This window comes from Pseudonocardia sp. Ae331_Ps2 (assembly GCF_001932405.1).
In the GTDB taxonomy this organism is placed as follows: domain Bacteria; phylum Actinomycetota; class Actinomycetes; order Mycobacteriales; family Pseudonocardiaceae; genus Pseudonocardia.
In genome coordinates this window covers 6,025,804-6,075,932 of the sequence record NZ_MCIM01000001.1, presented here as the reverse complement: position 1 = coordinate 6,075,932, position 50,129 = coordinate 6,025,804, and the positions used below count along the sequence as shown (strand labels likewise).

The window sequence follows — 50,129 nt, the reverse complement described above, 5'->3', positions numbered from 1 at the left end:
AGTGCGCCGACCATGCCGCACGCCCACGGCGCGACGGAGAACGCGCCGGCCTGCTTGACGCTGAGCCCGTAGGCGTCGGACAGGAACGAGGGCAGCCAGTACATGAAGCCCCAGAACATGAAGCCCCAGGCGAAGTAGCCGCCGGCGACGACCCAGAGGTTGCGGTTGGTCAGCAGCGGGCGCCACCGCACCCGGGAGCGGCCCGGCCCCGCGTCGGGCTCCTGCCCGGCGGCGATCAGCTCCCGCTCGGCGGCGTTCACCCGCGACGACTCCTCGGGCAGGTCACGCAGCAACGCCAGCGCGAACACCGCCCAGACCGCGCCGAAGATCGCCAGGGTCCAGAACATCCCGCCGCCGTGCTGACCGCCGAGCTGGCCGAACCGGCCCTCGATCACGGTCGGCGGCCCGGTTGCCGACGATCAACCTGCTGCACCTGTCGTCGGCCAAGGCGATGGAGGCGGCGATGCTCATGGCCCGGGCGTTCCCGCACGTGGACTTTCGCCGCGAGGTGACGATCGGCCACCTGCTCGCCGACGTCACCACCGCGGACGGGGTCGGCGGCAAGGTCAACCCGCCGCTGCGGCCCCGCGCCGACGTGGAGAAGCTGTGGGAGCACCTGCTCGCCGGTGACGTCAGCTGGGTCGTGTCCGACCACGCCTGCTGCAAGGAGGAGAAGAAGTTCGGCGCGGACCGCGACGACGTGTTCGCGGCGAAGTCCGGCTTCGGTGGCACCGAGTACCTGTTGCCCGGCCTCGTCGGCGAGGGTCGCAAGCGCGGCCTGTCGATGTCCCGGGTCGCTGAGCTGGTGTCCACCAACCCGGCCCAGCGCCTCGGGCTGCCCACCAAGGGCGACATCGCGCCCGGGTTCGACGCCGACATCGTGCTCGTCGACCCCGACCGCTCGGTCGTGGTGGACCCGGCCGACTCGGAGTCCACCCAGGAGTACACGCCCTTCCGCGGGATGGAGATCGGCGCGACGGTCGAGACCACCTTCCTGCGGGGCAGGCGGATCTTCGACGGCGGCACGGTCTGTGGGCAGCCGACGGGGCGCTACCTGCACCGCCCCACCGGCCGGTGAACCGGGCGGGTCAGCCCGCCTTCAGCGCCTCGTTGCGGGTCACCGTCCACGCGACCATCGCGCTGTCGAGGTAGGCGCGGACCTCGACGATGCGGGCGTCGGGCTCGGGGGAGTCGAAACGGCAGACCCAGCAGTAGTCGTTGTCGAAGGGGGCTCGGTCGAGGGTCGTCGACGTCGCGTGCAACTCGGCGACCGTGACGTCTCCCGCGACGTGCAGGTCGACCACCTCGAGCCGGACCCCGTCCCGCATGAGCGGGCTGAGGCGGTCGAAGGTCGCGGTGGTGAAGGCGGTCTTGGACGCGTAGTGCCCGGCGAGGGGATGGGTGCCCTCGACCGTCCAGGACACGTCGTCGGCCACCCGCTCGAAGAACGCCGCGGCCGTGGCGGGGTCGGCGAGGTGGGCGAACAGCTCGGTGCGGTCGGTGATCGTTTCGGAGATCGCGTCGTTGTGCATGGATCCAGTCTGGAGTCGGGCGACGGCGCCGGACGACCTAAGTTGCACCTCGTGACAACTACGCCGACGACGTCGGTCCTCGCACGCTCGGTCGTGGTCCTGGAGACGCTGGCGGGGATGGAGCAGCCGGCGGCGCTGCCCGCCGTCGCGGAGCGGCTGGGCGCACCGGTCAGCCAGACCTACCGCGTGCTGCGGGCCCTGCAGGAGGAAGGTTTCGTCGACCACGTCGGCCGCCGGGGGTACCGGGTCGGGACCCGGGCGATCGGGCTGGGTGCGCTGCTCGGCCCCTGGCCCGAGCTCCGCGCGCTCACCTACCCGGTCCTGGTCCGGCTCGCGGGTGGTACGTCGTTGAGCGCGCGGCTGCACGTGCGCAGCGGCTACGACCGGGTCCTGCTGCTGGCTGCCGTGCCTCCGCACGACCACGACCCGTCGTGGCGGACGCGGATCGGCGAGCGGTCACCGCTGACCCGGGGGTGCAGTGGCCGGGCCATCCTCGCCCACCTTCCCGAGTCGGAGATCGAGGCCGTCCTGGGGGCCCGCGCGGGGGAGGAGGACGGCACACTGCGCACGGAGCTGCGCCGCATCCGCGGCGACGGGTTCGCCTTCTCCTCCGCCGCCAATCACGCCGGTCGGCGTGGGATCTCGGTTCCGCTGACCTCGGCGTCGGAGGTGATGGGTGCGCTGTCGCTGTCCGGGCCCCAGGCCGCCGTCGACGAGGACGGTCTCCGGAGGCTCGCGGGCACGGTGCGGGCCGCCGCCGACGACATCGCGGGTCCGCTGTCGGCGATGCTGGGCCCCGACGCGACCCGACGCCGGTACGCGCTCGACGTCCTGCCGCCGGAGCACCCGCGGCTCGACCGCTGACGCACGGGCGGCGCGGGAGTACCGTGCGCCGGTGCGTGCACATCCGGTGGTCGCGGCCCTTCTCGGGCTGGTGCTGACGGGCGCCGTCGGATGCGCGCCGTCGCCCGCGGTCCCGGTGCCGGTGACCGCTCCGGCGACACCGGCACCGCTGCTGTCACCGCTCACCGGGTTGCCCTCCGAGCCGGGGGCACGGGTGTTCGCCGTGAAGATCGACAACACCGCGGCGGCGCGCCCGTGGGACGGCGTCGAGGCGGCCGACGTCGTCTACGTCGAGCCGGTCGAGGGTGGTCTCACCCGGCTGCTCGCGGTGTTCGCCTCGCAGCTGCCGCGCTCGGTGGGGCCGGTGCGCAGCGCCCGGGAGACCGACATCGGCGTCCTCGGCGCCTACGGCCGGCCCGCCCTCGTCTTCTCCGGCGCCGCGCCACCGGTCATGGACCGGCTCCGCGCCGCCGCGGTGGTCCCGGTCGTGTCCCGCGACCTGCCGGAGGCGTTCCGGCGTGACGACCGGCGGCCGGCGCCGCTGAACGTCTACGTGGACCTGACGGCACTGCGCGGACGGGTGCCGCAGGCGGGGCCGGTCCAGGACATCGGCCTGCGCTTCGGCCCGGCGCCGGACGGGGGAGCCCCCGTCCCGCAGCGCTCCGTCCGGGTCGGGGCCACCACCGTCACCGTCACCTGGAGCGCGCAGGACGACACCTGGACGGTCGCGACCGGCGACCGGACCGCGGTCTCCGGTCCGGACCGGAGACCGGTGCGGGCGGACACGGTGGTCGTGCAACGGGTCGCCGTCGCCGAGTCGTCGGTCCGCGACAGCGCCGGCTCGGTCTCCCCGATCGCGCTCACCGTCGGGGCGGGCGAGGCCGAGGTCCTGCGTGAGGGTCGTTCCTTCCCCGCACGGTGGTCCCGTCCCGCCGTCGCCGACCCCCTCCGTCTCACGACCCCCGACGGCCGTGAGATGCCCGTGCGTCCGGGGCACACCTGGGTGCTGCTCGCCGCGCGGTGACCGGCCGGACGGGCGGCCGTCACCCCTCCCTGTCCACCGGGGCCTGTGGTGCGGGCTCGCCGCGCAGCACGGCCGCGGCGCTGCGGACGGCGTCGACGATGAACTGGTACCCCGTGCACCGGCAGATGTTCCCCGAGATCGCCGCGCGGATCTCCTCGTCGCTGGGATCGGGGTTCTCCGCGAGGAACTCGGTGACCGTCAGCAGGATGCCGGGCGTGCAGAACCCGCACTGCAGGCCGTGGTGACGCCAGAACGCCTCCTGCAACGGATCCAGCTCACCGCCCTGTGCGAGTCCTTCGACGGTGGTGACCTCGCCGCCGTCGGCCTGGACCGCGAGGGTGCAGCAGGAGCGGGCCGTGCGGCCGTCGAGCAGGACGGTGCACGCCCCGCACACCCCGTGCTCGCAGCCCAGGTGGACCCCGGTGGCGCCGCAGTCGCGGCGCAGGAAGTCGGACAGGGTGCGGCGCGGCTCGACGTGGTGGCGGACCGGCTGCCCGTTCACCGTCATGCGCACCGGACGTGCGGTGTCGGTGTGCTCCCCGGCGGTCCGGTCGGTGTCGGTCGGCGGGTGCTCGACCTGGTTACCGCGGGGGCGATCGACCCGGGCGTCGGGCTGGTCGTCGGGTGGCGCGAGATCCCGCGGGCGGCCCGGGGCGCTGCGCGGACGGACGGCGCCGGGCCGGGTCGTGGTCGACCTGACCCGGTGAGTCACCCGCACTCGGTCCCGGTGGCCGTGGGCACAGGACCGCGACACGGGCACGCGTCCCGGAGCGGTTCACGCTACTATCCCTGACGTGTCATCAGATCATGACGCTTCGGGCGGCGGCAAGGAAGCGGGCCTCGCCTTCGACGCGCTCGCCGATCCCGTCCGCCGGGAGATCCTCACGGTGCTCGCCGAGCAGGAGGAGTGCAGCGCCGGAGACCTCGCCGAGCGCATCACCTCCGTCGGGCGCACCGCGGTGTCCACCCACCTGCGGGTGCTGCGCGTCGCGGGGCTGGTCACCGAGCGACGCTCGGGCCGGTTCCGCTACTACGCGATCGATCCGCACGGTGCGGCGGCCGACGTGATCGCCCTGCTGCGGGCCTTGTTCCAGTCGACCCTCGACGAGATGGGGGCGGCGGTGGAGGATCAGGGCATGACGTATCGGGCCGACGCGACCGGATGACCGGCGTGTCGTCACACCGGCGCTGACCGTGGGGTCGATCGCGCTCGCGGTCGAGAGGTTCGCCGCCGCGGCCCCGACGGTGGTCTTCGACCGGTTCGGCACCGAGGGCGCCGGCTGGCTGTTCGACGCGGTCTGCGACCGGGTCGTCGTCGGTGCCCCGGTCGCGCTGCGCGCACCGATCGCCGGCGGGCCCCCGGTGGACGTGCTGGGCCGGATCAGCGACCTGCGTGTCTCCCGGGCCATCACCATCACCCACGACCAGCCCTGGCGGGGCCGCATCCGGCTGCGGTTCGACGACGCGCCCGGTGGGACCCGCGTCCGGCTCGACGCCGAGATCGACCGCCGTGGGCTGGAGTGGCTGATGCGCCGCCGCGGCCATCCGCTGCCCGACGGCCCCGCCGACGGACCGCGGATCGGGGTGATCACCAGCCGTTCCGGGTCGGGCAGCCTGTTCGCCTCGGCCGTGGGGAACGTGGCCGCGCTCGCCGTCGAGGAGATCGACGCCTCGGGCGGGATCGGGGGGCGACCGCTGGAGCTGCTGGAGGCCGACGACGCCACCGACCCCGGCACCGGGGCCCTGGAGGCGATGCGGCTGGTCCGGGCCGGCTGCCGCACGATCTTCCTGATGACGACCTCGGCGACCTACCACGCCGTCTCGGCCGCCCTGTCCGGGCAGGACGTGCTGGTCGTGCACACCAACATGAACGAGGGCGGCGGGGAGTCCCGTCTGCGGATCCGGCTGGGGGAGCGGCCGGCCACCCAGCTCGCGACGGCGGCCCGTCCGGTCATGCGCGCGGCCGGCGGCCGGCGCTGGTTCCTCGCGGGCAACGACTACGTGTGGCCACGCTCGGTCAACGCCGTCGCCCGCGAGATCCTCCCCGGCCAGGGGGCGGTGCTGGTCGGCGAGGGGTACGCCCCCCTCGGTGGCGGTGACGTCACCCCGCTCGTCGAGCGGATCGCCGCATCGGGTGCCGACGTCGTGCTGAGCACCTTCGTCGGCGCCGACGCCGCGGCCTTCGAGCGCCGGTGCCACGCGATGGGGCTGCGGGACCGCACGGTGAGCCTGGGGCCCGCCATGGACGAGGCGACCCTCGAACGGATCGGGTCGGCCGCGGCCGAGGGGATCCACGGGGTGTCCGGCTACTTCCAGCACCTGCAGACCGAGCGCAACGGGACGCTCCTGGAGCGGTACCGGCAGCGGTTCGGGCGGTGGGCGCCGCCGTTGTCGTCGCTGTCGGAGTCGATGTTCGAGGCGATCCACGTGTGGGCCGCGGCGGCCCGGAAGGTCCGCTCGACCGACCCGGTGGCCGTCGCCGACGAGATCCGGCGCGGCCGCTACGACCTGCCCCGCGGGACCCTGGACCTGCACGGCGAGCACCACGTCGACCAGCCGCTGTACCTGGCGGAGGCCCGCGGCACGACCTTCGGCTCGATGGGCGACGGCCCCGCGCACCCCTGACCACGCCGTGTTGCCGGCGTGGGTCGCCGTGCTTCCGGATCTTGTCAATGTGTCTGCAAGCGTTGACACGATGAGGGGTCGGTCCTAGGTTTCTCGCATCCCCCGACGTGAGGAGCACCACCCCGATGGCGATACCCCCTCCCGACGCCGCCCGGTTGGCGGCGTTGAACGAGCACTACGCGTTCGGTCTGTCCGAGGCCGAGCTGGCCGAGTTCGGCCCGGCGGTCGCCGCGACGCTGGCCGCGTCCGACCGCGTCGAGGAGCTGTACACCGCGAGTGCGCCGACCGCCCCGCAGCGGGTGTGGTCGGAGCCTGCGGACAACCCCCTCGGTGGTTGGTATGTGACGACGTCGGTGCCGGGTGCCGCCGAAGGTCTGTTGGTCGGGCGCACGGTGGCGTTGAAGGACAACATCTGTCTGGCCGGGGTGCCGATGACCAATGGGTCGGCGACGGTCGAGGGTTTCGTCCCGTCGCGGGATGCGACGGTGGCGACCCGGCTGTTGGCGGCGGGGGCGAGGATCACCGGGAAGTCGGTGTGTGAGGACCTGTGTTTCTCGGGTGCGAGTTTCACCTCGCGGCCGTGGCCGGTGCGCAATCCGTGGGACACCGGCCGTAATGCCGGTGGTTCGTCGAGTGGGAGCGCGGCACTGGTGGCATCGGGTGCGGTGGATCTGGCCGTGGGTGGTGATCAGGGTGGTTCGATCCGGATCCCGAGTGCGTTCTGCGGGACGGTGGGGCACAAGCCCACTCACGGGCTGGTCCCCTACACCGGGGCGTTCCCGATCGAGGCCACGATCGATCACCTGGGTCCGATCACCCGCACGGTGTCCGACGCCGCACGGATGCTGACGGTCCTGGCGGGTGTCGACGGGCTCGACGCCCGTCAGCCCACCGAGCTGGACCCGGTCGACTACCTCACCGCACTGGAGACCTCGGCGGCGGGGTTGCGGGTGGGGATCGTGGTCGAGGGTTTCGGCCGCCCGGAGAGCGACCCGGCCGTCGACGAGGCCGTGCGTGCCGCGGTCGGTGCTCTGGCCGGGGCCGGGTTGGTGGCGGAGGAGGTGTCGATCCCGTGGCATCTGGACGGGATGGCGGTGTGGAACGTCATCGCGACCGAGGGTGCGGCCTACCAGATGGTCGACGGTAACGCCTACGGCATGAACTATCCGGGTCTCTACGATCCGGAGCTGATCGCGCACTACCACCGTCAGCGCCTCGCCCGGGGGGCGGAGTTGTCCAAGACGGTCAAGCTGGTCGGGCTCTCGGGTGGCTACACCTTCGGCCACGGGGGCGGCGTCTACTACGGCATGGCCCGCAACCTCGCGTTCGAGCTGCGTGCGGCCTACGACCAGGCGTTGAGTGGTTATGACGTGCTGGTCATGCCGACCCTGCCCTACACCGCGCCGGAGCTGATCGGGCTCGATGCCGGGTTGGACACCTATCTGCCGACCGCGTTGGGGATGGTCGGCAACTGTGCCCCGTTCGACGTGTCCGGTCACCCCGCTGTCTCGGTGCCGGCCGGGCTGGTCGACGGGCTCCCGGTCGGTCTGATGATCGTCGGCCGGCGTTTCGACGACGCGACCGTCCTTCGGGTCGCGCACACCTTCGAGCAGGCCGTCGGCGGCTTCCCCGCCCCACCGGCCCTCGCCACAGTAGGAGGACAGCAGTGAACGGAGTCTTCGACCTCGGCGGGACCGACGGTCTCGGACCTGTCGAGAACGACCACATGAGCGAGCCCGTGTTCCGCGCCGAGTGGGAGAAGCGGGTCTTCCCCATGTTCGCCCAGAGCGCGCGTGCCGGACTCTTCAACGTGGACCAGTTCCGCCACGGCATCGAGAAGATGGACCCGGCGGAGTACCTGCTCTCGAACTACTACGAGCACTGGATGCACACGATCGAGCACTACGCCGAGGTCGCGGGCATCCTCGACCCGGCCGATCTCGAGAAGCGCACCCAGTACTACCTGGAGAACCCGGACGCGCCGCTGCCCGAGCGCGAGACCGACCCCGAGATCGTCGAGTTCGTCGACTGGGCGGTCACCAACGGGTTCCCCGCCAACCGCGAGTCCGACAAGGAGGCCCGGTTCTCCGTCGGCGACGAGGTCGTCATCGGGAACGAGAGCCCGTACGGACACACCCGCCGCGCTCGCTACATCCGCGGGCACCGAGGCGTGATCACCGCGGCGCACGGCACCTTCCTCTACCCCGACACCGCCGGCAACGGCCTCGGTGACTGCCCCGAGCACCTCTACACCGTCAAGTTCACGGCCGCCGAGCTGTGGGGTCCCGAGGCCGCGGACCCCAACGGCGTCAACTACTTCGACGTGTGGGAGCCCTACCTCACCCCCGTCCCCGCCACCCAGGGAGCCTGACCCATGACCGCGAACCCCACCGACACCCCGCTCCGCACCCAGGAGGAGATCGCCGCACGGGTCAAGGCCCTGGAGTCGGTCCTCATCGAGAAGGGTGTCGTGACCACGAAGGCGGTCGACCGCCTCGTCGAGGTCTACGAGAACGAGGTCGGTCCGCAGCTCGGCGCGAAGGTCGTCGCGAAGGCCTGGACCGACCCGGAGTTCAAGGCGCGTCTGCTCGCCGACGCCTCCGCGGCCTGTCGCGAGCTGGGCATCGGCGGCCTGCAGGGCGAGGAGATGGTCGTCGTCGAGAACACCGACACCGTCCAGCACGTCATCGTCTGCACCCTGTGCTCCTGCTACCCGTGGCCGGTCCTGGGCCTGCCGCCGAACTGGTACAAGGCGCCGCCGTTCCGGGCGCGCATCGTCCGCGAGCCCCGCAAGGTCCTCGCCGAGGACTTCGGCTACCCCCTGCCGGACTCGGTCGAGATCCGCGTCTGGGACTCCAGCTCCGAGCTGCGCTACTGGGTGCTCCCGCAGCGCCCGGCCGGCAGCGAGCACCTGTCGGAGGAGCAGCTCGCCGCGCTCGTCACCCGGGACTCGATGATCGGGGTCGGAGCGCCGAAGCCGGTGGTCACCGAGGCGGCCGGGGCATGAGCGAGGGGGTGCGCACCGACGCCACCGAGCTGGGCGACGCCCGCCGGCGGATCGAGAAGCTGGTGTGCGACATGCCCGGCGCCGACAAGCCGTTCTCCGAGCCGTGGGAGGTGCGGGCCTTCGCGATGGCCGTCGCCGCCTACCACGAGGGCCACTACGAGTGGAGCGAGTTCCAGCTCTCGCTGATCGACTCCATCCGCTCGTGGGAGAAGGGCGACGGCGGCGAGCCGTGGAGCTACTACCTGCACTGGCTGGAGGCGCTGGAGACCACCCTGGCCTCCAGCGGCGCCCTGTCGGACTCCCTCGCCCTCGACGAGCGGACCCGCCAGGTCCTGTCCACCCCGCGCAACGCCAACCACCACGAGGCGCGGCGCGAGCCGGTCGCGATCTCGCCGGCGACGCGCTGAACCCGGTCGCCGGCCCGGTCCGTCTCCCCACGGACCGGGCCGGTGCCGTCGTCATGACGCCGCTCCCCGCATCCGCGCCCGCCGACGGCGGACCCGGCACGGTGCCGGTCTCGCGCGTGCCGCTCGGGCCCCGCTTCGTCGCCCGGTCCGGTCGTCCACAGGGCTGGTCCCCGGCCCACCGGGTCCTCGGGCCGGAGCTGGACGACACCCTCGACCGCGTCGCCGACGAGCGCGGGACCGACCGCCGTGCCGTCGCGGCGGTCCTGCTGCTCGACCGCTACGCCCTGCGCCTCACCGCCCCGGTCCTGGCCGCGTTCCACGAGCTCGACGTCCTGCTCGACGCCCGGCCGGAGGTGGTCTCCCTCGGCCCGGACCCCCACGCCCCGGGCTGGCTCGCCCTCGCCGCTCCCGGGCGCCCCGCCCGAGGGGACCGGGCGGCGCTGCGGGCGTCGCTGCTCGACGGGGCGCTGCTGCCACTCGCCGACGACCTCGCGGTACGGACCCGGGCCGGGCGTCGCACGCTGCGGGCCGCGGTCGCGCACGCGGTGGCGCTGAGCATGCTGCACCTGTCCTGGCGGCGCCCGCGTCCCGACGCACTCGTCGGGCCGACCCGGGCGCTGCTGCACGACGCCGGGCTGGGCGGTCTGGTCGTCGTCGGTGCGGTGCGCGTCGACGGCACCGACTGGATGTCGGTGCGTCGCCGGGCGTGCTGCCTCGCCTTCCGGACCACCTCCGCCGCCGGGCGGTACTGCGGCGCCTGTCCGGTACGACCTGCCGCCGCGGTCGAGTCCGACCTGGCCGCCGCCGCCCGCTCGTTCCGCGCCCGCGCGGCGCCGGACCCGCGGCCGACCCCGCCGAACGCCCTGCCGAACCCGCTGCCGAACGCCCTGCCGAACTCGCTGCCGAACCCACCGGGGAGCACACCGTGATGCTGATGGTCGATCTGGTCGGACGCGCGGTGCTGCGCCGTGGGCTCACCACCACCGAGGCCGTCGACCGCTGGTACGACCACCACGCCGACGAGGTGGGGCCCCGGACCGGGGCCCGGGCGGTGGCCCGGGTCTGGTCGGGCGCCGCGCGCGACGGTGGCGCCGGCGCGCTGGGCGACGACCTGGGCCGGTGCGCCTGCGGCCGGATCTGGCGGGCCCACCACGACACCGACACCGTGCGCAACGTCGTGCTGCCCGCCGCCCCCGGCTGCAGCGGCTGGCCGGTGCTCGGGGTGCCGCCGAGCTGGTACCGGCCGCGTTCGGAGTACCTGTTCGAGACCGTGACGCCGGACGACCCCGCGGTGCGCACCGCGATCTGGACCGACTCGTCCCGCACCCACCACCTCGTGGTCCCCCGGGTGCCGGCGGGGGAGACCCGTGGCCCGGCCGACCTCGAGTCGCAGGTCGGACGGGCTGCCCTGCGTGGCGTGCCCGTCGCGTCCGACGGCCCGGCAACGCCCGGGGACCCGGAGTGGGCGCGGGCGCTGCCGGGTTACGTGCTCGACGAACGGCTCCTCGACCACCCCTGGGAGCTCCGCGCCCTCGCCCTGGTCCTGGCGATCGGCACCGACCGACCTGGCCTGCGGTCCGTCCTCGTCGGGGCTGCGGTGACCGCCCCGGTCGACGACGTCGGCGCGGGCTGGGTGCGCGCCGCCGCCGAGGCCGTCCGGCTCACCGCCTGAGCGGGGCAGCGCCGACCGCCGCCCGACCGCCGCCCGACCAGGACGACGGCCCGCGACGACGCACGACCGGCCCCGCACGGCCGTGTGCCGGTACCCGCTGCGAGCAGGTACCGGCACACGGTGCGGGTCGGCCCGGACCCCAGGTCGCGTGGAGGGACCCGGACCGACGTTGGGGGGACCTCAGAACGCCCCGGGCAGGACCAGGACCGCCCACGCGGCGAGCGGCCCGAGGGCCACGATGCCGCAGGTGTAGGTGATGACCTGGCGGTAGAAGCGGGTCCGGTCGACGCCCCGGGCGTTGGCCAGCACCAGCGCGCCGTTGGTGGAGAACGGCGAGACGTCGACGATCGTGGTCGAGATGGCCATGGCCGCGATGACACCCGCGGCGGGCAGCGAGCCGGTGAGCAGCAGCGGGATCGCCATCGGGATCACCGCGGTCAGGATCGCGGTCGAGGAGGCGAACGCCGAGGTGATGCCGACGACCAGGCAGAGGACCAGCGCGACCAGCAGCGGCGCGCCCAGGTGGACCGCGCCCTCGGAGACCCACTCGATCGTCCCGGCGTGCTCCAGCACCCCGACGTAGGTGACCATGCCGGCGACCAGCAGGATCGTCGGCCAGCTGATGCCGTCGATCGCCTTGCCCAGGTTCTCGCGGTCGAGCAGGGCCAGGACGGCGCCGGCGGCCAGTGCGAGGAAGCCGATCTGCAGGTGGAAGGCCAGCGCGCCGACGACGAGGCCGACCAGCGCGACCAGGGTGGCGCGCTGCTGCCAGGTGATGACCTGCGGCCGGGTACGGACCAGTGTCGCGACGCCGCCGCCCCCGGTGGGCAGGTCGTCGTCGGTGTCGGTGGTCTCGGGCCGCTCGACGAAGCTCTCCTCGCCCCGGTTGCGCAGCAGCAAGTAGGTGATGGCGCCCAGCAGGGCGTTGAACGCGAGGCTGGCGAAGAAGAGCACGGCCTGGGAGACCGCGAGGCCGGAGTCGGCCACGATCCCGAAGACCAGGGCACCGGAGACGGCCATCGGGGAGAACGCGCCGGCGTGCGCACCGCAGATGACCATCATGCCGATCATCAGCGGGCTGATCCGGTACTTGAAGGCGAAGTTCATGCCGATCGGCACCAGCAGCGCGACGGCGGCCGGGGTGAAGGTGCCCAGCGCGGTGAGCACCGCGGCGACGGCGAACAGCACCCAGGGCACCAGGATCGCGCGGCCCCGGACCAGGCGGATCCCCTGGTCGACCAGCAGGTCGATCGTTCCGTTGAGCTTCGCCACCGAGAACAGGTAGGTGACGCCGACGACGGTGATGAACAACGAGACCGGGAAGCCTTCGAAGATCTCCTTCTCGTCGAGACCGAGGGCGAAGGTCCCGACCACGAACGAGGCGACGAAGGCCAGGATCCCGATGTTGATCGGCAGCATCGTCGCGACGACGAACATGCCGGCCAGGACCAGGATGGAGAGGAGTTGGGGCGACATCATTGTCCTTCGGGTGAGCGGAGCGGTCCGGTGATGGGTGGGAGCCGGTCGGCGTGCCGCTCCCGGAGGGGTCTCAGGCGGCGTGCGCCGCCGCGGCGGCCGCGGTCGCGGCATCCGGAAGGGCCAGGAGGGCGTCCGCGATCCGGCGCGCGGTGCGCCGCACCGCGACCGCGGGCAGGCCGTCCCGGCTGCCGTGCACGGTGGCGATGACGCCGGCCGGGGTGTCGATCAGCAGGTCCTCCCGCTCCGTCGCGACGAGGTCGTGCAGCACGGTACCGGGAGTGCGGGCCGCCAGGGTGAGCGCGATCGAGCCGGTCACGGCCAGCGCCGGGTGCGTACGCCCCATCGACAGCATGCGGACGGCCACGTCGGACCGGCCGGGCGCACCCTCGGCGACCAGCGCCAGCTTCGGCACGGCCCGGGCGGCCTCGCGCGGGGTGCGGGCCAGGCCCATGCGGACCGCGGCCTCCCGGCGGATCACGTCGAGCCGGTCCAGCAGCCCCGGCACCGCGTCGATCTCGGCGGGCGACTCGTGCCCGGTGATCCCCACGGCCGCCGCGGGGACGACGACGACCGGTGCCCCGGCGTCGACGAGGGTGACCGCCACCCCGTGCACGACGTCGGTCGCGTTCCCGGTGGGCAGCAGCGCACCGGTGGTCCGGCCCGCGGGGTCGACGAACCACATCCGGATGCCCAGACCGGGCCGGGGGACGCCGGGGATGTACTCGTCGCCCTCTTCGACGACCCGGCCGCCGGGGGTCGGGACGTCCAGCACGATCAGCTGGCCGGTGTTGGTGTTGCGGACCCGGACGGCGGTGACGTCACCGGTCGGGCTCACCCAGCCGCGGCGCAGCGCGTAGGGCCCGACGACGGCGGAGCAGTTGCCGCAGTTGCTGGTCCAGTCGACCGCGCCGTCGGTGATGCCGACCTGGGCGAAGGTGTAGTCGACGTCGGCGTCCTCGCCGCGGGCGGGGGAGAGCACGACGGCCTTGCTGGTGGTCGAGGTGGCACCGCCGACGCCGTCGATCTGGCGCGGGTCGGGGCTGCCGTACAGGCGCAGCAGGACCTCGTCGACCGTGTGACCGTCGACGTCCAGGTCGTCGCGGTCGAAGACCCAGCACTTGCTGGTGCCGCCGCGCATCCAGGTGGCGGAGATGTCGCGCACGAGTCGCTCCCTCGTCGGCGGTGGCGGGCACCGCGGGCCGGTGTGATGGGGCGACAGTGCGCCCGACTCGGCTGCAGCACCAGCGCGTCTTCGTCGATACCTGTGAAGCCGTGCTTCACGCTCGTACGGGCCTGGAGAGCGGATTCGGGCCGTGATCCGACGTCTCCGCAGCTCCCGGGCTCGGCTAGGGTGAAGCAGACATGCAGGCCCTGGATGAGCTCTGCGATCCACCGGGCCCGAGTTCCTCGCCCGGGAGGCCCCGTGCTCGACGTCCGACGGCTCGCGCTGCTGGCCGCCGTCCTCGACGCCGGTTCGATGACGGCCGCGGCGGAGCAGCTCGGCTACTCACCGTCGGCGGTGTCGCAGCAGCTGCGCCGGCTCGAGGCCGAGGCCGGCCAGCCGCTCGTGCAACGCCTCGCCCGCGGGGTGCTGCCGACCGAGGCCGGTGCCGTGCTCGCCGGGCACGCCCGGCACGTGCTGCGCCGGCTGGAGGCCGCCGAGGCCGCCGAGGCCGACCTGGCGGAGCTCGCGGGCCTGCGCCGCGGCACGCTGGCGATCGGCACCTTCCCGACGATCGCGAGCGCCCTGATGCCGCAGGTCGTCAGCCGGTTCCGGCGCCAGTACCCCGACATCCGGCTCGACGTGCGCAGCGCCCGTTACGACGAGCTGATCGCGATGCTGGAGAGCGGGCGGGTCGGGATCTCGCTGCTGTGGGACTACGCCTGGCAGCGGGTGGACGCCGCCCAGTTCTCGCTGACCCCGTTGCTCGACGACCCGACCGTGCTCGTCGTGTCCGAGGACCACCGGCTCGCCCGCCGTCGCACCACGTCGATGACCGAGCTCGCCGACGAGGACTGGGTGGTGCGGGCGCACGACCACCCGGTCGCGGAGGTGCTGGAGCGCAGCTGCCGGGCGGCCGGGTTCTCACCGCGGATCGCGTTCGAAGCGAACGACTACCAGGAGGCCCAGGCGATGGTCAGCGTCGGGCTGGGCGTGGCGCTGGCCCCGCGCACCGCCGTCACCACGCCGCGACCCGACGTCCGGGTGCTCGGGCTCGGCCGGGAGGCGCCGTCGCGACGGGTGCTGCTGGCCCACCGGCCGGACCGCTTGCGGGCGCCGGCCGAGCTGGCCATGCACCAGATGCTCGTCGACGTGGCCCGGGAGTACCAGACCCGGGCCTGAGCGCCGCCCGTCCTACCGGTAGCCGAGCAGCCGGGCCGCCAGGTCGGTCAACACCTCGGTGGCCCCACCGCCGATGCCGAGGATGCGGGCGTCGCGGTAGTGGCGTTCGATCTCCGACTCGCGCATGTAGCCCATCCCGCCGTGCAGCTGCACCGCGGAGTCCACCACCCACTCGACGGCCTCGACCGCGGTGTTCTTGGCCATCAGCGCGGCGAGCACCATCGCGGGGTCGGTCGGCGACGTCGTCGCCGAGCGCTCCAGGGCGGCGCGCGTCACGGTGCGCGCGGCGTCGGTGCGCCGGTGCATCTCCACCAGCGTGTGCTGCACGACCTGCCGCTTCACCAGCGGTTCGCCGAACGTGACGCGGTCGCGGGCGTGGCGCACCGCGAGGTCCAGGGCGCGCTGGGCGGTCGCGTGGGCCTGCACGGCCAGGCCGAGGCGCTCACCGACGAACTGCTGCATGACCAGGGCGAAGCCGCCGTTCTCGGGGCCGACCAGGTTCGCCGCGGGCACCCGGACGCCGTCGAAGCTCAGCTCGGCGGTGTCCGAGCAGTGCCAGCCCATCTTGCGCAGCGGGGCACTCACGGTGAACCCGGGTGTGCCCGTCTCGACCACGAGCAGGCTGAGCCCGCCGTGACCCTCGCCGCCGGTGCGCACGAGCGTCGTCACGAAGTCGGCGCGGGTGCCCGAGGTGATGAAGGTCTTGGCGCCGTCGACGACCCAGTGGTCCCCGTCGCGCACCGCGCGGGTGGTCAGCCCGGCCACGTCGCTGCCGCCGCCGGGCTCGGTGACGGCGAGCGAACCGATCGTCTCCCCGGCCAGCGTCGGACGGACGAAGCGGTCGACCAGGTCGGGCGTCCCGGCCGCGACGATGTGCGGCAGCGCGATGCCGTGGGTGAACAACGAGGCGACGACCCCGGAGCTGCCGCCCGCCCCGATCAGCGCCTCGGTCGTCACGGCGACGTCGAGCCGGTCGCCGCCCTCGCCGCCGAGCGCCTCGTCGAACCCGACGCCGAGGATGCCGGCCTTCGCCGCGGCCGCGTGCAGCTCGCGGGGCAGACGGCCCTCGTCCTCCCAGCGGGGCAGGTGCGGCACGATCTCCCGCTCGGTGAAGCGGGTGACGGTGTCGCGCAGGGCGCGGCGCTCGGGGGTGTCCCAGACGGTCATGCCGGTGATCCTCTCCTGCCGACCCGGTCCGTGGCGACCGCGTCACGCCGGATCGCGACGCCGCGCGTCGTGGTCGAGACGCGGTGCGTCAGGAACCGCGGAACCGGTCCGGACCCCTGGGGCAGGACTGGGAATCCACCCAGTGTGCCCCCGCCCGCGCCGTGCGAACTTCCTGGGGACGCTGCCCTCTCCGCGCACACCGGAGTGACCACCACGGAGGACGTCATGAGTGTGGACATCGACCGTCTCGGGGCGGTGCTCGACACCGCCGTCGTCGAGGACCGCGACGCCGGGATCTACCGCGCGAACCGTCGGATCTTCACCGACGAGGAGATCTTCGACCTCGAGATGAAGCACATCTTCGAGGGCAACTGGATCTACCTCGCCCACGAGAGCCAGCTCCCGGAGAGCGGGGACTACCTCACCGGCCACATCGGCCGGCAGCCGATCCTCATCACCCGGGACCGGCACGGTGAGCTGCACTGTCTCATCAACGCCTGCGCGCACCGCGGGGCCATGCTGTGCCGCCGCAAGACCGACAACCGGCTGACGCTCACCTGCCCGTTCCACGGCTGGACCTTCCGCAACGACGGGACGCTGCTCAAGGTCAAGGAGCCCGACGGCGCCGGCTACCCGGAGAGCTTCGCGACCGACGGCTCGCACGACCTCACGAAGGTCGCCCGCTTCGAGTCCTACCGGGGGTTCCTGTTCGGGTCGCTCAACCCGGACGTGCTGCCGTTGTCCGAGCACCTGGGTGACACCACCACGGTCATCGACATGCTCGTCGACCAGTCCCCGGACGGCCTGGAGGTGCTGCGCGGCAGCTCCACCTACACCTTCGACGGCAACTGGAAGGTGCAGGCCGAGAACGGGGCCGACGGCTACCACGTCTCGTCGGTGCACTGGAACTACGCCGCCACCACCTCCCGGCGCAGCTCGGGCGAGTCGGCGAACGACACGAAGGCCCTCGACGCCGGTGGCTGGGGCAAGTCCGGCGGTGGCTACTGGTCCTACCCGAACGGCCACCTGTGCCTGTGGACCTGGGCCGCGAACCCGCAGGACCGTCCGCTGTGGAGCGAGCTGGACGCGCTCAAGGAGCGGTTCGGCGAGGCCAAGGGCGAGTTCATGGTGAAGGGCAGCCGCAACCTGTGCCTCTACCCCAACGTCTTCATCATGGACCAGTTCTCCACCCAGATCCGGATGTTCCGCCCCCTCGCTCCGGACCGGACCGAGGTGACGATCTACTGCATCGCGCCGAAGGGGGAGAGCGACGCCGCCCGCGCGCACCGGATCCGCCAGTACGAGGACTTCTTCAACGCCTCGGGCATGGCCACCCCCGACGACCTGGAGGAGTTCCGCTCCTGCCAGCTCACCTTCCACGCGACCACCGCCCCGTGGAACGACATGTCCCGCGGTGCCGAGCACTGGCTGAGCGGCCCCGACGAGGTCGCGACCGCCCTGGGCATGCCCGGCGTCATCTCCGCCGGGATGAAGAACGAGGACGAGGGACTGTTCCCGGTCCAGCACGGCTACTGGCAGCGGATCATGCGGGCCGCCGCGGCGAAGGAGGCCTCCGGTGACGGGCACGGCGCGCACGGACACGGCTCCCTGACCGCCGAGGACCGGCGCGCCGCCAACGCGCAGGCCGGCGCGGGAAGGGCCGAGGCACGATGACCACCACCGAGAAGGGCACCGGTCCCGCGGCCCCGTCCGCGGCGCCCACGCCGATCACGCAGAACGCGATCGAGCAGTTCCTGTACCGCGAGGCGCGCTACCTCGACGACCGCGAGTTCGAGAAGTGGCTCGAGTGCTACGCCGACGACGTCGTCTACTGGATGCCGTCCTGGGACGACCACGACCTGCTCACCACCGACCCGCAGCGCGAGATCTCGCTGATCTACTACGGCAACAAGGGCGGCCTGGAGGACCGGGTCTTCCGCATCCGCACCGAGCGGTCGTCGGCGACCTCGATCCCCGAGCCCCGGACCAGTCACAACATCTCCAACGTCGAGGTGATCGAGCGTCGCGGTGACCTGGCCGACGTCCGGTTCAACTGGCACACCATGTACTTCCGGTACAAGACGGTCGACCCGTACTACGGCACGTCGTTCTACACGATCGACTTCTCCGGGGACGCCCCGCTGATCCGCCGCAAGACCGTGGTGCTGAAGAACGACTACATCCACCACGTCGTCGACATCTACCACTTCTAGCAGGGAGGACGGCGATGACCGCCACCGCTGACGCACCGTCCTCCACGAGCGCCGCGCCGGGGTCCCACCAGGTCGCGCTCTCGTTCGAGGACGGTGTCACCCGGTTCATCCGGTGCCGGGAGGACCAGAGCGTCGCCGACGCGTCCTACCGGTCCCGGATCAACATCCCGCTCGACTGCTCCGACGGCGCCTGCGGCACGTGCAAGGCCTTCTGCGAGTCCGGCAGCTACGACGCCGGCTCCTACCTCGAGGACGCCCTGTCCGACGACGAGGCCGAGCGGGGATACCTGCTCGCCTGCCAGGCCAGGCCCCGGTCGGACCTCGTCCTGCAGATCGCGACGACCTCGGACGTCGCGAAGACCGCCGCGGCGACCCACACCGGCACGGTCACCGCGGTGAACCGGCTCTCGGAGACCACCGTCGACCTGCGGATCCGGATCGAGCAGCGCGACGAGCTCGCGTTCCTGCCCGGGCAGTACGTCAACATCGCCGTCCCCGGCACCGACGTCACCCGGTCCTACTCGTTCTCCAACGGGCCCGACGAGGCCGAGCTCGGGTTCCTCGTCAAGCTCACGCCCGGTGGGCGGATGTCGGAGTACCTGGACCGGCGTGCCCGGGTGGGCGACGAGATCGAGCTGACCGGGCCGCACGGCAGCTTCTTCCTGCGTGAGTCCGACGCCCCCCTGCTGTTGCTCGCGGGCGGCACCGGACTCGCCCCGATCCTGTCCATCCTGCGCACCCTCGACGCGACCGGCAGCGACCGGCCGGTGCACCTGGTCTACGGCGCGTCGACCGACGCCGACGTCGTCGAGCTCGACACCCTGCGCGCCCTCGCCGACCGGACCGGCCTGACCTGGGAGTACTGCGTCGCGGCCGAGGAGACCACCGCGCCGAACCGGGGCTACGTCACGACGCTCGTCCGGCCGGAGCACCTGCACGACGGCGACGCCGCGGTCTACCTGTGCGGGCCGCCGCCGATGGTCGAGGCCGTCCGTTCCTTCTTCGCCGAGCAGGGCCACGAGCCGGCGGGCTTCTACTACGAGAAGTTCGCGCTCGCCGCCTCCCCGGTCGAGCAGGTGGGGGAGACGGTGTCCGCCGAACCCGTGGCCGTCGCCCCCGGGCACGACGGGGGCGGGGGGAGGGCCGACGATCCGGCGGAGCCCGGGGCCGCTCCGGTGGTCCCGCCCGGGTGCGACGGTGTGCTCCCGACCCTCGGGGGCCGGGAGGGGAGGGGGATCCACGGCCGGACCGTCACGACGTTCGGGGAACCGGAACCGCGCCACGATGGCGGTCGACCGGAGTCCGTCGGCTCGACCGACGCGGTGTGGCGCATCGCCGGCCAGCGGATCGGCACCCCGTTCGTGGCAGGCGGCGAACCCACCGGCCTGGACGACGACGCCGGACTCGTCGTCAGCCCCGACGCGCGGACGGTGCAGTCCCAGGAGCTCGGACGGTCCGACGACCTCCGCCCACTGGTCGAGCGGCCCGCCGCGGCCGCTCGGTCCGGAGCGGGCGTGGTCGCCGCCGACGGCTACGAGATCGGCGAGGAGCATCCGTCGATCCGGAAGTCCGACGCGATCTTCGACGCCCGGCAGGGCCTCGAGCTCGGGGCGCTGGAGCTCGTCATCGGGCGGCTCGACACCCGGCAGATCGCCGGGTACCGGCTCCTCGCCCAGGCGACCGTGCCCTACGTCGACCGGGACGGCGAACGCTTCACCGACGCCCACGCCTACACCGAGACCAACGCCGCGTTCCACGACCCCCTGTTCACCCTGACCGGGAACGAGCACCTGCTGCGCGCCTACCAGGCGCTCGGGGTCAAGGGCGCGATGGCGGAGACGCTGCGCTCGGCGGTGTGGTGCCACCCCGACTGCGCGCAGGATCACCTCGACATCGTCGACGCGTTCGAGGCCGGCGACCGTGACGCCGCGCGGTCCCTGATCGTCGACCACGCGCGGAACTCCAAGGCGACGATGCGGCGCGCGATGCGGGACACCGACGAGCGGCGACGGCCCCGGTTCGTCACGCCGGGCCGGTTCGCCGGCAAGGTCGTGGTGGTCACCGGCGCCGCACAGGGGATCGGTGAGTGCACGGCCCGCCGGATCGTGGCCGAGGGCGGCAGCCTCGTGCTGGCCGACCGCGCCGAGCACGTCCACGAGCTGGCCGGGGAGCTGGCCGCCGACGGGGACGCGGAGTCGACGTCGATCGGCGTCACCGCCGACCTCGAGACCTGGGACGGTGCGTCCGCCGTCGTCGAGGCCGCGATCGGCAGGTTCGGCCGCGTCGACGTCGCGATCCACACCGTCGGCGGGACCATCTGGGCCAAGCCGTTCGAGCACTACCCGCCCGAGCAGATCAGGGCCGAGATCGACCGGTCGCTGTGGCCGACCCTGTGGTCCTGTCGTGCCGTCGCCCCGCACATGGTCGAGCGGGGGAGCGGGACGATCGTGAACGTCTCCTCGGTCGCCACCCGCGGGCTCAACCGGGTGCCGTACGCGGCCGCGAAGGGCGGGGTCAACGCGATCACCTCGGCTCTCGCGCTCGAGCTGGCACCGCACGGGATCCGGGTCGTCGCCACCGCACCGGGGGGAACCGACGCGCCGCCGCGACGGACCCCCCGCGGTCCGGCGCCGCAGGGCGAGCAGGAACGCGGCTGGTACGCCACGATCGTCGAGCAGACGACCGAGTCGTCGCTGATGAAGCGCTACGGCACGCTCGACGAGCAGGCCGCCGCGCTGACGTTCCTGGCCTCGGACGAGGCCTCCTACATCACCGGGACGGTCCTGCCGGTGGCAGGAGGCGACCTCGGGTGACCTCGTCGTTCGCCAGGATGGGGGCATGACGTCCCCCTCCGGCCGCGACGCCGTCGTCGACCGGCTGTCGGCGTACCGCCCGACCGCCACCGGCCCGGCGTGCACGGTCGTCCTCACCGGGCCCTCGGGCTACGGGAAGACCACCGTTCTCGACGCGCTGGTCCGCGCGACCGACGGTGTGGTCCTGCGGGCACGCGCGGCGCCCTGGGAACGGTCCCGGGCGGGCGGGGTCGTCTCCCAGCTGGCGGAGGGGATCGACGCGCGGGCCACACCGTTCGAGATCGCCGGGCAGCTCGCGGACCGGATCGGCCGCGACGGCGGCCTGGTCGTCGTCGACGACGCCCACGCGGCCGACGTGGCGTCCCTCCAGGCCCTGAGCACGCTGGTCGCCCACCATGCGCGCACGGCGATCCTGGTGGTGCTGGCCGTGGACCCCCTGCGGGCGGGGGCCGAGCAGCACGACCTCCTGGCCCGGGTCGAGCACACCGTGCGCCTGGACCCGCTCGACGCGCGCAGCATCGGCGCCATCGCCTCCGATCTCGGCCGCCCGCTCACGGCGCCGGCCGCCGAACGGCTGCGGCGCCACACCCGGGGCACGCCCCGGCACGTCGTCGCCCTGCTCACCGAGGTGGACGCCGAGGACTGGGCCGACCCGTTCCTCCGGCTCCCGCCGCCGGCGGCGACGTCGACGGCCGTGCGTGCGAGGTTGGCCGGGATCGGCGCGGGCGCCCGCGCGCTCGTCGAGGCCGTCGCGGTCCTCGGCGAGCGGGTGGAACTGCACGAGGCCGCCCGGGTCGCAGGTCTGGACGAGGTCCTGGAACCGCTGGGCGAGGCCTCCGACGCCCGTCTCGTCGTCCGCGCCGGGGGGCAGCTCGGCCCGCGGGTGAGCCCACCTGACCCGATGGTGCGGGCCGCGGTCCTGGACTCGGTGGGGCCGGCGCGCGCGGCCGCGCTCCGGCGTGCCGCCGCCGACCTCGTCGACTCCCCGGAACGCCGTCTCCGGCTCCTCGCCGCGGCGACCACCGGGCGCGACCCCGAGCTGGCCGACCGGCTCGACGCGCTGTCCGCGGACGCGGCGGCCCAGGGCCGGTGGAGCTCGGTCGCCGGTCTCCTGCTGGACGCGAGCCGTCTCGCCGACGCGCGCGTCGACCGCGAGGACCACCTCACCCGGTCGGTCGACGCGATGGTCGGCGCCGGGCAGGTCCTCGACGCGCAGGCGCTGATCCCGGCCGTCGAGGGCCAGCGGGACACACCGTTGCGCAACGCCGTGCTCGGCTATCTCGCCATCGTGCAGGGCAAGGCCGCCGAGGCGGGGGTCCGGCTCGGACGGGCGTGGGAGCTGGTCGATCCGCGCTCCGACCCGGCGACCGCGGCCCTGGTGGCTCAGCGCCACGTCCTCCACGCCCTCGCGCACTGCCGCGGAGCCGAGATCGTCGAGTGGGCCGACCGCGTCGGAGAGCACGCCGAGCCGGGGTCCCCGGCCGCGGTGGAGGCGGCGGCCATCCGGGGGCTCGGGCAGGCGGCGTCGGGCGATCCCGTGGGCGCCGCACGGTCCTACGACCGGGCCGCCGAGCAGATCCGGCACGGCGCGCAGCACCAACGGGTCACGATGGGCCGTGGCTGGCTGGCGGTCGTGACCGACGACCTGGACGAGGCGCGGCTGGAGCTCGAGGGAGCGACGCCCACCACCCTGCTGGGCGGATCGTCGCGCATCTCGCTGTGGGCATGGGGCTGGCTGGCCCGTGCCCGGTTCCTGGGTGGGGACTGGGACGGGGCGCTCGCGGCGGCCGACCGCGGCCGGGCCCTCGGCGAGCGCACGGGGATCCTGCTCACGATGCCGCTGATCGAGTGGACGGCGGCCCAGGTCCACTCGCTGCGGGGCGACACCGCGGCGGCCGACCGCGCCGCGCGGCGCAGTGAGGCGGGCGGGGCCGCCTACGAGATCATGCGGGTGCCCGCGGTCCTCGCCCGGGCCCACATCGCGGAGTCCGCCGCCGACTACGAGCGGGTCGTCCGGGTGCTCGCGCCGTTGGACAGGTCCGGCTCCGACGGGTGTCTGCGGGAGCCCGGCTGGTGGCCGTGGGCCGACGTCTACGCGAACGCCCTCGTGCTGACCGGTCGGCTCGAGGAGGCGGAGACCGTCCTCCACCGGCACGAGGCCCTCGCGGCGCGGCGCGGGCACCGGTCGACCCTGGCCCGGCTCGGCGCCGCCCGGGGCCGGTGGCACGGCGCGCACGGGGACGTCGACGCGGCCACGGAGGCCTTCGAGACAGCGGTGCGGGCGATCGACGGCATGGCGCTGCGCTACGACCTGGCCCGGATCCACCTCGCCTACGGCCAGACCCTGCGGCGTGCGGGCAAGCGGCGCGACGCCGACACGTCCCTGCTGATCGCGCGCGAGCACTTCGACGCGCTCGGAGCGACCGTCCACGTCCACCGCTGCGACCGCGAGCTCCGGGCGGGCGGGGTCGGCGCCGGTCGCGACGAGCGGGCACCGGTCGACCTGACGCCCCAGGAGTCGGCCGTCGAGGCCCTGGTCGCACGGGGGATGTCGACCCGCGACGTCGCCGCGGAGCTGCACGTGTCGCCGAAGACCGTGCAGTACCACCTGACGCGGATCTACGCGAAGTTCGGCGTGCGCTCGCGTACCGAGCTCATCGCCCGGCGCAACGACGACCGGCTCGCCCGGCCCGACCCCGGGCACGGTTCGCTCTAATCGACAACGACATCCGGTACGGTCAAGGCGTGGCTGCTCCCTCCTTCGGCGTCATGCTGTTCACCCACCGCTTCCCCGGGCAGAGTCCGGCTGGCGTCGGCCGGGTCGGGCCGGGCCGATGATGGACCATGAGGTGCTCGGCACCGGCATCGAACGGTGGCCCAGCGGGCTGCCCGACGAGCTCGGGCTGGTCCTCGCCTCCTTCACCGGGCTGGCGCCGGTGTCCGGCGCCTCGTCGACCTCGTCCGGGGGAGCGGGGCCGGGCGGGTGCTGCACGTGGAGTCCTCCGGCGAGCGCGACGCGGTGCTCGCCGCCATCGAACGCCTCGCGACCGAGGTCCTGCCCGCCGGGCCTCGGTACCAGGGTCTCCGCCGCCGCCGTCGGGCAGCCCGGCAGGCCGGGCTGCCCGACGGCGTGACACTGGTGAGCGCGGGTGCCGACCCGCTCCGGGCGCCGGGGCAGCAGCTGCTGGTGGCGGCGTAGCCGCCCCGACGGCGGGACGGCGCGGCCCGGTCACCCCTTCCGGCAGACGCACCCCTGCGAGGACCCGCCCGCGATCTTCGCCGAGCAGAACCTTCGGTCGATCGCGTCGTGGTCCTCCCAGCGGTGCGGGCAGACGGGGCAGAGGTCGCCGGGGCGGGTGTCGTCGGTGTCGGGGGCGGGTGCCGGTCGTCCATGCTGGTGGTCCTCCTCCGGAGGTTGCCCCGAGCGGACCCGGGGGCGGGTCAGGTGGCCGGCGGCCCGGCGGGGCGGCGCAGCGGGGCACCGACCGCGTGCAGGTGACGCAGGACCTCGGCGCAGGACCGCAGGGGCCCGGTGCGGGTGTAGGGCAGGCCGTGGGCGGCGCAGGACGCCTGCACGACCGGCTGGGCGCGACGCAGGTGCGGGCGCGGCATCCGCGGGAACAGGTGGTGCTCGATCTGGTAGTTCAGGCCGCCCATCGCGAGGTCGAGCACCCGACCGCCGAGCACGTTGCGCGAGGTCGACACCTGCTTGTGCAGGTGGTCCAGACGCAGGCCCGCCGGGACGACCGGCATCCCCTTGTGGTTCGGCGCGAACGCCAGCCCCATGTACACGCCCCACAGCCCCTGGTGGACGACGACGAAGGCGACCGCCTGCAGCGGGTCGAGCACCCAGAACACCGCGCCCAGGTAGCCGACCGCGTGCGCGACGAGCAGCGCCGCCTCCAGCCGCGGGCGGGGGACCTGACGACGGACGACTGCCCGGACGGCGGTGACGTGCAGGCTCCAGCCCTCCAGGAACAGCAGCGGGAGGAACAGGTAGGCCTGGTGGCCGATCATCCACCGGACCGGCCCGCGTGCGGCGGCGGCCTGCTCGGGGCTGAAGGCGAGGAACGGGATGTCGATGTCCGGGTCGTCGTCGGCGTGGTTGGGATGGGCGTGGTGGGCGGTGTGCTGGGTGACCCAGGCGCCGTAGCTCAGCCCGACCAGCCCACCGTGGAGGTGGCCGACGACGTCGTTGGCGCGCCGGCCGGCGAAGATCTGGCGGTGGCCCGCGTCGTGGCCGATGAAGGCCAGCTGCGTGGTCACGACCGCGAAGAACACCGCGGGCAGCAGCTGCCACCACGACGGCCCGAGCCATACGAACGCGGCGACGCCGCCGGCGAGCAGGACGGCGTTCGCCGCGAACAGCAGCAGGTAGGGGCGGCGGGCCTCGCGCAGCAGGCCGGCGTCGGAGACCAGGGTGGCGAGCTCACCGAACCCGCCCGCGGTCGCCGCAGGGGTGGGGTGGGCGGGCGTGCCCGCGGGTGGGGACGTCGTCATGCGTGTGCTCCGGTCGGCCCTCGGGACACGTGGCGGGCGGTCCTGACGACCGCGCGGCCGACGCGTCGGAACGAGCCGCCGGGTCGGGGCGACCACGGGACCCGGCCGGTCGCCCCAGGGGAGGAACCGCGCCACGGACGGCACGGTCACGCTCCCGTACCGTGACACACGGTGCGACCCCCGGCAATCGGTGGAGCCGCACCGTGTATCACGGTCCCGGTCAGACCAGGCCGAGCAGCCGCACGTCGGCGTCGTACTTCTCGATCAGCGCCCGGTCCAGGTGCGGGATGTCGGTCCAGCCGCCCGGCCGGGCCGCCTGCACCGCGGCCCGGAACGCCGCCGTCGGCGCCGCGCTGCCGGGCACCGCGTCGGCCGGCTTGTCGTAGGAGCGCAGCACCGGCAGCAGGGAGTGCTTGCGCTGCTGCTCGGGCAGCCCGCGCAGTGCGGTCTCGACCCGGTCGCGCCACTCCACGTAGTCGTCGAGACGGGTGATGGTGTGGCCCGCCTCCACCAGCCAGTCGACGAAGGTGTCGAGCGAGATGCCGTCGTCGTGCGGGTTGAACAGGTGGAAGGTGCGGAACCCGGCCGAGCCGTCGGTACCGATCCCGTCGACGGCGGCGGCGCTGAAGTCGACCGGCAGCCCGTCGTAGTGCGCGCGGGCCCGGCCCCCGTCGGGGCCCGGCTCGTAGAACGACGCCGGGGCCAGCCCGGTCGCGAGCAGGGTGACGATCAGCCGGGTGAACACGTCCGGCACGTTGAGCTGCCCGGCCCAGCGGGTGTGGGCCAGGATCATGTCCGACCGGAACACCGTGACCGGCAGCCCGCACAGGTCGTGCGCCTCGCGCAGCAGCACCTCGCCGGCCCATTTGCTCATGGCATAGCCGTTGGCGTAGCCGTCGTGGACGTGGCGGACCGCGCTCATCTCGCGGATGTCGGTCTCCTCGGCGAACGAGCCCGCCGGGATCTGGTCGGCGACGCCGATCGTCGACAGGTACACCACCGGCTTGAGCCGGGTGGTGAGCGCGAGGCGCACGACCTCCGCGGTGCCGACGACGTTCGGGCCGAACAGCTGGCCGTAGGGCAGCACGTGGTTGACCAGCGCACCGGGGTGCAGCACGACATCGACCTCGGAGGCGAGCCGCTCCCAGGTCGGCTCGTCGAGTCCGAGTCGCGGCGAGCCGAGGTCGCCCGCGAGGACCTCCAGGTGCTCCTCGGCGAGCGCGCGGTAGTGACGCAGCAGCTCCGGGTCGCCGGAGTCGAAGGTCTCGTCGAGCCGGCGGCGGGCGGCGGCGTCGTCGGAACCGCGGACCACGCAGACCACGGTGCCGCCGGTGCGCGCGGCCTGTTCGAGCCGGTCCAGGCACATGAAGCGGCCGAGGAAGCCGGTGGCCCCGGTGAGCAGCACGGTCCGCGGCTCGCCCGCGGCCGGCGCGGGCAGCCCGGGGGCGGCGGCGAGGGTGGCGGGGTCGAGGAAGGCGTCGAGGCGCAGGTGCTCCGCCCGGATCTCGACGGCGTCGGGTCCGTGCACGCTCGCCGGGGTCGGGACGGCGTCGCCGTCGCGCAGCCGCTCGATGTGCGCGGCGACCGACCGCAGGTCACCGGCCGGGTTGATGACGACGCCGACCGGGACCTCGACGCCGAACACGTCGTGCAGCAGGTTCGAGAAGCTCAGCGCCGACAGCGAGTCGCCGCCCAGGTCGAGGAACGTCGCGTCCGGCGTGACCTCGGTGCTGGAGGCGCCGAGCAGCGCCCGGGCGGCGCGGATCACCGTCTCCTGCACCGGCTGGTCGGCACCACTCGCCCGCAGCGCGGCCAGCTCGTCGTTCTCGGCGCGCGCCAGCTCGGCGTAGAGCTGGTCGAGCCGCTCGCCGTAGCGCTCGCGCAGCCGCGGGCGCAGCAGCTTGCGGATGTCGGAGAGCAGGCCGTTGGCCATGCTGAACGGTTCCGGCTCGACGATCAGGTCGCGCGGGATCTCGTACGGTTCGAGGCCGGCACGGCGCGCGGTGCGCTGCACCGCCGCGGTCAGCTCGCCGTGCAGCTCCTGCGGGTCGGAGACGCGGTCGAGCAGGTCCTGCGACGGGACGACGACGGCGAGCAGGTAGGGCCGGTCGCTGTTGCCGTGGACGAAGACCTGCCGGATCGCCGGGTCGTGGGTGAGGGCTGCCTCCACCTTGGACAGGGCGACGAACTCGCCCTGGGAGAGCTTCTGCACGTTGTTGCGACGGTCGACGTAGACGAGCCGGTCCGGCCCGACCTGGGCCATGATGTCGCCGGTGCGGTAGTAGCCGTCGTCGTCGAAGACCGAGGAGGTGACCTCGGGGCGGTGGTAGTAGCCGGGGAAGATGTCGTCGGTCCGCACCAGGAGCTCACCGCGCGGGTGCGGGTGGTCGTCGGTGTGGTAGCCGAGCTCGGGGACGTCGACCAGCTTCCAGGCGGTCACCGGCGGGGACTGGACGACGCCGTCGATGAGCACGACCCCGCACTCGGTGGAGCCGTAGCCCTCGTGCAGCGGCACGCCGAGCACGGCCTGGGCGAACTCCTTCATCTCCGGGGAGATGGGGGCGCTGCCGACGAGTGCGCGCAGGATCCGGCCGCCGAGCACCCGCTCGCGCAGGTCGTCGAGGACGGCCCGTTCGGCGGCGGCGGGGTCCCCGCCGTCACCGGAACGCGCGTGGAGCTCGGACTGGAAGAGCTGGAACAGCATGTCGAAGATCCGCGGCACCACGTGGAACTCGGTCGGCCGGGCGAGCGCGAGATCCTCGAACAGGGTCGACAGGTCCGACCGGGCGACGAAGTACGCGATGCCGCCGGAGCCGAGCGTGCTCAGCAGCACCGTACGGCCCATCATGTGGCTGAGCGGCATGAAGTTCAGGCTGATCGTCGGGCGGGTGGCGGGCAGGCTCATCGCGTGGCCGCTCCAGGCGCGCCACTGGGCCCGCTGCGGGTACATCGCCCCCTTCGGGGCGCCGGTGCTGCCGGAGGTGTAGATCAGGACCGCGAGGGGGTCGTCGTCGCCGTCGGGGGAGTGCAGCGGGGCGAGCGGGAGCTGCGCGGCGCCGTCCAGGACCTCGTCGAGGGTCTGCACCGTGGGCAGCGCGACGGCGGCCTCGGCGAGGGCCTCGCGCTCGTCGTCGATCTCGGGGTGGTGGTCGAACACGACCAGGCGTGGGGTCCGCTCGGCGGCGCGGGCCAGCTCGACGGCCTTGCCCAGGTACTCCTGGCTCGTGGCGAGCACGACCGGGGCGGTCTCGTCGACGATCGCCTGCAGCTGCGGCAGCGCCGAGCTGGGCTGCAGGGGTACCGCGACGGCGCCGAGGGCGACGACGGCGAGGTCCACCGTCGCGTACTCGGTGCTGGTGAACCCGATCGTCGCCACGAAATCGCCCGGCCGGACACCGGAGGCCGCCCAGGCGGTGGCGAGCCGGCGGGCCCGCTCCCAGGCCTGGGCGTAGCTGAGGGTGGAGAAGCTGGGCAGCAGCCGCAGGGCCGTCCGGCCGGTCGCGGGATCGGTGTAGGGCTCGGTGTCGCGCTGGGCGAGGGCGGGCCGGTCGCCGTAGCCGGTCATGATGCGGTCGACCGCGGCGGCGAGACCGGGTCCCGCCCCGAGTGCGGCCGCGCGGACGGTCTCGTCGGGCCTCGCGGCCCGGTACTGCGGATCGTTCTCGTCGAGGTCCGCCGCCAGGCGCTCGGCCCGGGCCTCCGGATCGGTGACGTTCACTCAGGCACCCACTTCCTCGTCCGTTCGCGTCCTCCGGCCCGTCCGGGAGGGACGGCCACCAGGGGTTAGCTTTCCTAAGTATTACTCCGCGAAACGACCTTGGGCCATGTGATCGTCGTCGCGATGTGCTTGCGCGACACAAGCATTCGTGGTTTGAGCACGCGTCGTGCGCTTTTCGTAGAGCGCTTGTCGACGGCCGTGATCAGGGCTGGAGTGGCCCCAGACCGACGAGCTCCAGGGCCCGCCGGGCGGGTCCGGGCGACACCGTGATCCGCAGGCGGTGCCCACCGGCGGCCGCGCGGTCGCCCGCCTCGGCGAGCAGCGCGGCGCCGTTGCTCGCGACGTAGGCGGCGCCGTCCACGACCAGGTCGACCGACCCGGACGCGGCGAGCTCCAGCAGCCGGTCCCGCACGTCGCCGGCACCGGCGAGGTCGAGGTCGCCGTCGAGCAGCACCTGCACGACCCCGTCGCGGCGTCCGTGTGCGCGCAGCACGGTGGTCCGCCGGTCCTCCGACTCCCGCGGCCGGTGGACCGCCGCGGAGTGCGGCGCGGTGGGACGGGCCGTCGGGGCGATCCGCATGCGCACCGCCGTCCCGCCGTCGGTGTGCTCGATCTCGCTGCTGCTCGCGATCGCCCGGATCATCGCCAGACCGAGCCCGCGGTGGCCGGGGTCGCTCGGCGGCGGCCGCCATCGGCCGTCGTCGGAGACGCACGCGCTCACCCCGCCCGACGGCGTGTAGCCCAGGTGGAGCCGGACGTCACCGGGCGGGTCGAACCCGGCGTAGCCGTGTTCGACGCTGTTGGCGGCGGCCTCGTCGATCGCGCGGACCAGGTCGTCGCCGAGGTCCTCGCCCAGACCCACCTGGTCGGCCCAGCGCCGGACCCGGCGGCGCATGCCCCTCAGCTCCCGGGCGGACCCGGGGACGGTGAGGTCGATGTCGGGCGGCAGGACGCGGACGCAGACCAGCGCCGCGTCGTCGGTGTGCGCGGCGCCGGCCAGGGCCCGGTCGATGATCTGCCCGGCGAACTGCTCCGGCGGCAGCCCGGCCACCTCGGTGGCGATCCCGGCCAGCCGGTCCAGTCCGTCGTCGACGACCTCGCCGCGGCGCTCGACGAGCCCGTCGGTGTAGAGCACCAGCGTCTGCCCGGCGGCGATGGGGGCGACCCCCTCGCGGAAGGCCGGCCGGCCGCGGATCCCCAGGACGGGGTTGTGCCCGCCCGCGAGGTAGCCGCCGCCGTCCTCGTCGACGACCAGCACGGGCAGGTGTCCGGCCCGTGCCCAGCGCAACTCCCCGCGGCCGGGGTCGACGACCACGCAGGCCGCCGTCGAGTAGCGGGCGCCGGGGATCCAGGTCGCGAACTCGTCGAGCAGCTCCAGCGCGGACGCGGGGTCGCGACCCTGGCGGACGGCGCCGGAGAGGACGGTGCGCAGCTGGGCCATCACCGCGGCCGCGGCGACGCCCTGCCCGACGACGTCGCCGACCGACAGCCCGATCCGCCCGTCGCCGAGGTCGACGACGTCGTACCAGTCGCCGCCGGCCTCGGTGCCCGCGGCGCCCGCCTGGTAGCGCACCGCGATCTCCACGGTGTCGAGGTCGGGCAGCCGGATGGGCAGCAGCGTCCGCTGCAGGGTGTGCGCGACCTCCCGCTCGGCGCGGTAGAGCCGGGCGCGTTCGAGGGCCTGCGCGGCCGGGTCGGTCAGGGCGAGCAGGGTGGCGCGCTCGCTGGGTGGCAGCGGCCGCGGCGTCATGAACGCGGTCGCGATGACACCGACGGTGCGGGCGGCGGTGACCAGCGGGAGGGTGAAGACGGTCAGGTGGCCGAGGCGGTCGAGCAGCTCGGCCGTCTGCGGGTGGCGCTCGCGCCAGTCGGTGCCCGGTTCCAGCCACAGCGCGCGGGCCTCGCGGGCGGTCACCGCGGCCGGGATCGGCGAGCTCAGCGGCACCTCCTGCCACGCCTGCGGGTCGGCGACGTCGTGCAGGGCCAGCGCCCGCAGGTGCTGGGCGGTCGGGTCGAGCTCGTAGACCGCGATGCGGCAGGGGCCGAGCAGCGCCCGCAGGTGGGTGACGACGGTCCGGGCCACCTCGGTCGGGTCGGCGGCCGCCGACAGCTCGGCGGTGGCCTGCTGCAGCAGCGCCAGCCGGTCGGCGTTGGCCCGCTCGTCCGCGAGCAGCAGCGCGTTGTCGAGTGCGAGCGCGGCGCGGTCGGCGAGGTCGGTGACGAGCTCGATGTCGTCGGGGGCGTACGGCGTGGTCTGCGGGCCCCGCACCAGGACCAGGACGGCCAGCGTCCGGCCGCGCGCGGTCAGCGGGACCCCGACCGCGGAGCGCGCCGGGATGGCCGAGCCCGGGACCGTCGCGCCGGGGGCGGTGTCGTCCCACAGGACCGCGGCGCCCGCATCGAGCACCTGCCGGCCGAACGAGGTCTCGTCGGGGCGCTCGTCGAGCAGCGCCTCGGTCGTGGTGTCCGGAGCGGCCCCGGCGGCGCGGACGAGCTGCCCGGCCTCGTCGACGCGGCGGACCGTGCACACGTCGGCCAGCCGGGTCTCGACGAGCAGGGCGGTCAGGCGCCGCAGCCGGTGGTCGACGTCCTCGGCGGTGTCCAGCTCCCGGCTGAGCCGGGCGAGCAGCGCCTGGCGTTCGGACTCGCGGTAGCGCACGGTGATGTCGGTGCCGCTGCCCACCCAGCCGGTCACGGCCCCGTCGGCGTCGGTGTGCAGCGGGACGGCGTGCTCGAGGATCCAGCGGAAGGCGCCGTCGGCGCGGCGGAGCCGGTACTCGATCTGCCAGCCCGTCCCGGACGCGACCGCGCGGGAGAACCGGTTGCGGTAGCGCTGCCGGTCGTGCGGGTGCAGCCCGTCGGTCCAGCCGTCGTCGAGGTCGGCGGAGGCCTCCCGGCCGGTGAACTCCTGCCAGCCGGAGTTGACGTAGGTCCGCGCGCCGTCCGGGTCGGCGACCCAGATCAGGGCCGGTGCCAGGTCGGCCATCGCGGTGAACCGGGCCTCGGCCTCGCGGCGGACCCGCCCCAGCTTCAGGTGGGCGTTGCCCCGGGCCACGAGCTCGGCCGCGGAGAACGGCTTGACCAGGTAGTCGTCCGCACCGGCGCCCAGGCCCTCGATCGCGGCCTCCTCACCGGCGCGGGCGGAGAGCAGCAGGACCGGCACCCCGGCCGTCCGACGGTCCCCGCGCAGCGCTGCGAGCAGCTCCATGCCGTCGAGGACGGGCATCATGATGTCGGTGACGACGAGGTCCGGCGGGCGTTCCCGGGCCGCGGTCAGCGCGGACTTCCCGTCCTCGACGAGCTGGACCTCGTACCGGTCGGCCAGCAGCCGCTGCAGGTACTCCCGCATGTCGGCGTTGTCGTCGGCGACGAGGATCCGGCCCGCGGAGGCCGGCGCGTCCGGACCCGCGACGCTCGCCGGGACGGGTGCCGGGGCCGGTGCCGGGTCGGGCAGCCAGCGCAGCGCCTCGCCGACGAACGCCTCCGACGTCGCGGTGGGTGCGCTCCCGGACGCGGTGTCGGCGACGCGGTCCGGATCGAGGTGCGCGGTGCCGGTCGGGATCCGGACGGTGAAGGTGGTGCCGGTGCCCGGTGTGCTCGCCGCGGTGATCGTCCCGCCGTGCAGGGTGACCAGCTCGCGGGTCATGGCGAGCCCGATGCCCGACCCCTCGGTCGAGCGGGCGCGGGTGCCGGCGATGCGGTGGAACCGCTCGAACAGCCGGGGCAGCTCCTCGGCGGGGATCCCGGCCCCGGTGTCGGCGACGGTCAGCTCGACCGCGCTGTCGCCGTCGGCGCGCAGGGCGACCGCGACGCGGCCGTCCAGGGTGAACTTCAGCGCGTTGGACAGCAGGTTGAGGACGACCTTCTCCCAGGACTCCCGGTCGACGTGGACCGGGCAGGGCAGCGGCGGACAGTCCACCGTGTAGTCCAGCCCGGCGCGCTCCATCGCCGACCGGAACAGGCTGCTCAGCTCGGTGGTGAAGGCGGCGAGGTCGGTGGGCTCGAACGTCGCGCGCAGCCGTCCGGCCTGCAGCCGGGAGAAGTCGAGCAGCGTGGTGACGAGCCGTCCGAGGCGCAACGCGTTGCGGTGCACGACGTCGAGCTCCGCGGCGAGCCGGTCCGGCTCCGGCGGGGCGTCGCGCAGCTGCTCGACCGGTCCCATGATCAGTGTCAGGGGCGTGCGGAACTCGTGGCTGACGTTCGAGAAGAAGTCGGTCTTGGCGCGGTCGAGCTCGGCGAGCGCCTCCGCACGCTCACGCTCTGCCTCGTAGGCGCCCGCGGCGACCAGCGCGGCCTCGACCTGGCCCGCCAGGAGGTCGACGAAGGCCCGGTAGCGCTCGTCGAACAGCCGGAACGGGTTCAGTCCGACGACCAGTGCGCCCCGGATCAGGGTCTCGCCCTGCGCCCCGGCGAGCGGGACCAGCACGGCGTGCGACGGCGGCCGGTCCCAGGCGCCGCGGGGCAGCTCCGGCAGGTGGGCGGCGAGGTCGTCGACCACGGCCGTGCCGCCCTCGCGCACCGCGGCGAGCGGCCAGCCCGCCGGTTCGGCCACGGGCGCGTCCGGCGCGACGCCGGTGGAGCCGACCAGCCCGGTCCCGCCGTCCTCGGTGAACTCGTAGACCAGGGCGAACGGCAGGTCCTGCGGGTTGCGGGCCAGCGCCCGCCCGGCCGCGGAGTACACCTGCGCCCGGGTCCGGGTCGGCCCCAGGTCGGCGGCGAGGTCGCGCAGCGTCTGCATGCGGCGTTCGCTGAGCACGCGGTCGGTGTTCTCGGTGACCACGCAGAGCATCCCCGCGACGGCGCCGTCCTCGTGCAGCGGGCTGTAGGAGAAGGTGTGGTAGGTCTCCTCGAGGTAGCCGCTGCGTTCGAGGAACAGCAGGAGGTCCTCGCTCCAGGTGGCCCCTCCGCCGGCGAGCACCGACGCGATCATCGGGCCGACGTCGTCCCAGACCTCGGCCCACACCTCGCGGGCGGAGCGGCCGAGCGCCCACGGGTGCTTGTCGCGCAGCGTGTCGCGCCGGTAGGCGTCGTTGTAGAACATCGTGAGGTCAGGGCCCCACGCCATCCACATCGAGAACCGGGAGTCGAGCAGCATCCGGACGACGCTGCGCAGCTCGGGCGACCACTGCTCGGGCGGGCCGAGCGGGTGGGCGGACCAGTCGTGTGCTGCCATGGCGGCGTTGACCAGGTCCGGCGGCGGACCCGGGCGTGCGGGAGCGCGGTTCGGGCCGGGTGGGCCGTCGGTCCCCGCCGGACGCGGGCCCGGATCGTCCGCGTCGTCGTCGCCTCGCATGTGCCTCTTTCCCCGCCCCGTCGGAGCTCGACGAAATCTAGCCGACGACGGGCGGGAGCGCCCGGACCGTGCGCCCACCCGAACGCGTCGTCGGCCTACCGCCGGATGCCGGCGCGGAGCCGGTCCCAGGTGCCGGACGCGACGAGGGCACGGTCGGACGCGGGGAGCGGGGCCTCGGTGAGGAAGGCTCGGGCGTCGAAGTCGTGGGGTCCGTTGAACGGGTAGTCGGTCGCGTGCATGATCCGGTCGATGCCGACGACCTCGGCGCTCCACCGCAGGTAGCGGTGGCTGGCGATGCCGCCCGGAGTCACGAACACGTTGTCCCGCACGTAGTCGGCCAGCGGGCGGTCGAGCCCGGAGGCCCGGTCCAGCAGGGCACTGCGGTCGAGGAAGAACAGGACGGTCTCACCCCAGTGGCCCAGGACGACCTGCAGATCCGGGAACCGGTCGAACACTCCGGCCAGGACGAGCCGCAGCAGCGCGACACCGGTCTGGTGGTGCCAGCCGAGCCCGCCGGTGCGCAGGAGGCCGAATCCGTCGTAGTAGGCGTCGGTCACCGCGGGCGGCGGGACCGCGGGATGGAGGTGGATCGGCGCGCGCAGGTGCTCGGCGGCCTCGAAGATCGACCAGTACTTCTGGTCGTCGTGGAACACCCCGTCGGTGAGCGAGTGCAGCATCGCGCCGTCGAGCCCGAGCTCGGTGACGGCCCGTCCGAGCTCACGCGCGGCGGACTCGGGGTCGGGTGTGGCGAGCGTGGCGAAGCCCTGGAGACGATCGGGACGGCGGCGCACGGCGTCGGCGATGACGTCGTTCGTCGGGCCCTGCAGCGCGACGGCCTCGGCCCTGGGCAGGCTCTGCAGCCCGGGGGTGGTCAACGAGAGCACCGCGGTGTCGACGTCCGCGACGTCCATCGCGTGCAGCCGGTCCTCGCCGAGGTCGAGCAGCGGCGCCGTCACGGTCCCGGCGACGGTCCAGCGCAGCACCGGGTCGGTCAGGTCGGGATCGTGGCGGCGCCAGGCGGCGAGCACGTCGGCGGTCGCCATGTGCTCCTCCAGCGCGACGATCCGCGGGGTGGTCGGGGGCGCGTTCACCGGGACTCGATCCGGCCGAGGGGGCTGCCCGCGAACGCGGAGGACGCCTCGGACCACGCGGGATCGGCGGGATCGAGCGCGGTGCACAGGTAGGCGGTGCTCAGCTGCTGCAGGGCGGCGACCCGCTTGGGGTTCTCGTCGGTGGTCTCGGCGGCCTCGTAGCCGGGGATCCCGCCGAGCGAGTGCTCGGCGCCGTACAGCGTGAGCAGGGACTTCCCGGGCGGGCTGAGCCGGTACGGGTCCGCGCTCCACTGCGGGCCGCGGGTGGTCAGCGGGTTCGCGTCGGCGTCGCCCATGACGACGAGCGCGGGCCCGGCCATGGCGGAGAACTCGGCGTCCAGCCACGGGAGCTGCTCGATCACGCCGGGGGCGAGCGAGTCTCCGCCCCGGCCCGCCGTCGCCAGCAGGACGGCGGCCCGCACGCGGTCGTCGGAGAGATCGGTGACGTCGCCGGTGGCGGGGTCGCGGACCTGCAGGCCGAGCAGCATGCCCGCGGTCTGCCCGCCGAACGAGTGCCCGGCGGCGACGACGCGGTCGCGGTCGAGGCGTCCGTGCAGGGCCGGGGCCGCGGCCTCGACGGTGTCGAGCCCGTCGAGGATCCGGGTCATGTCCCGGACCCGGTGGCGCCACAGCTGCGGCCGGCGCGGGTCGTCCGGGGCGAGCCCGAGGGTGCGCGAGTCGAGGAACGTCGGCTGGATCACCGCGAACCCGTTCGCCGCCCAGTGGTCGGTGAGCGGGCCGTAGGCGCGCAGCGACGACCCGAAGCCGTGCGCGAACAGCAGGACCGGGACGGGGTCGTCGCCGACCGGGACCGACACGCGCAGCTGCAGGTCGGGACCGCGGTCCGGGGCGGGCAGCGTCACCGGTGCGACGGACAGGACGGGACTCATCGAGGTCACCCAACTTTCTAGAACGACTGTGCTAGGAATTATTCGTAGAACGATCGTGATAGAAAGTCAAGCCGACGAGGGGAGGGCGAGATGGTGGGACGACCGGTCGACCACCGGCGCCGCGCGGAGCTGCTGGACGCGGCGGTGGACCACGCGGCCGAGCAGGTGTTCACGGAGCTGTCGTTCCGGTCGGTCGCGGCCGCGCTCGGCGTGTCGACGACGACGTTGGTGCACCACTTCGGGACCAAGGAGCGGATGCTGGAGGCGATCCTGGAGCGGTTGCGCGAGCGCGTGGTCGTGGGCACGGCGACACTGGCCGGCCCGGGCGCGGGCCTCGCGACGGCGGCGCGCGCGGTGTGGGAGTGGAGCACCGACCCGCGCCGGGAGGCCACGTTCCGGCTCTTCTTCGCCGTCTACGGGCGGGCCGTGCAGTCGCCGGAGGCGTTCGCGGACTTCCTGGACCGGATCGGCGCCGAGTGGACGCTGTCGCTGCGTGCGGCGCAGGGGTCCGGCGTCGAGCCGGACGAGGCGGAGTCCCGGGCCACGCTGGTGGTCGCGACGATCCGTGGTCTGCTGCTGGACCTGCTCGCGGGGGGTGACCGGCGGCGGATCGAGCGGGCTGCGGAGCTGTTCCTGTCCGGCCTGGAGGACGGCTGAGCGATCCGAGCCTGCCCGGGAACAGGCGACGAGGAAACTAATCCGAGTCAGGATGATCTGAGTCGGTACTATCTGGGACCATGGTCACGATGCCGGCGTTCTGGACCGATCCCCTCCCTGTCGCGAACCCCCCTGCCTCGATGAGGCTGTACCAGCTGCCGACGGGGACCTACCGCACCCGGGCCGCGCTCGCGGTCACCGGTGGGTCCTTCCGGGACGTGCGCGCGTTCGCCGCGACCGCCGTCCTCGTCAGCCACCCGCACGGCGATCTCCTGATCGACGCCGGCTTCGGTGCGCACGTCGGTGAGCACGTGAGGATGCTCGCCCGAGTGGAGCGGGCACCCCTCGAACTCGGCAGGACGGTCGCGCAGCAGTTCGACGACGCCGGCTACGACCGCTCCCGCCTCGCGGGTGTCCTGGTGACCCACGTGCACTGGGACCACGTCAGCGGTCTCGACTCGCTCCGGGTGCCGGTCTGGATCAACCGGGAGGAGTTGCGCTACGCGCGGAGCGACCCTCACGGAGCAGTCTTCCGCGCCGTGTCCGCGGGCCTGGAGATCCGTGAGTACGACCTCGACGGGCCCGCCCATCTCGGCTTCCCCGCGAGCTTCGACGTCCACGGAGACGGTTCGGTCGTCGTCGCCCTCGCCGCCGGGCACACCCGCGGCTCCGTCGTCGTGTTCGTGACCCTTCCCGACGGCGACCGGTACGCGTTCATCGGCGATCTGACCTGGCAGATCGACGGCATCACCCGCGGGGCCGAACGTCCCTGGCCGCTGCGGCGGATGGCCGACGTCGACGCGGACACCGTCAGGCTCGGTCTGCAGCGCAGCATCGCGCTGAGCAGGCTGATGCGGATCGTCCCCTCCCACGACGTCGGCGCCTACGACTCTCTCCCTCGGCTGACCGGCCCCGTCGCGCCCGCCGGTGCGTGAGACTGCAGTGGTGCAGCCGCCTTCCGACTCAGCGCTCCACTCGCGCCCCACCCTCGGGCCGGGGCCCGATTCCGAGCTGACCTGGCTCCTCCACCGAGCGGCGCAACGACTGCACACCGTGGTGGGGGCCGCCGCCGCGCGGCACGGACTCACCCTCCGTGACCACATCGTCCTCAGTGCGCTCCACAAGACGCAGGGGCTCACCCAGATCGAGCTCGGGCAGGCCCTGGGCGTGGACAAGACGACCATGGTCGCGGAGCTCGACCGGCTGGAGAAGGCGGGCCTGATCAGGCGAGAGGTCGACCCGCGCGACCGGCGCGCTCGCATCCCCGCACTCACCGATGCCGGCGATCGCCGTCGCGAGAAGATCGCCGTCGACGCCGCCGCCGCGGAGGAGGCCGCCGTGCAGAACATCGACCCGGCCTCGCTCACCTCCCTGCGCACCGTCCTCCACGCCATCATCACCACCGCCGACGACCCGGGATCGTGCATCTGAGCCGCGACGACCGATCGATGTCCGCGGCAGCTCCTCCGAGGCTCACGTGCGGGGCAGCGCCCCCAGGAGCGTCGTCAGCACCACGCTTCGCAGTGTCGCTCTCAGGTCGAGCTCCACGACGGCGAGTTCCGGTTCGTCCGCGTAGGCGGCGAGAACGGCGGCTGGTGGAGGAACGTAGGTCGACAGTGCTCCGGCCGACACGAGGGTCATGAAGCAGAACCGCTGTGCGCCGTCGTCGAGCTCGGGGAGGAAACGGGTCACCAGCATGCGCATGGTCGCCAACCGGGCCAGCGAGGACCGCTTGTGCCGTCGAACGACCTCCGTGGACACGTTGTGCTCCAGAACGCCGCCCTGGGCGGCGATGAGGTCGCAGAGCACGCTCTGCTCCGCCAGGGACCGACTGAGCACATCGGCGAGCCGATGCGCTCGTGTCGTCATCTCCTCCCGGCCGTCGGCGCCGGTCGCCAGCTGCTCCTCGAGTTCGGACAGCCATGCCCCGAAGAACCTGTCCAGCAGCTCGAGGAGCACCGCCTCGCGGGACTCGAAGTAGCGCAGCACGTTCGACTTCGCCAGGCCCACGCGCCGGCTGAGCTCGTTCAGCGCGAGGTCCGAGACGGGCATCTCCCGGAGCATCGCCGCAGCGGTGTCCAGGATCGCCGTCCGCCGGATCTCTCGCTGTTCCTCGCTGCGCGCTCGTTGGAACTCCACCCCGGCACCCTACTAAAGACCGCCAGTCTCTTGACAAGGGACCGGTGGTCTCCTAGCGTCTCCGGAGCAACAGACCGGCAGTCTCTTAGGGAGCGTCATGAACCAGCCCTGGACCGAACAGCACATCCCCGACCAGCACGGCCGGGTCGCCGTGGTCACCGGCGCCAACGTGGGCCTCGGCTTCGAGACGGCACGCATGCTCGCCGAACACGGAGCACGGGTCGTCCTCGCCGTACGCGACATCGAGAAGGGCCGGCAGGCCGCGGCACGCATGGGCGGGGACGTCGGCGTGCAGGCCCTCGATCTGACATCGCTGGAGTCCGTCTCCATCGCCGCCGCCGAGCTGCGCGCGACCTACCCTCGGATCGACCTTCTGATCAACAACGCCGGCGTCATGTACACACCGAAGCAGACCACCGCCGACGGCTTCGAGCTGCAGTTCGGAACGAACCATCTCGGACACTTCGCCCTCACCAACCTCCTCCTGGAGCGGCTCCTGCCCGTACCCGGCTCCCGCGTGGTCACCGTCAGCAGCACCGGCCACCGCATCCGCGCAGCGATCCACTTCGATGATCTGCAGTGGGAACGCTCGTACAGCCGCTCCGCCGCGTACGGCCAGTCCAAGCTCGCGAACCTGATGTTCACCTACGAGCTGCAACGACGACTTGCCCCCCACGGCACGACGCTCGCCGTCGCCGCCCACCCCGGCGTGTCCAACACCGAACTCGCCCGGAACACACCCGCGGCACTGCGTGTGCCCATGGGATGGCTGGCACCACTGCTCACACAGACACCCGAGATGGGCGCGCTCCCCACCGTCCGCGCCGCAACGGATCCCGGCGTACTCGGCGGGCAGTACTACGGCCCCGGCGGCCGAGGCGAGATCCGCGGATACCCGACGCTCGTCTCCTCCAGCGATGCCTCGCACGACCATGCGGTACAGCAGCGGCTGTGGACCGTGTCGGAGGAGCTCACCGGGGTGAGCTTCCCCGTGGCGGCGGCAGGTCGCTGAACCCGACCACACCGGCGTCACCGGGCTGCCCTCGGTAGGCTCGCGGTCATGTCCGGAGCGACCGTGAACGACCCCATCGCCGAGCTCGTCGCGTGCCGGGACTGCGGCCGGGACTGCCTGCTGCAGGTCGCGGACCTCTGCGCCGACTGCATCGCCAGGATCGGCACCGCCGCCGACGACGCCGACTACCGCGCCTGGCGGACGGAGAACGAGCGCCGTGTGGTCACCGGGGAGCTGACCGGCGCGATCTGACCGGCGCGATCCGACCGAGGCGATCCGACCGGGGCGATCCGACCGCCCCGGTACGTCCCGCTCCGGTCAGCGGATCGCGGTCGCGTTCGGTGGCGAGCCGACGCCCCCGACGAGGTGCAGCGGCTTGACCACCGTCAACGACGTCCAGCCGCCCCCGGCGCGGCTGTCGGCGACCAGCGCGTCGAGGTTCCACAGCTCGTCCAGGACCACGCCGAGCTTGGCGATGAGCTCCTGGTGCATCATCCCGGCGTCCTCGGGGGCGGTCCCGGTGAACGGGCTGCCCGGGTCCACCGGCAGCACCTCGACGGCGAAGGTGTCGGTCGCGAACACCGCGACCCGGTGGTCCCAGATCCAGCGCGGCAGCTCGTGCGACTGGCGGAACCCCGTGGCGCGGCGCGCGGACCGGACCTCGGCGCGCAGCTCGTCGTCGGCGTCGAGGAACCAGCGGGCCCAGCCGGTGTGGACCAGGACGAGATCGCCCGGCCGGACCTGCTCGCCCTGGCGCGCCAGCGCACGGTCCAGGACGTCGGCGTCGAGCGCGGGCCCGGCCCGGTGGTCCAGCGGGGTGCCCTCCTCGGCGAGCAGCCCCGCCACGTCGATCAGCAGCCCGCGCCCGACGATCGGCTTCTCCGCCCAGCGCTGCACGCCCAGGGCGGGGCCGCCCGCGACGATCGCCGCGTCGGGGACGCCGTCGTAGAAGCCGTACCCGGACGCCCGCCGGTGCCGCAGACCGTCGACCTGCGACGTGGCCTGCAGGTAGAACCCGTGCAGCACGTCGTCGCGGGCCTGCGCGTGGGCGGAGAGGATCTCGTGTCGGGGCGCGGACCGGGCCCGCGCCATCGGCGGGTCGAACGCGTCGAGGGCGTGGTCGAGGCCGAACACGGCGCCGCGGGTGACCACCGCGGCGCTGGCCCGGACCTCGTCGGCGCCGGCGAAGTTGGCGGTGCCGCGCTCGGGATCGGTGGTGAAGACGCCCCAGCTCGCCCCGGGCGGACGGCGCCCGGCCAGCTCGGCGTGGGTGGGCACCTCCCACCGGGGCGGCGGCTCAGTCATCGTCGGCCACGTCGTCGCCGTGGCCGGGGCCCTGCCAGTAGGACAGGACGAACGACAGCAGGCCCGCCGCGGAGGCGCCGCCGAAGGCGTAGGGCGCCATCGTCCTCGCCCAGGCCCGGGCGGCGGTCGCGTCGCCGAGGCCGAGCAGTGCGGTCTGGCCCACCACGATCACCAGGCCGGCGAGCAGGAAGAACACCACCGTCAGGGCGAACAGGAACGTCGTGACCTTCGCCGCGGTACCGGTGGCGGGGTCGGAAGAGATCGTCGTCGAACTCATGGGTGTCTCCGATACGGGCGGGTCAGACCGGGAGCAGGCCGGTCGCGATCAGGACGCCGATCCCGAGGATCGGCAGGCAGTAGTACGTGAGCAGCGGGACGAACGTCTTCACCGGGTCGACGCGGGCGATGCCGGCGGCGACGTAGATCGGTGCCCCGGACGGCGGTGAGGCACCCTCGGTGGAGGCGAACACGAGCACCGCGGCGTCGGCGACCGGGGCGGGGATGCCCGCCCCGGCGAGCGCGATCACCGCGACCGGCCCGACCGCGGCCATGGTGGCGCTCGCGGTCAGCGGGATCGCGATGGCGACAATGATGACGCCGATCGCGATGGCCATGATCCAGCCGGGTGCGTCCAGCCCGGCGAGCACCGACTCGAGCTGCTCGGCGAGCCCGAGCTCGCCCAGCAGGTTCGCCGCGGAGAACGCCGCGACGATGGTGATGCCGATGACGCCGAAGGACGGCGCGGCCTTGCCGATCGCGGTCCACCAGCCCGAGGTGGTGCGGGGCAGGTGCTTCCGGCCGAGCACGAGGACCAGCACGATCATCAGCACCGGGATCCAGGTGATCAGGCTGATCACGTCGGGCATCGTGTACGGCTGGGCGGCCAGGGTGGTGCCGTCGGCCAGCTCGACCGGCTTCTTCATCGCGTCGGAGACACCGGAGTAGGAGCCGAGCGCGTCGGCGACCGGACCCCGGGTGAGCAGCAAGGGCACGAGGATCGGCCCGAACAGCAGCAGCGAGGTCCACCCGGAGCGCAGGCTGCGCCCGAACGGGATCCGGTCCTCGGCGGCGATCGGCTGGATGCCGTTGCGGCGCACGAGGAACCACGAGAGGACGAACCGGTAGCCCAGGCACCAGAGTCCGGCGATCGCGAGCGGCTTCACGATCTCGTCGGGCTGCATGACGCCCTGCGCGGCCAGCCCGCCGACCAGGATGAACATGGTGGCCGAGAAGGGGAAGGTGACGCCCATGCCGGCACCACCGGCGACGACGGTCGCGGCCAGCTCGGGCCGCACCCCCGAGCGCTTCATCCACGGCACCGTGACCGAGCCGACCGCCGCGGTGACCGCGGCGCCGACGTGGGCGATGGCACCGAAGATGCCGCCGGCCGCGGTGGCGGTGTAGACCGGCCCTCCGCGCAGCCGCCCGAGCACCGAGTTGAGCAGGTCGATCAGCTTGTCCAGGACCGGGGTGCGGGTCAGCAGGTAGGACATGAACACGAACGCCAGACCGGCGAAGGTGACCTCCTCCTGCAGCGCGTCCAGCACCGATCCGGAGATGGCCGACCAGGCCGATCCGCCGTCGACGGTGCCGCCGAACAGGACGAACGCACAGACGGCCACGAACCCGAGGATCATGGCCTCGCCGATGTTGCGCTTGAACACCGCGTTCCAGACGATGATCACGCCGACGAACGCGACCAGCGCCCACACGGCTGTCATCGGGCCGGCTCCGCGAGGATCGCGGCACGGCGGCCGGCCTCGTCGGCCTCGACCGCGCGGCCGCCCAGCAGGCTCGCCGCGGCCTCGGCGGCCGGGACGACGATGACGCCGTCGTCGTCGCCGACGATCAGGTCACCGGGGTGCACCACGACACCGCCGACGGCCACCGGCACGTCGACCTGGCCGGGGCCGTTCTTGTAGGGGCCGGCCGGGATGACCGCACGGGCCCAGGCGGAGAAGCCGATCTTCTCCAGCTCGACGACGTCGCGCAGGGCGCCGTCGACGACGATCCCGGCCACGCCACGCTTCTTCGCCCGCTCGGCCATGAGCTCGCCGAGCAGCGCGCGGGTGGTGTCGCCGTGCCCGTTCACGACGAGGACGTCCCCGGCCCGGCAGCGGTCGAGCGCCCGGTGCAGGGCCAGGTTGTCCCCGGCGCGGACCCACACGGTGCGGGCGCGGCCCACCGCGCGGACACCGCGCCAGAGCGCGTGGATGCCGCCGTCCATCATGCCCATACGCTCGCGGGCGTCGCCGATGTTGGCCACCGCCAGTCCGGCGTAGGCCGCCAGCAGGTCGTCGCCGGGGGCGAGGGCGGCGTCGGCGCGGTCGCGGTGCAGCTCGGCCGCCGCCGAGATCATGACCGGCCGCACGCCGAGGGAGTCCAGCAGCTCGGCCGACGCCACGGACTCGGCGGCCCGGCGGTCGGCGTGCTTGAGGGTGCCGTCGTGCAGGCGCTCGGTGGTCTCGTGACCGCCGGCGAGGGCGTCCGCGATCTGGCCACGCACCCAGTCCTCGGCGTCCGCGGCCGCGCCGGCGGCCACCGACTCGACGATCAGCGCGCCGAGGCCCTTCATGAAGCTGCTGCGCAGCAGCTTGCGCACCGAGGCCGCTCCCGGCTCGCCGCCGATGTCCTCGACCGGCGCGCCCAGGGCACGGAAGACCTCCGCGGCCCGCGCCGACGCCACGCCGCTGACCACGACACCGGTCGCGGCACCGTGCTCGGGCACCGAGCCGACGACCGCCACGTCGGCGAAGCGGTGCGGGCCGACGAGCTCGGCCGTCGCCCGCTTGGCGTCGGGGGCCATCGAGTTCATGTCGACGAACACCGCTCCGGGGGGCAGGTGCGCGGCGACCGACTCGGCCGCGGACCGGGCGACCTTCCCGCCGACCAGGCTCAGGACGAGCTCGGCGTCCCGCACGGCCTCGGCGGGGGAGTCGGCCCGCCGCGCGCCGTCGGGGGTCGCGGTGTTCGCGGGGTCGTACCCGGTCACGTCCCAGCCGCGGGCCACGAGCCCCGCCGCGTAGAGCGCCCCGGCCTCGCCGAGTCCCAGCACTGTCGTACGCACGCTGCCTCCTTGCAGGTTTACCGCAGAGTGATAAGCACTCTCGCACTATGGAGAGTGTGTGCACGGAGCGGTAATCTGTCAACGGGCGATGTGTCGGACGCTGAGCGCGGCCTACCACTGTGTGAGAATCGCGGGTGTGGTGGCGGAGAGCAGTGAGCAGGCCCGGGGCGAGCGGTCCACCTCGACCATGCGGTCGCTGGCGCGCGCGATCGACGTGTTGGAGGTCCTCGACGACGCCCGTCAGCCGCTGCGCCTCACCGAGATCGCCCGGCGGGCCGGGCTGCCCGTGGCGACCGCCCAGCGGATCCTCACCGTGCTGGAGGCACGCGACCGGGTCGAGCGCGACAGCACCGGCTACCGGCCCGGCGTCGCCCTGACCTTCGGGGCGCACGCCTACCTGGCGACGAACCCGTTGCTGCGCGCGGCGAGCCCGGTGCTGCTCGACCTGGCGGCCGAGACAGGCCTGACGGCGTCGCTGTTCCGCGAGTACCGGGACACCCGGGTGGTGCTCACCCGGGCACACGGGATCCGCCGGCTGCGCTACGAGCTCCCGATCGGGGCCCGGCTGCCGCTGCACGTCGGTGCCGGGAAGGTGCTTCTCGCCCAGCGCCGCCCCGAGGACGTGACGGCGGTGCTGGCCCGGGCGGCCGAGGCGGGGGAGCAGGTCGACGAGGTTGCCCTGGCCGCCGACCTCGACGGCATCCGCGAGCGTGGCTACTCGGTGGCGCGCGGCGAGCGGGAGCCCGGCGTCGCCAGCGTCGCGGCGGCGGTGCCCCTGGGCGGGGAGGTGCGCGCCGCGGTGCAGGTCGCCGGGTACATCGACGACATCCCGGAGGACCGCACCGCGGCGCTGGGCACGGAGGTCCGGCGGGCCGCCCTGGCGATCGGGCGGTCGCTGCCCGAGCCCTGAGCGGCCGTGGTCAGCCCGCCGGGACCGGCGCCGCCGTGCCCCGCGCCGGGGCGCCCGGGACCGTGGTGACCGGGACCGTGGTGACCGGGACGGTGGTGACCGGCGCCGCCGGGTTCCCGCCCCAGACGCCGCCCGCGCCGACGCGCTCGCCCTTCATCAGGAACGAGTCCGGGGCCAGCACCGCACCGTCGCCGACGACCGTGTCGTAGTGGACGAACACCCCGGCACCGAGCACACAGCCGTCGCCGATCCGGATGTGGTCGGCCTTGAAGACGCCGTCCTCCATCGAGTGCGCCTGCAGGATCACCCCGGCACCGAGCACGGTGTCGTCGCCGATCGCGACCAGGGTCTTCTCGCTGATCGCGGCGCCGTCGTCGAACACCCGACGGCCCACCCGGACCCCGAGCAGCCGCCAGACGAGTGGCTTGAGCGGGGTGCCGTTGAGCAGCGACGGCTGGATGCTCAGCTTCCAGAACCGCTCGTGCCACCAGAAGTAGCGGTCGTAGATCGAGCAGTGCTGCGGCTGCAACCGCCGGAACCCGGTCGCCGCCCGTTCGACGAGCACGCCGACGGCCAGGTCGGCGAGCCCACCGGCCAGGGCGCCGCCGGCGATCGCGAGCGGGCCCGCGGTCGCCAGGAAACCCGCCGCCACCAGCCCGACGGTCAGCAGCACGTGCAGCCGTACCCAGGTGACCAGCAGGAACAGCGCCATCGTGGCCAGGTTGTGCCGGTCCTTCGCGGCGAGCCTGCGGCGCAGCCGCTCCCCGGTGACGGCGAGCCGCGGGTCCTCGGGGCGGGCCCGGGGGATCTCGAACGCGGGCGAGCCGAGCAGGCCGACGTCGCGCCGGCGCGGCCCGTCGGTGGGGATCATGGTCTTGGTGCCGACCAGGCAGCCGTCGCCGATCCGGTCGCCGGCCGGGACGGTCAGGACGTTGCCGAGGAAGCAGTCCGCGCCGAGACCGACCGGCACGGTCCGGAACGAGGTGCTGGTGAACTCCGCGGTCCGCAGGAACACCCCGTCGGAGAGCATCGTGTTCGGCCCGATCGTCACCAGGTTCGGCACCTCGTGGGCGATGTCGGCACCGACGTTCGAGCCGGTCTGGCCGCCGCGGGCGATCCGGTAGCCGATCCGCCGCAGGTAGCCGACGACGAAGGAGCTGTCCCCGAACAGCTGGACGAACAGCGGCACGTTGCTCAGCCGCGCGACCGTGCGGTGGCACCAGTACGCGGCGCCGTAGAGCCGGTGCACGCGGCCGGGTCGCAGCAGCGGCCAGAGCAGCCGCGGCACCAGGGTGACCACCAGTAGACCGGCCACCAGCGCGGCGGCACCCGCGGCCAGCGACAGTCCGAGCCCGAGCGGGCTCACCGCCAGAGCGAGCAGGTCGCCGGGGTCGCGCCCGTCGACCAGCGCGGTGACCCGCGGCCCGTCGTCCAGCACGGCGACGGCGAGGGTCACCGTCGCGGGCCCGGCCAGGAACAGGGTGAGCAGCTGGACGGTCGCGAACACCGCCCGGCGGGCGGTCGAGCAGCGGGCCGGATCCGGGCCGCGGAAGTCCGACGTCGTCGGGACGGCCGGTGAGCCGTGCGCACGGGTGCCGTCGGGGATCCGGGCGCCCCGCGGCAGCGACGACGCGTGCCCCAGCTGGGCGTCGTCGCCGACGACGCTGTCGATGTCGAGGACGGTCGCGTCGGACACGACCGCGCCGCGGCCGATCGTGACCGGCCCGGTGACGATCCGGCCGCGCTCCACCCGGTAGCCGGTGAACGAGCTGCGCGACCGGACGACCGCGCCGTCGCCGATGGAGATCAGGTCGGTGCAGACTGGGACGGTGCGGGAGAACACGACCGCCCCGCGCCCCACCCGGGCCCCGAGCGCGCGCAGGTGCAGCAGGTAGAGCGGTGAGCCGGCGAACAGCACCATCGGGCTGGTCCGCACCAGCGTGGCGACGACCCAGAACCGCAGGTGCGCCGCGCTCCACAGTGGGATCTCCCCGGCCCGCCAGCGCCCGACGAGCAGCCACTTCGCCAGCACCGGCACGAGCGTGAGCAGCAGGAACGTCGCGACGAGCGCGGCGCCGGACCGCTCGAACAGGTCGAGCAGGCCGGTCGCGAGGTCCATCCACTCGATGTCGGCCCAGGCGACCACGGCGCCGGCGGCCAGACCGAGCAGCAGCACGAGCACCTGCACCGTCCCGCACAGGAGGTGCCGCGCCCGGCCCACCGGCGGGGGAGCGGCGGGGGCGACGGCCGGTGTCGTGCCGACGGTGCCGGGCCCGGTCCGGTCGAGCAGCGCGGCGAGCGAGCGCACCGTGGGGTGCTGGTAGAGCACCCGCATCCCGACCGGGCAGGACGGCCCGCGCCGGTGGCGGACGAGCGCCGCGAACTGGGCGAGCGCGAGGGAGTCCGCACGTAGGTCGTCGACCAGGTGGCTCTGCACGGACACCTCGGCGAGCCCCAGGGACTCCCCGAGCAGCGCCGCGAGCTCGGCCTCGGTCGCCGTCGCCGGTGCGACGACCGGTGCCGACGACGCCGTGCCCCGCCCGCTCGGCGCGGGCAGCGCCGCCCGGTCGACCTTGCCGCTGGTCGTGGTCGGCAGGGCGGGCAGGTGCTCGTAGCAGGCGGGGACCATGTGCGCGGGCAGTCGCGCCCGCAGCCCGGCGGCGACCTCGTGGTCGTCGATGCGCAGGCCGGGACCGGTGCAGTAGTAGGCGACCAGCTCCGGCACCGAGGGCCGCACCTCGTGCACGGTCACCGCGGCGGCGGCGATGCCGGGCAGGTCGGCGAGCACCGACTCGATCTCGGAGAGCTCGACGCGGAACCCGCGGATCTTGACCTGACCGTCGGCCCGGCCGACGAAGCTCAGTCCCTCCGGGGCGGCCCGCACGAGGTCGCCGCTGCGGTAGGCCCGCTGCGGGCCGAGCGCGGGGACCGGGGAGAAGCGGTCGCGGTCCAGGTAGCGGGCGGTGCCGACACCGGCGATCACCAGCTCACCGACCTCACCGGACCCGACCGGCGCGCCCGTCGCCGGGTCGAGGACCGCGAGCCGCCACCCCGCGAGCGGCAGCCCGATGCGGACGGGGCCGTCCTCGGTCAGCCGGGCGGCGCAGGAGACGACGGTGGCCTCGGTGGGGCCGTAGGTGTTCCAGACCTCCGGGCAGGCCCGGGCCAGCCGGTGTGCCAGCGGCTCGGAGCACGCCTCGCCACCCAGGATCAGCAGCCGGACCGCGCGGAGCTGCTCGGCGGTCCACAGCGCCGCCAGCGTCGGCACGGTCGAGACGACGGTGATCCCCAGCTCGACGAGCCGGTCCCCGAACTCGGCGCCGGAGCGTACGAGCGCGCGCGGCACCGGGACCAGACAGGCACCGTGCCGCCAGGCCAGCCACATCTCCTCGCAGGAGGCGTCGAAGGCGACCGACAGCCCGGCGAGGACCCGGTCGCCGGGGCCGAGCGGACGGTCCCGGGCGAACAGGCGGGCCTCGGCGTCGACGAACGCGGCGGCGCTGCGGTGGGTGACCGCGACGCCCTTGGGCGTGCCGGTGGAGCCGGAGGTGAAGATGACCCAGGCGTCGTCGCGGACGTCCGGGCCGCGCGAGGGGACGCGGCGCGGGTGCACCGGCCCGGGCACGATCCGCCCGCCGGCCTCGACCACGGCACACACCGCGGCCTCGGTGAACACGGTGCGTGCGCGCTCGTGCGGGTCGTCGGCGTCGACCGGGACGTAGGCGGCGCCGCGGCGCAGGACCGCGAGGATCGCCACGTACAGGTGCGGGGTGCCCGACGGCACCCGGATCCCGACCCGGTCGCCGCGGCCGACCCCGCAGGCGGCGAGCCGGGCGGCGGTCCGCTCGACGGCCGCCCGCAGCCCTGCGTAGTCGAGCCGGACTCCGCCGGTGTCCAGGGCCGGGGCGTGCGGGTGGTCGGCGACGGTGCGGGTGAAGACGTCCCACAGCGTGCGGGGCGGCGCGGGGGGTGCGCCGGTCAGGACGCTCCCGTGGGTCGCGTGCCGTCCCGGCGCCGCGGGCAGGCGGACGGTGACCCCGCCGAACGGGTCCCGCGGCGGGGAGCCCGGCCGCAGGGGAATCGTGCCGGGACCGAACTGCGACACCGAAGCCCTCCAGAAACGTCGTCGAACGGCCGGAGACTGAGGTGTTCTCAGTAGCGGGTTGATCATGTCGTGCGGTCGTACTCGGTGTGGAGTAGTACGAGCGCAGCTGCGGTGATCGCGCCGGTGCGCCAGGGACATAGCGTGACTCGCCGCAACGCGGCGAAGGTGGTCTTGAGCAGGGCGTTTCCGCGTTCGGCCAGAGCACGAAGGGCTGAGTGCAGGGTGTTGACGGTGCGCTGGTTGACCGTCTGCCCGCGGCCGGGGGCGAGTTTGATGGGCACGGTGAGCCGGTCGGCTTCGCCTTCGTAGCCGAGGT

42 protein-coding genes are annotated in these 50,129 nt (G+C 73.9%); 23 read left to right on the top strand and 19 right to left on the bottom strand.

Going from position 1 to position 50,129, the window contains the following annotated elements; genetic code table 11:
* Window positions 1–395 (bottom strand): MFS transporter (locus Ae331Ps2_RS28350; RefSeq protein WP_217695650.1); only part of this gene is annotated, 395 nt, incomplete at its 3' end.
* 14 nt (window positions 396–409) lie between these two features.
* Between Ae331Ps2_RS28350 and Ae331Ps2_RS28345 the strand changes: the two genes are divergently transcribed.
* Complete coding sequence (locus Ae331Ps2_RS28345) at window positions 410–1,078, top strand: dihydroorotase family protein (protein WP_020627992.1); 669 nt, start codon at window positions 410–412, stop codon at window positions 1,076–1,078.
* A gap of 10 nt (window positions 1,079–1,088) precedes the next feature.
* Here the strand turns inward: Ae331Ps2_RS28345 and Ae331Ps2_RS28340 are convergent, their stop codons facing one another.
* Window positions 1,089–1,532 (bottom strand): nuclear transport factor 2 family protein, encoded by a 444-nt coding sequence (locus Ae331Ps2_RS28340; RefSeq protein WP_075305578.1) that lies wholly within the window; start codon window positions 1,530–1,532, stop codon window positions 1,089–1,091.
* Between the two features lie 51 nt (window positions 1,533–1,583).
* On the opposite strand from Ae331Ps2_RS28340, the gene Ae331Ps2_RS28335 reads away from it, so the two are divergent.
* Together Ae331Ps2_RS28335 and Ae331Ps2_RS28330 are read left to right on the top strand one after the other, a co-directional pair.
* Window positions 1,584–2,396 (top strand): IclR family transcriptional regulator, encoded by an 813-nt coding sequence (locus tag Ae331Ps2_RS28335; protein WP_143510336.1) that lies wholly within the window; start codon window positions 1,584–1,586, stop codon window positions 2,394–2,396.
* Window positions 2,397–2,427: 31 nt separating this feature from the next.
* Entirely contained in the window at window positions 2,428–3,399 is a 972-nt protein-coding gene (locus Ae331Ps2_RS28330) for a DUF3048 domain-containing protein (RefSeq protein ID WP_075305580.1), read from the top strand.
* 19 nt (window positions 3,400–3,418) lie between these two features.
* Here the strand turns inward: Ae331Ps2_RS28330 and Ae331Ps2_RS28325 are convergent, their stop codons facing one another.
* Window positions 3,419–3,907 carry a (2Fe-2S)-binding protein gene (locus Ae331Ps2_RS28325; RefSeq protein WP_075311529.1) on the bottom strand — a complete coding sequence of 163 codons (489 nt, stop codon included), beginning with the start codon at window positions 3,905–3,907 and terminating at the stop codon, window positions 3,419–3,421.
* A 286-nt stretch (window positions 3,908–4,193) separates the two neighbouring features.
* Here Ae331Ps2_RS28325 and Ae331Ps2_RS28320 point away from each other — a divergent pair, with 286 nt between their 5' ends.
* The 8 genes from Ae331Ps2_RS28320 (at window position 4,194) to Ae331Ps2_RS28285 (ending at window position 11,110) form a co-directional block, all read left to right on the top strand.
* On the top strand, window positions 4,194–4,565 hold the full coding sequence (locus tag Ae331Ps2_RS28320; RefSeq protein ID WP_075305581.1) for a helix-turn-helix transcriptional regulator: 372 nt from the start codon (window positions 4,194–4,196) through the stop codon (window positions 4,563–4,565).
* Between the two features lie 28 nt (window positions 4,566–4,593).
* The gene (locus Ae331Ps2_RS28315; RefSeq protein ID WP_075305582.1) at window positions 4,594–6,024 is read left to right on the top strand and encodes a substrate-binding protein; all 1,431 of its coding nucleotides are present in this window, start codon (window positions 4,594–4,596) and stop codon (window positions 6,022–6,024) included.
* A 125-nt stretch (window positions 6,025–6,149) separates the two neighbouring features.
* The gene (locus tag Ae331Ps2_RS28310; protein WP_075305583.1) at window positions 6,150–7,694 is read left to right on the top strand and encodes an amidase; all 1,545 of its coding nucleotides are present in this window, start codon (window positions 6,150–6,152) and stop codon (window positions 7,692–7,694) included.
* Window positions 7,691–8,395, top strand: a complete 705-nt coding sequence (nthB, locus tag Ae331Ps2_RS28305) for a nitrile hydratase subunit beta (RefSeq protein ID WP_020625489.1) — start codon at window positions 7,691–7,693, stop codon at window positions 8,393–8,395. Before Ae331Ps2_RS28310 ends, nthB begins: the two co-directional genes overlap by 4 nt.
* Before the next feature lie 3 nt (window positions 8,396–8,398).
* A complete protein-coding gene (nthA, locus tag Ae331Ps2_RS28300) occupies window positions 8,399–9,031 on the top strand; it encodes a nitrile hydratase subunit alpha (protein WP_020625488.1) in 633 nt (210 codons plus the stop codon).
* Window positions 9,028–9,438, top strand: a complete 411-nt coding sequence (locus Ae331Ps2_RS28295) for a nitrile hydratase accessory protein (protein WP_020625487.1) — start codon at window positions 9,028–9,030, stop codon at window positions 9,436–9,438. Before nthA ends, Ae331Ps2_RS28295 begins: the two co-directional genes overlap by 4 nt.
* Before the next feature lie 53 nt (window positions 9,439–9,491).
* On the top strand, window positions 9,492–10,367 hold the full coding sequence (locus Ae331Ps2_RS28290) for a hypothetical protein (RefSeq protein WP_075305584.1): 876 nt from the start codon (window positions 9,492–9,494) through the stop codon (window positions 10,365–10,367).
* 5 nt (window positions 10,368–10,372) lie between these two features.
* Window positions 10,373–11,110: a nitrile hydratase subunit alpha gene (locus tag Ae331Ps2_RS28285; RefSeq protein WP_158071474.1), complete on the top strand. Its 738-nt coding sequence runs from the start codon at window positions 10,373–10,375 to the stop codon at window positions 11,108–11,110.
* Between the two features lie 180 nt (window positions 11,111–11,290).
* Here Ae331Ps2_RS28285 and Ae331Ps2_RS28280 read toward each other — a convergent pair whose 3' ends face one another.
* Both Ae331Ps2_RS28280 and Ae331Ps2_RS28275 read right to left on the bottom strand, forming a co-directional pair.
* On the bottom strand, window positions 11,291–12,586 hold the full coding sequence (locus Ae331Ps2_RS28280; protein ID WP_043277774.1) for an SLC13 family permease: 1,296 nt from the start codon (window positions 12,584–12,586) through the stop codon (window positions 11,291–11,293).
* A 73-nt stretch (window positions 12,587–12,659) separates the two neighbouring features.
* On the bottom strand, window positions 12,660–13,751 hold the full coding sequence (locus Ae331Ps2_RS28275; protein WP_212567646.1) for a PrpF domain-containing protein: 1,092 nt from the start codon (window positions 13,749–13,751) through the stop codon (window positions 12,660–12,662).
* 261 nt (window positions 13,752–14,012) lie between these two features.
* On the opposite strand from Ae331Ps2_RS28275, the gene Ae331Ps2_RS28270 reads away from it, so the two are divergent.
* On the top strand, window positions 14,013–14,933 hold the full coding sequence (locus Ae331Ps2_RS28270) for a LysR family transcriptional regulator (protein ID WP_075305586.1): 921 nt from the start codon (window positions 14,013–14,015) through the stop codon (window positions 14,931–14,933).
* Between the two features lie 12 nt (window positions 14,934–14,945).
* Here Ae331Ps2_RS28270 and Ae331Ps2_RS28265 read toward each other — a convergent pair whose 3' ends face one another.
* Window positions 14,946–16,100, bottom strand: coding sequence for an acyl-CoA dehydrogenase family protein (locus Ae331Ps2_RS28265; RefSeq protein WP_020623487.1), 1,155 nt, complete (start codon window positions 16,098–16,100; stop codon window positions 14,946–14,948).
* Between the two features lie 225 nt (window positions 16,101–16,325).
* Here Ae331Ps2_RS28265 and benA point away from each other — a divergent pair, with 225 nt between their 5' ends.
* From benA to Ae331Ps2_RS28240, 5 genes are all read left to right on the top strand, one after another.
* A complete protein-coding gene (benA, locus tag Ae331Ps2_RS28260) occupies window positions 16,326–17,774 on the top strand; it encodes a benzoate 1,2-dioxygenase large subunit (RefSeq protein WP_083696398.1) in 1,449 nt (482 codons plus the stop codon).
* Window positions 17,771–18,313 carry a benzoate 1,2-dioxygenase small subunit gene (gene benB, locus Ae331Ps2_RS28255; RefSeq protein ID WP_075305587.1) on the top strand — a complete coding sequence of 181 codons (543 nt, stop codon included), beginning with the start codon at window positions 17,771–17,773 and terminating at the stop codon, window positions 18,311–18,313. Before benA ends, benB begins: the two co-directional genes overlap by 4 nt.
* A 14-nt stretch (window positions 18,314–18,327) precedes the next feature.
* Entirely contained in the window at window positions 18,328–21,126 is a 2,799-nt protein-coding gene (benC, locus tag Ae331Ps2_RS28250; RefSeq protein ID WP_075305588.1) for a benzoate 1,2-dioxygenase electron transfer component BenC, read from the top strand.
* Between the two features lie 25 nt (window positions 21,127–21,151).
* Window positions 21,152–23,842, top strand: coding sequence for a LuxR family transcriptional regulator (locus Ae331Ps2_RS28245; protein ID WP_075305589.1), 2,691 nt, complete (start codon window positions 21,152–21,154; stop codon window positions 23,840–23,842).
* A 267-nt stretch (window positions 23,843–24,109) separates the two neighbouring features.
* Window positions 24,110–24,325, top strand: a complete 216-nt coding sequence (locus tag Ae331Ps2_RS28240; protein WP_075305590.1) for a hypothetical protein — start codon at window positions 24,110–24,112, stop codon at window positions 24,323–24,325.
* A 30-nt stretch (window positions 24,326–24,355) separates the two neighbouring features.
* Here Ae331Ps2_RS28240 and Ae331Ps2_RS32800 read toward each other — a convergent pair whose 3' ends face one another.
* The 6 genes from Ae331Ps2_RS32800 to Ae331Ps2_RS28215 all read right to left on the bottom strand — a co-directional run bounded on the left by Ae331Ps2_RS32800 (window position 24,356) and on the right by Ae331Ps2_RS28215 (window position 36,618).
* Entirely contained in the window at window positions 24,356–24,571 is a 216-nt protein-coding gene (locus tag Ae331Ps2_RS32800) for an RGCVC family protein (protein ID WP_198932282.1), read from the bottom strand.
* Complete coding sequence (locus tag Ae331Ps2_RS28235; RefSeq protein WP_083696118.1) at window positions 24,568–25,626, bottom strand: acyl-CoA desaturase; 1,059 nt, start codon at window positions 25,624–25,626, stop codon at window positions 24,568–24,570. Before Ae331Ps2_RS28235 ends, Ae331Ps2_RS32800 begins: the two co-directional genes overlap by 4 nt.
* A gap of 220 nt (window positions 25,627–25,846) precedes the next feature.
* The gene (gene car / locus Ae331Ps2_RS28230) at window positions 25,847–29,344 is read right to left on the bottom strand and encodes a carboxylic acid reductase (protein WP_075305591.1); all 3,498 of its coding nucleotides are present in this window, start codon (window positions 29,342–29,344) and stop codon (window positions 25,847–25,849) included.
* A 202-nt stretch (window positions 29,345–29,546) separates the two neighbouring features.
* The gene (locus Ae331Ps2_RS28225; protein WP_075305592.1) at window positions 29,547–34,637 is read right to left on the bottom strand and encodes a SpoIIE family protein phosphatase; all 5,091 of its coding nucleotides are present in this window, start codon (window positions 34,635–34,637) and stop codon (window positions 29,547–29,549) included.
* A gap of 95 nt (window positions 34,638–34,732) precedes the next feature.
* Window positions 34,733–35,728, bottom strand: a complete 996-nt coding sequence (locus tag Ae331Ps2_RS28220) for an amidohydrolase family protein (RefSeq protein WP_249265545.1) — start codon at window positions 35,726–35,728, stop codon at window positions 34,733–34,735.
* Complete coding sequence (locus tag Ae331Ps2_RS28215) at window positions 35,725–36,618, bottom strand: alpha/beta hydrolase (RefSeq protein WP_139318670.1); 894 nt, start codon at window positions 36,616–36,618, stop codon at window positions 35,725–35,727. Before Ae331Ps2_RS28215 ends, Ae331Ps2_RS28220 begins: the two co-directional genes overlap by 4 nt.
* A gap of 90 nt (window positions 36,619–36,708) precedes the next feature.
* On the opposite strand from Ae331Ps2_RS28215, the gene Ae331Ps2_RS28210 reads away from it, so the two are divergent.
* The 3 genes from Ae331Ps2_RS28210 to Ae331Ps2_RS28200 all read left to right on the top strand — a co-directional run bounded on the left by Ae331Ps2_RS28210 (window position 36,709) and on the right by Ae331Ps2_RS28200 (window position 38,706).
* Window positions 36,709–37,275 carry a TetR/AcrR family transcriptional regulator gene (locus tag Ae331Ps2_RS28210; protein WP_075305594.1) on the top strand — a complete coding sequence of 189 codons (567 nt, stop codon included), beginning with the start codon at window positions 36,709–36,711 and terminating at the stop codon, window positions 37,273–37,275.
* Between the two features lie 140 nt (window positions 37,276–37,415).
* Entirely contained in the window at window positions 37,416–38,210 is a 795-nt protein-coding gene (locus tag Ae331Ps2_RS28205; RefSeq protein ID WP_083702296.1) for an MBL fold metallo-hydrolase, read from the top strand.
* A gap of 10 nt (window positions 38,211–38,220) precedes the next feature.
* The gene (locus Ae331Ps2_RS28200; protein ID WP_075311537.1) at window positions 38,221–38,706 is read left to right on the top strand and encodes a MarR family winged helix-turn-helix transcriptional regulator; all 486 of its coding nucleotides are present in this window, start codon (window positions 38,221–38,223) and stop codon (window positions 38,704–38,706) included.
* A 42-nt stretch (window positions 38,707–38,748) separates the two neighbouring features.
* On the opposite strand, the gene Ae331Ps2_RS28195 is transcribed toward Ae331Ps2_RS28200, so the two are convergent.
* Complete coding sequence (locus Ae331Ps2_RS28195; protein ID WP_075305596.1) at window positions 38,749–39,414, bottom strand: TetR/AcrR family transcriptional regulator; 666 nt, start codon at window positions 39,412–39,414, stop codon at window positions 38,749–38,751.
* Between the two features lie 97 nt (window positions 39,415–39,511).
* On the opposite strand from Ae331Ps2_RS28195, the gene Ae331Ps2_RS28190 reads away from it, so the two are divergent.
* Both Ae331Ps2_RS28190 and Ae331Ps2_RS28185 read left to right on the top strand, forming a co-directional pair.
* A complete protein-coding gene (locus tag Ae331Ps2_RS28190) occupies window positions 39,512–40,426 on the top strand; it encodes an SDR family NAD(P)-dependent oxidoreductase (RefSeq protein ID WP_075305597.1) in 915 nt (304 codons plus the stop codon).
* Window positions 40,427–40,474: 48 nt separating this feature from the next.
* On the top strand, window positions 40,475–40,678 hold the full coding sequence (locus Ae331Ps2_RS28185) for a hypothetical protein (protein WP_060712618.1): 204 nt from the start codon (window positions 40,475–40,477) through the stop codon (window positions 40,676–40,678).
* Window positions 40,679–40,744: 66 nt separating this feature from the next.
* Here Ae331Ps2_RS28185 and Ae331Ps2_RS28180 read toward each other — a convergent pair whose 3' ends face one another.
* From Ae331Ps2_RS28180 to Ae331Ps2_RS28165, 4 genes are read right to left on the bottom strand one after another with little or no spacing between them, the layout of a single operon-like run.
* The gene (locus Ae331Ps2_RS28180) at window positions 40,745–41,731 is read right to left on the bottom strand and encodes a cyclase family protein (RefSeq protein WP_170918269.1); all 987 of its coding nucleotides are present in this window, start codon (window positions 41,729–41,731) and stop codon (window positions 40,745–40,747) included.
* Window positions 41,724–42,008 (bottom strand): hypothetical protein, encoded by a 285-nt coding sequence (locus Ae331Ps2_RS28175; protein ID WP_075305599.1) that lies wholly within the window; start codon window positions 42,006–42,008, stop codon window positions 41,724–41,726. Before Ae331Ps2_RS28175 ends, Ae331Ps2_RS28180 begins: the two co-directional genes overlap by 8 nt.
* 22 nt (window positions 42,009–42,030) lie before the next feature.
* Entirely contained in the window at window positions 42,031–43,452 is a 1,422-nt protein-coding gene (locus Ae331Ps2_RS28170) for a TRAP transporter large permease subunit (RefSeq protein ID WP_075305600.1), read from the bottom strand.
* Window positions 43,449–44,798 (bottom strand): NAD(P)-binding domain-containing protein, encoded by a 1,350-nt coding sequence (locus Ae331Ps2_RS28165; protein WP_075305601.1) that lies wholly within the window; start codon window positions 44,796–44,798, stop codon window positions 43,449–43,451. Before Ae331Ps2_RS28165 ends, Ae331Ps2_RS28170 begins: the two co-directional genes overlap by 4 nt.
* Window positions 44,799–44,937: 139 nt before the next feature.
* Here Ae331Ps2_RS28165 and Ae331Ps2_RS28160 point away from each other — a divergent pair, with 139 nt between their 5' ends.
* Window positions 44,938–45,708, top strand: a complete 771-nt coding sequence (locus Ae331Ps2_RS28160; RefSeq protein ID WP_170918270.1) for an IclR family transcriptional regulator — start codon at window positions 44,938–44,940, stop codon at window positions 45,706–45,708.
* A gap of 10 nt (window positions 45,709–45,718) precedes the next feature.
* Here Ae331Ps2_RS28160 and Ae331Ps2_RS28155 read toward each other — a convergent pair whose 3' ends face one another.
* On the bottom strand, window positions 45,719–49,813 hold the full coding sequence (locus Ae331Ps2_RS28155) for a Pls/PosA family non-ribosomal peptide synthetase (protein WP_075305602.1): 4,095 nt from the start codon (window positions 49,811–49,813) through the stop codon (window positions 45,719–45,721).
* Between the two features lie 62 nt (window positions 49,814–49,875).
* The coding region (locus tag Ae331Ps2_RS33700; RefSeq protein WP_349289830.1) for a transposase family protein at window positions 49,876–50,129 on the bottom strand (254 nt) is incomplete at its 5' end.

Excerpts from the sequence above, each read along its gene's own strand:
- Ae331Ps2_RS28340 (WP_075305578.1), bottom strand. The coding sequence starts at position 1,532 with ATGCACAACGACGCGATCTCCGAAACGATCACCGACCGCACCGAGCTG.
- Ae331Ps2_RS28325 (WP_075311529.1), bottom strand. The coding sequence starts at position 3,907 with ATGACGGTGAACGGGCAGCCGGTCCGCCACCACGTCGAGCCGCGCCGC.
- Ae331Ps2_RS28310 (WP_075305583.1), top strand. The coding sequence starts at position 6,150 with ATGGCGATACCCCCTCCCGACGCCGCCCGGTTGGCGGCGTTGAACGAG.
- nthA (WP_020625488.1), top strand. The coding sequence starts at position 8,399 with ATGACCGCGAACCCCACCGACACCCCGCTCCGCACCCAGGAGGAGATC.
- Ae331Ps2_RS28295 (WP_020625487.1), top strand. The coding sequence starts at position 9,028 with ATGAGCGAGGGGGTGCGCACCGACGCCACCGAGCTGGGCGACGCCCGC.
- Ae331Ps2_RS28290 (WP_075305584.1), top strand. The coding sequence starts at position 9,492 with ATGACGCCGCTCCCCGCATCCGCGCCCGCCGACGGCGGACCCGGCACG.
- Ae331Ps2_RS28285 (WP_158071474.1), top strand. The coding sequence starts at position 10,373 with ATGGTCGATCTGGTCGGACGCGCGGTGCTGCGCCGTGGGCTCACCACC.
- Ae331Ps2_RS28280 (WP_043277774.1), bottom strand. The coding sequence starts at position 12,586 with ATGTCGCCCCAACTCCTCTCCATCCTGGTCCTGGCCGGCATGTTCGTC.
- Ae331Ps2_RS28265 (WP_020623487.1), bottom strand. The coding sequence starts at position 16,100 with ATGACCGTCTGGGACACCCCCGAGCGCCGCGCCCTGCGCGACACCGTC.
- benA (WP_083696398.1), top strand. The coding sequence starts at position 16,326 with ATGAGTGTGGACATCGACCGTCTCGGGGCGGTGCTCGACACCGCCGTC.
- benB (WP_075305587.1), top strand. The coding sequence starts at position 17,771 with ATGACCACCACCGAGAAGGGCACCGGTCCCGCGGCCCCGTCCGCGGCG.
- benC (WP_075305588.1), top strand. The coding sequence starts at position 18,328 with ATGACCGCCACCGCTGACGCACCGTCCTCCACGAGCGCCGCGCCGGGG.
- Ae331Ps2_RS28245 (WP_075305589.1), top strand. The coding sequence starts at position 21,152 with ATGACGTCCCCCTCCGGCCGCGACGCCGTCGTCGACCGGCTGTCGGCG.
- Ae331Ps2_RS28235 (WP_083696118.1), bottom strand. The coding sequence starts at position 25,626 with ATGACGACGTCCCCACCCGCGGGCACGCCCGCCCACCCCACCCCTGCG.
- Ae331Ps2_RS28225 (WP_075305592.1), bottom strand. The coding sequence starts at position 34,637 with ATGCGAGGCGACGACGACGCGGACGATCCGGGCCCGCGTCCGGCGGGG.
- Ae331Ps2_RS28215 (WP_139318670.1), bottom strand. The coding sequence starts at position 36,618 with ATGAGTCCCGTCCTGTCCGTCGCACCGGTGACGCTGCCCGCCCCGGAC.
- Ae331Ps2_RS28210 (WP_075305594.1), top strand. The coding sequence starts at position 36,709 with ATGGTGGGACGACCGGTCGACCACCGGCGCCGCGCGGAGCTGCTGGAC.
- Ae331Ps2_RS28205 (WP_083702296.1), top strand. The coding sequence starts at position 37,416 with ATGAGGCTGTACCAGCTGCCGACGGGGACCTACCGCACCCGGGCCGCG.
- Ae331Ps2_RS28190 (WP_075305597.1), top strand. The coding sequence starts at position 39,512 with ATGAACCAGCCCTGGACCGAACAGCACATCCCCGACCAGCACGGCCGG.
- Ae331Ps2_RS28185 (WP_060712618.1), top strand. The coding sequence starts at position 40,475 with ATGTCCGGAGCGACCGTGAACGACCCCATCGCCGAGCTCGTCGCGTGC.
- Ae331Ps2_RS28180 (WP_170918269.1), bottom strand. The coding sequence starts at position 41,731 with ATGACTGAGCCGCCGCCCCGGTGGGAGGTGCCCACCCACGCCGAGCTG.
- Ae331Ps2_RS28175 (WP_075305599.1), bottom strand. The coding sequence starts at position 42,008 with ATGAGTTCGACGACGATCTCTTCCGACCCCGCCACCGGTACCGCGGCG.
- Ae331Ps2_RS28170 (WP_075305600.1), bottom strand. The coding sequence starts at position 43,452 with ATGACAGCCGTGTGGGCGCTGGTCGCGTTCGTCGGCGTGATCATCGTC.